Source organism: Chromobacterium sp. Ag138 (assembly GCF_055181315.1).
The window spans coordinates 980,746-1,035,515 of sequence record NZ_JBUPWA010000001.1 but is presented as its reverse complement, the minus strand read 5'-3'; the positions used below and the strand labels follow the sequence as shown (position 1 = coordinate 1,035,515).

The 54,770-nt window shown below is 66.1% G+C and carries 52 protein-coding genes and 1 pseudogene (1 of these 53 running past the window's edge); 24 read left to right on the top strand and 29 right to left on the bottom strand.

Annotation, left to right across the window (positions count from 1 at the left end; all coding sequences use genetic code 11):
- The 5 genes from ACY3GB_RS04325 to tauD all read left to right on the top strand — a co-directional run.
- Positions 1–1,128, top strand: the 3' portion of a protein-coding gene (locus ACY3GB_RS04325) for a methyl-accepting chemotaxis protein (protein WP_463087660.1). The gene continues 489 nt to the left of window position 1, outside the view; 1,128 of the gene's 1,617 nt are visible here — the last part of the coding sequence; its start codon lies beyond the left edge, outside the window; it ends in the stop codon at positions 1,126–1,128.
- Positions 1,129–1,302: 174 nt separating this feature from the next.
- Positions 1,303–2,289 carry a taurine ABC transporter substrate-binding protein gene (gene tauA / locus ACY3GB_RS04320; protein WP_463087659.1) on the top strand — a complete coding sequence of 329 codons (987 nt, stop codon included), beginning with the start codon at positions 1,303–1,305 and terminating at the stop codon, positions 2,287–2,289.
- Positions 2,290–2,291: 2 nt separating this feature from the next.
- The gene (gene tauB, locus ACY3GB_RS04315) at positions 2,292–3,077 is read left to right on the top strand and encodes a taurine ABC transporter ATP-binding subunit (protein WP_463087658.1); all 786 of its coding nucleotides are present in this window, start codon (positions 2,292–2,294) and stop codon (positions 3,075–3,077) included.
- A complete protein-coding gene (tauC, locus tag ACY3GB_RS04310) occupies positions 3,074–3,922 on the top strand; it encodes a taurine ABC transporter permease TauC (RefSeq protein ID WP_463087657.1) in 849 nt (282 codons plus the stop codon). The genes tauB and tauC overlap by 4 nt, the downstream gene beginning before the upstream one ends.
- A gap of 29 nt (positions 3,923–3,951) precedes the next feature.
- On the top strand, positions 3,952–4,785 hold the full coding sequence (tauD, locus tag ACY3GB_RS04305; RefSeq protein WP_463087656.1) for a taurine dioxygenase: 834 nt from the start codon (positions 3,952–3,954) through the stop codon (positions 4,783–4,785).
- Between the two features lie 76 nt (positions 4,786–4,861).
- Here the strand turns inward: tauD and dbpA are convergent, their stop codons facing one another.
- From dbpA to ACY3GB_RS04290, 3 genes are all read right to left on the bottom strand, one after another.
- Complete coding sequence (gene dbpA / locus ACY3GB_RS04300; protein WP_463087655.1) at positions 4,862–6,244, bottom strand: ATP-dependent RNA helicase DbpA; 1,383 nt, start codon at positions 6,242–6,244, stop codon at positions 4,862–4,864.
- Between the two features lie 279 nt (positions 6,245–6,523).
- On the bottom strand, positions 6,524–7,375 hold the full coding sequence (locus ACY3GB_RS04295) for a nitrilase-related carbon-nitrogen hydrolase (RefSeq protein ID WP_463087654.1): 852 nt from the start codon (positions 7,373–7,375) through the stop codon (positions 6,524–6,526).
- 176 nt (positions 7,376–7,551) lie between these two features.
- On the bottom strand, positions 7,552–9,180 hold the full coding sequence (locus ACY3GB_RS04290; RefSeq protein ID WP_463087653.1) for a methyl-accepting chemotaxis protein: 1,629 nt from the start codon (positions 9,178–9,180) through the stop codon (positions 7,552–7,554).
- A 238-nt stretch (positions 9,181–9,418) separates the two neighbouring features.
- On the opposite strand from ACY3GB_RS04290, the gene ACY3GB_RS04285 reads away from it, so the two are divergent.
- Together ACY3GB_RS04285 and ACY3GB_RS04280 are read left to right on the top strand one after the other, a co-directional pair.
- Positions 9,419–10,666: a TIGR03862 family flavoprotein gene (locus ACY3GB_RS04285; protein ID WP_463087652.1), complete on the top strand. Its 1,248-nt coding sequence runs from the start codon at positions 9,419–9,421 to the stop codon at positions 10,664–10,666.
- Positions 10,667–10,764: 98 nt separating this feature from the next.
- Complete coding sequence (locus ACY3GB_RS04280) at positions 10,765–11,127, top strand: YkgJ family cysteine cluster protein (protein WP_463087651.1); 363 nt, start codon at positions 10,765–10,767, stop codon at positions 11,125–11,127.
- Here ACY3GB_RS04280 and ACY3GB_RS04275 read toward each other — a convergent pair.
- From ACY3GB_RS04275 to ACY3GB_RS04250, 6 genes are read right to left on the bottom strand one after another with little or no spacing between them, the layout of a single operon-like run.
- Positions 11,124–12,071, bottom strand: coding sequence for an alpha/beta hydrolase (locus tag ACY3GB_RS04275; RefSeq protein WP_463087650.1), 948 nt, complete (start codon positions 12,069–12,071; stop codon positions 11,124–11,126). The two genes, ACY3GB_RS04280 and ACY3GB_RS04275, sit on opposite strands and share 4 nt — an antisense overlap.
- Positions 12,068–13,489, bottom strand: coding sequence for an efflux transporter outer membrane subunit (locus tag ACY3GB_RS04270; protein ID WP_463087649.1), 1,422 nt, complete (start codon positions 13,487–13,489; stop codon positions 12,068–12,070). The genes ACY3GB_RS04275 and ACY3GB_RS04270 overlap by 4 nt, the downstream gene beginning before the upstream one ends.
- On the bottom strand, positions 13,486–14,361 hold the full coding sequence (locus tag ACY3GB_RS04265; RefSeq protein ID WP_463087648.1) for an efflux RND transporter periplasmic adaptor subunit: 876 nt from the start codon (positions 14,359–14,361) through the stop codon (positions 13,486–13,488). Before ACY3GB_RS04265 ends, ACY3GB_RS04270 begins: the two co-directional genes overlap by 4 nt.
- Before the next feature lie 4 nt (positions 14,362–14,365).
- Entirely contained in the window at positions 14,366–14,566 is a 201-nt protein-coding gene (locus tag ACY3GB_RS04260; protein ID WP_104947428.1) for a DUF1656 domain-containing protein, read from the bottom strand.
- Complete coding sequence (locus ACY3GB_RS04255; protein WP_463087647.1) at positions 14,563–16,593, bottom strand: FUSC family protein; 2,031 nt, start codon at positions 16,591–16,593, stop codon at positions 14,563–14,565. Before ACY3GB_RS04255 ends, ACY3GB_RS04260 begins: the two co-directional genes overlap by 4 nt.
- Positions 16,574–17,062: a MarR family winged helix-turn-helix transcriptional regulator gene (locus ACY3GB_RS04250; RefSeq protein WP_463087646.1), complete on the bottom strand. Its 489-nt coding sequence runs from the start codon at positions 17,060–17,062 to the stop codon at positions 16,574–16,576. Before ACY3GB_RS04250 ends, ACY3GB_RS04255 begins: the two co-directional genes overlap by 20 nt.
- A gap of 300 nt (positions 17,063–17,362) precedes the next feature.
- Between ACY3GB_RS04250 and ACY3GB_RS04245 the strand changes: the two genes are divergently transcribed.
- Both ACY3GB_RS04245 and ACY3GB_RS04240 read left to right on the top strand, forming a co-directional pair.
- A complete protein-coding gene (locus tag ACY3GB_RS04245; protein WP_463087645.1) occupies positions 17,363–18,394 on the top strand; it encodes a patatin-like phospholipase family protein in 1,032 nt (343 codons plus the stop codon).
- Between the two features lie 242 nt (positions 18,395–18,636).
- Complete coding sequence (locus tag ACY3GB_RS04240) at positions 18,637–18,969, top strand: DUF1801 domain-containing protein (RefSeq protein WP_463087644.1); 333 nt, start codon at positions 18,637–18,639, stop codon at positions 18,967–18,969.
- Positions 18,970–19,285: 316 nt separating this feature from the next.
- On the opposite strand, the gene ACY3GB_RS04235 is transcribed toward ACY3GB_RS04240, so the two are convergent.
- A complete protein-coding gene (locus ACY3GB_RS04235) occupies positions 19,286–20,548 on the bottom strand; it encodes a DEAD/DEAH box helicase (protein ID WP_463087643.1) in 1,263 nt (420 codons plus the stop codon).
- Positions 20,549–20,716: 168 nt separating this feature from the next.
- Between ACY3GB_RS04235 and hflX the strand changes: the two genes are divergently transcribed.
- The gene (hflX, locus tag ACY3GB_RS04230; protein WP_463087642.1) at positions 20,717–22,105 is read left to right on the top strand and encodes a GTPase HflX; all 1,389 of its coding nucleotides are present in this window, start codon (positions 20,717–20,719) and stop codon (positions 22,103–22,105) included.
- A 67-nt stretch (positions 22,106–22,172) separates the two neighbouring features.
- On the opposite strand, the gene ACY3GB_RS04225 is transcribed toward hflX, so the two are convergent.
- A complete protein-coding gene (locus ACY3GB_RS04225) occupies positions 22,173–23,105 on the bottom strand; it encodes a LysR substrate-binding domain-containing protein (protein ID WP_463087641.1) in 933 nt (310 codons plus the stop codon).
- Between the two features lie 102 nt (positions 23,106–23,207).
- On the opposite strand from ACY3GB_RS04225, the gene ACY3GB_RS04220 reads away from it, so the two are divergent.
- The 3 genes from ACY3GB_RS04220 to ACY3GB_RS04210 all read left to right on the top strand — a co-directional run bounded on the left by ACY3GB_RS04220 (position 23,208) and on the right by ACY3GB_RS04210 (position 26,512).
- Positions 23,208–24,524 (top strand): MFS transporter, encoded by a 1,317-nt coding sequence (locus tag ACY3GB_RS04220; RefSeq protein WP_463087640.1) that lies wholly within the window; start codon positions 23,208–23,210, stop codon positions 24,522–24,524.
- Positions 24,521–25,327: a 2,5-didehydrogluconate reductase DkgB gene (gene dkgB / locus ACY3GB_RS04215; protein ID WP_463087639.1), complete on the top strand. Its 807-nt coding sequence runs from the start codon at positions 24,521–24,523 to the stop codon at positions 25,325–25,327. The genes ACY3GB_RS04220 and dkgB overlap by 4 nt, the downstream gene beginning before the upstream one ends.
- A 69-nt stretch (positions 25,328–25,396) precedes the next feature.
- A complete protein-coding gene (locus ACY3GB_RS04210; protein ID WP_463087638.1) occupies positions 25,397–26,512 on the top strand; it encodes an alkene reductase in 1,116 nt (371 codons plus the stop codon).
- A gap of 58 nt (positions 26,513–26,570) precedes the next feature.
- Here the strand turns inward: ACY3GB_RS04210 and ACY3GB_RS04205 are convergent, their stop codons facing one another.
- The gene (locus ACY3GB_RS04205) at positions 26,571–27,188 is read right to left on the bottom strand and encodes a LysE family translocator (protein WP_463087637.1); all 618 of its coding nucleotides are present in this window, start codon (positions 27,186–27,188) and stop codon (positions 26,571–26,573) included.
- Between the two features lie 119 nt (positions 27,189–27,307).
- Between ACY3GB_RS04205 and ACY3GB_RS04200 the strand changes: the two genes are divergently transcribed.
- On the top strand, positions 27,308–27,805 hold the full coding sequence (locus ACY3GB_RS04200; RefSeq protein ID WP_463087636.1) for an Lrp/AsnC family transcriptional regulator: 498 nt from the start codon (positions 27,308–27,310) through the stop codon (positions 27,803–27,805).
- A gap of 76 nt (positions 27,806–27,881) precedes the next feature.
- On the opposite strand, the gene ACY3GB_RS04195 is transcribed toward ACY3GB_RS04200, so the two are convergent.
- The 8 genes from ACY3GB_RS04195 to ACY3GB_RS04160 all read right to left on the bottom strand — a co-directional run bounded on the left by ACY3GB_RS04195 (position 27,882) and on the right by ACY3GB_RS04160 (position 37,654).
- On the bottom strand, positions 27,882–28,661 hold the full coding sequence (locus tag ACY3GB_RS04195; RefSeq protein WP_463087635.1) for a VOC family protein: 780 nt from the start codon (positions 28,659–28,661) through the stop codon (positions 27,882–27,884).
- 29 nt (positions 28,662–28,690) lie between these two features.
- Complete coding sequence (locus ACY3GB_RS04190) at positions 28,691–29,764, bottom strand: TatD family hydrolase (RefSeq protein WP_463087634.1); 1,074 nt, start codon at positions 29,762–29,764, stop codon at positions 28,691–28,693.
- Between the two features lie 22 nt (positions 29,765–29,786).
- Complete coding sequence (locus ACY3GB_RS04185; RefSeq protein ID WP_463087633.1) at positions 29,787–30,740, bottom strand: EboA domain-containing protein; 954 nt, start codon at positions 30,738–30,740, stop codon at positions 29,787–29,789.
- Between the two features lie 2 nt (positions 30,741–30,742).
- Positions 30,743–31,684: a UbiA family prenyltransferase gene (locus tag ACY3GB_RS04180; protein ID WP_463087632.1), complete on the bottom strand. Its 942-nt coding sequence runs from the start codon at positions 31,682–31,684 to the stop codon at positions 30,743–30,745.
- Positions 31,674–32,903: a metabolite traffic protein EboE gene (gene eboE / locus ACY3GB_RS04175; RefSeq protein WP_463087631.1), complete on the bottom strand. Its 1,230-nt coding sequence runs from the start codon at positions 32,901–32,903 to the stop codon at positions 31,674–31,676. The genes ACY3GB_RS04180 and eboE overlap by 11 nt, the downstream gene beginning before the upstream one ends.
- The gene (locus tag ACY3GB_RS04170; RefSeq protein WP_463087630.1) at positions 32,900–34,183 is read right to left on the bottom strand and encodes a 3-dehydroquinate synthase; all 1,284 of its coding nucleotides are present in this window, start codon (positions 34,181–34,183) and stop codon (positions 32,900–32,902) included. The genes eboE and ACY3GB_RS04170 overlap by 4 nt, the downstream gene beginning before the upstream one ends.
- A 67-nt stretch (positions 34,184–34,250) precedes the next feature.
- Entirely contained in the window at positions 34,251–35,462 is a 1,212-nt protein-coding gene (locus tag ACY3GB_RS04165; protein ID WP_463087629.1) for a ferritin-like domain-containing protein, read from the bottom strand.
- Positions 35,463–35,491: 29 nt separating this feature from the next.
- Entirely contained in the window at positions 35,492–37,654 is a 2,163-nt protein-coding gene (locus ACY3GB_RS04160; RefSeq protein WP_463087628.1) for an Ig-like domain-containing protein, read from the bottom strand.
- Positions 37,655–37,955: 301 nt separating this feature from the next.
- Here ACY3GB_RS04160 and ACY3GB_RS04155 point away from each other — a divergent pair, with 301 nt between their 5' ends.
- Entirely contained in the window at positions 37,956–39,392 is a 1,437-nt protein-coding gene (locus tag ACY3GB_RS04155) for an alkaline phosphatase family protein (RefSeq protein WP_463087627.1), read from the top strand.
- Positions 39,393–39,444: 52 nt separating this feature from the next.
- Here ACY3GB_RS04155 and ACY3GB_RS04150 read toward each other — a convergent pair whose 3' ends face one another.
- Positions 39,445–41,112 carry an ABC-F family ATP-binding cassette domain-containing protein gene (locus ACY3GB_RS04150; protein ID WP_463087626.1) on the bottom strand — a complete coding sequence of 556 codons (1,668 nt, stop codon included), beginning with the start codon at positions 41,110–41,112 and terminating at the stop codon, positions 39,445–39,447.
- Positions 41,113–41,586: 474 nt separating this feature from the next.
- Between ACY3GB_RS04150 and ACY3GB_RS04145 the strand changes: the two genes are divergently transcribed.
- The 4 genes from ACY3GB_RS04145 (at position 41,587) to ACY3GB_RS04130 (ending at position 44,811) form a co-directional block, all read left to right on the top strand.
- A complete protein-coding gene (locus tag ACY3GB_RS04145; RefSeq protein ID WP_021475958.1) occupies positions 41,587–41,802 on the top strand; it encodes a sigma factor-like helix-turn-helix DNA-binding protein in 216 nt (71 codons plus the stop codon).
- Positions 41,803–41,923: 121 nt separating this feature from the next.
- Positions 41,924–43,285 (top strand): aspartate aminotransferase family protein, encoded by a 1,362-nt coding sequence (locus tag ACY3GB_RS04140; RefSeq protein WP_463087625.1) that lies wholly within the window; start codon positions 41,924–41,926, stop codon positions 43,283–43,285.
- A gap of 117 nt (positions 43,286–43,402) precedes the next feature.
- Positions 43,403–44,263, top strand: coding sequence for a methionyl-tRNA formyltransferase (locus ACY3GB_RS04135; protein WP_463087624.1), 861 nt, complete (start codon positions 43,403–43,405; stop codon positions 44,261–44,263).
- A gap of 239 nt (positions 44,264–44,502) precedes the next feature.
- Complete coding sequence (locus ACY3GB_RS04130; RefSeq protein ID WP_463087623.1) at positions 44,503–44,811, top strand: hypothetical protein; 309 nt, start codon at positions 44,503–44,505, stop codon at positions 44,809–44,811.
- Between the two features lie 91 nt (positions 44,812–44,902).
- Here the strand turns inward: ACY3GB_RS04130 and ACY3GB_RS04125 are convergent, their stop codons facing one another.
- The 4 genes from ACY3GB_RS04125 to trxB all read right to left on the bottom strand — a co-directional run bounded on the left by ACY3GB_RS04125 (position 44,903) and on the right by trxB (position 48,499).
- Positions 44,903–46,306 (bottom strand): PhoH family protein, encoded by a 1,404-nt coding sequence (locus ACY3GB_RS04125; RefSeq protein WP_463087622.1) that lies wholly within the window; start codon positions 46,304–46,306, stop codon positions 44,903–44,905.
- 58 nt (positions 46,307–46,364) lie between these two features.
- Positions 46,365–46,820, bottom strand: coding sequence for a peroxiredoxin (locus ACY3GB_RS04120; RefSeq protein ID WP_046157613.1), 456 nt, complete (start codon positions 46,818–46,820; stop codon positions 46,365–46,367).
- 71 nt (positions 46,821–46,891) lie between these two features.
- Positions 46,892–47,527, bottom strand: coding sequence for a Smr/MutS family protein (locus ACY3GB_RS04115; protein ID WP_463087621.1), 636 nt, complete (start codon positions 47,525–47,527; stop codon positions 46,892–46,894).
- A gap of 18 nt (positions 47,528–47,545) precedes the next feature.
- Positions 47,546–48,499, bottom strand: coding sequence for a thioredoxin-disulfide reductase (gene trxB, locus ACY3GB_RS04110; protein ID WP_463087620.1), 954 nt, complete (start codon positions 48,497–48,499; stop codon positions 47,546–47,548).
- Between the two features lie 128 nt (positions 48,500–48,627).
- Here trxB and ACY3GB_RS04105 point away from each other — a divergent pair, with 128 nt between their 5' ends.
- Entirely contained in the window at positions 48,628–48,816 is a 189-nt protein-coding gene (locus tag ACY3GB_RS04105; protein ID WP_463087619.1) for a putative motility protein, read from the top strand.
- A 25-nt stretch (positions 48,817–48,841) separates the two neighbouring features.
- Here the strand turns inward: ACY3GB_RS04105 and ACY3GB_RS04100 are convergent, their stop codons facing one another.
- Positions 48,842–49,036 carry a hypothetical protein gene (locus tag ACY3GB_RS04100; RefSeq protein WP_463087618.1) on the bottom strand — a complete coding sequence of 65 codons (195 nt, stop codon included), beginning with the start codon at positions 49,034–49,036 and terminating at the stop codon, positions 48,842–48,844.
- On the opposite strand from ACY3GB_RS04100, the gene ACY3GB_RS04095 reads away from it, so the two are divergent.
- The 3 genes from ACY3GB_RS04095 to ACY3GB_RS04085 are packed head-to-tail and all read left to right on the top strand — an operon-like array spanning position 49,035 to position 51,253.
- The gene (locus tag ACY3GB_RS04095; RefSeq protein ID WP_463087617.1) at positions 49,035–49,562 is read left to right on the top strand and encodes an ester cyclase; all 528 of its coding nucleotides are present in this window, start codon (positions 49,035–49,037) and stop codon (positions 49,560–49,562) included. The two genes, ACY3GB_RS04100 and ACY3GB_RS04095, sit on opposite strands and share 2 nt — an antisense overlap.
- Positions 49,559–50,266 (top strand): SDR family oxidoreductase, encoded by a 708-nt coding sequence (locus tag ACY3GB_RS04090; protein ID WP_463087616.1) that lies wholly within the window; start codon positions 49,559–49,561, stop codon positions 50,264–50,266. The genes ACY3GB_RS04095 and ACY3GB_RS04090 overlap by 4 nt, the downstream gene beginning before the upstream one ends.
- A 12-nt stretch (positions 50,267–50,278) precedes the next feature.
- Positions 50,279–51,253, top strand: a complete 975-nt coding sequence (locus ACY3GB_RS04085; protein ID WP_463087615.1) for a polysaccharide deacetylase family protein — start codon at positions 50,279–50,281, stop codon at positions 51,251–51,253.
- Here the strand turns inward: ACY3GB_RS04085 and ampH are convergent.
- Complete coding sequence (ampH, locus tag ACY3GB_RS04080; protein WP_463087614.1) at positions 51,225–52,535, bottom strand: D-alanyl-D-alanine-carboxypeptidase/endopeptidase AmpH; 1,311 nt, start codon at positions 52,533–52,535, stop codon at positions 51,225–51,227. The genes ACY3GB_RS04085 and ampH overlap by 29 nt on opposite strands.
- Positions 52,536–52,672: 137 nt before the next feature.
- A complete protein-coding gene (locus ACY3GB_RS04075; RefSeq protein WP_463087613.1) occupies positions 52,673–53,176 on the bottom strand; it encodes a DUF2938 domain-containing protein in 504 nt (167 codons plus the stop codon).
- Between the two features lie 97 nt (positions 53,177–53,273).
- Here ACY3GB_RS04075 and ACY3GB_RS04070 point away from each other — a divergent pair, with 97 nt between their 5' ends.
- Positions 53,274–53,939 carry an ArsR/SmtB family transcription factor gene (locus ACY3GB_RS04070; RefSeq protein WP_463087612.1) on the top strand — a complete coding sequence of 222 codons (666 nt, stop codon included), beginning with the start codon at positions 53,274–53,276 and terminating at the stop codon, positions 53,937–53,939.
- Between the two features lie 29 nt (positions 53,940–53,968).
- Here ACY3GB_RS04070 and ACY3GB_RS04065 read toward each other — a convergent pair.
- Positions 53,969–54,611, bottom strand: a pseudogene (locus ACY3GB_RS04065) (IS3 family transposase).
- Positions 54,612–54,770 lie beyond the last annotated feature (159 nt).

Below are 54,770 nucleotides of genomic sequence, written 5' to 3'. Positions count from 1 at the left end.
GAGTTCAACTACAAGCTGGCCGAGCAACTGAGCCAGGACAACGCCGCGGCGTATCTGGCGGCCTGGTGGCAGTCGACGATACTGGTGGTGCTGGCCGTTCTGGTGTGCGGCTGGCTCAGCGGCCATCTGTTCCTCAATATCCGCAGCAGCCTGGAACAGGTGCTGGACACCATGCAGTCGGTGCGCACTTCCCTGGATTTCCGCCTGCGGGCGCCGGTGAAGCGCATGGACGAGATCGGCAAGATAGGCCATTCGTTCAATGAGCTGATGGGCCGCCTGCAGCAAAGCTTCCAGGAAATCCGCCGCAGCGTGGAAGACATGGAAGGCTCCATCATCCACATGGTGAACTCGTCCGGCGACATCGCGTCCAGCTCGGTGCAGCAGAGCGAGTCCGCTTCGGCGATGGCGGCGGCGGTGGAGCAGGTGACGGTCAGCATCAACCATGTGGCCGATCGCGCCCGGGAGGCCAATCATCAGGCCAAGGAGGCCGGCGAAATCGCCGATCACGGCAGCCGGGTGATGCTGGGCACGGTGGACGGCATCAGCGCGGTGGCGGAGTCGGTGGGCCAGGCGTCGGATCGCATCGGCAAGCTGCGCGAGGACAGCGTCACCATCGCCACCGTGCTGGGCGTGATCAAGGACATCGCGGACCAGACCAATTTGCTGGCGCTGAACGCCGCGATCGAAGCGGCGCGGGCCGGCGAAATGGGGCGCGGCTTCGCGGTGGTGGCGGACGAGGTGCGCAAGCTCGCCGAGCGCACCGCCAGTTCCACCACTGAAATCTCCGCGGTGATAGACAAGATGCAGCAAGGTACCCAGGCCGCGGTGACGGGCATGCAGCAAGTGGTGGAGCGGGTGAACCAAGAAGCGGAGAAGGCGCGCGGCGCCGGGGACACCATCCAGCAGATCAAGACCAACTCGTCGCACAGCATGCTGTTGATCGGCGAGATTTCCGACAGTATCGTGGAGCAAGGCAGCGCCAGCAACACCATCGCCCAGAAAGTGGAGCAGATCGCGCAGATGGCGGAAGCCAATTCCAAGGCGTCGTCCGATTCGGCCGATTCCGCGCGCGAACTGCGCGAGCAAGCCGGCAATATCCAGCGCACGGTGGCGCAGTACAAAGTGTAAACCGAACAATGACAGGGATCGGGGAAGATCCGACAGGGCCGCAAGGCCCTGTTTTCTTTGGGGGGACGTTTTTGCAGGAAAAGCGATAAGCAAGCCAGGATTAATTGCTTAGCCGGGCGCGGCGGGCTTGTTAGATTGGGACGGTATTTCCAACTCGTACCAAGTGGACAAGCCATGGCGAAACCGCGTGCATTTCTCAAACTGATCCTTTCCGCCGCATTGGCCGTTTCAGGCGTCGCCGCGGCGGCGGACGCCGTCACCGTCGGCTACCAGACCGGCATCGACCCCACCAAGGTGCCGCAGGCCGACGGCGCTTACGAGAAGGCTACCGGCAGCCGCATCAACTGGCGCAAGTTCGACAGCGGCGCCGACCTGATCGCGGCGGTGGCTTCCGGCGACGTGGCCATCGGCAATATCGGCTCCAGCCCGCTGGCGGCGGCAGCCAGCCGCGGCCTGCCGATCGAAACCTTCCTGGTGGCCGACGAGATCGGCTCGGCCGAGGCGCTGGTGGCGCGCAAGGGCAGCGGCATCGCCAAGCCGCAGGACCTGATCGGCAAGAAAGTGGCGGTGCCTTTCGTCTCCACCACCCATTACAGCTTGCTGGCCGCGTTGCGCCACTGGGGCGTGGATTCGGCCAAGGTGAACATCCTCAACCTGCGCCCCGGCGAGATCGCGGCGGCCTGGCAGCGCGGCGACATCGACGCCGCTTATGTCTGGGACCCGGCGCTGGGCAAGATCAAGCCCGGCGGCGCGGTGCTGACCAGCTCGGCCGAAGTGGCCAAATGGGGCGCGCCCACCTACGACATCTGGGTGGTGCGCAAGGACTTCGCCGCCGCCCATCCCGAGTTCGTGTCGCGTTTCGCCAAGGTGTCGCTGGACGCCATCGGCGCTTATCTGGCCGATCCGCAGGCCTACATCGCCAACACTGCCAATATCGCCAAGATCAGCCGGCTGACCGGCGCCGCTGCGCCGGACGTGGTGGCCGGGCTGAAGGGCAACCGCTTTCTCGGCCGCGACGATCAGATTGCGCTGCTGCAGTCGCCGTTCGTGGCTGCGGTGGGCAAGACCGCGGCCTTTCTGAAGGCGCAGGGCAAGGTGGAGGCGCTGCAGCCGGACTACGGCCCCTACGTGACCAACCGCTTCGTCAAGGCGGCGAGGTGACCATGGCGGCGCTGATCGCAGACAGGGTGTCGGTTCGCTATCCCGGGCAGGCCCTGCCGGCGCTGGACGGCGTGTCGCTGAACGTGGGGCCGGGCGAACTGGCGGTGGCGCTGGGGCCGTCCGGCTGCGGCAAGACCACCTTGCTCAATCTGTTCGCCGGCTTCCAGTTGCCCGATGCCGGCAGCGTGCGCTTCGGCGGCGCGCCGGTGGCGGGGCCGGGCGCGGACCGCGCGGTGGTGTTCCAGCAGCACGCGCTACTGCCTTGGCTTACCGCGCTCGACAACGTCGCCTTCGGCCTGCGTCTGCGCGGCGTGCCGCGCGCCGAGCGCCGGGAGCTGGCCCAGAGGGCACTGGAGCAGGTGGACCTGGCTGATGCCGGCGTCCGCTATCCCTGGCAGCTGTCCGGCGGGCAGAAGCAGAGGGTAGGCATCGCCCGGGCCTTGGCCGGCCGCGCCGGCGCGCTGCTGATGGACGAGCCATTCGGCGCGCTGGACGCCTTCACCCGCGAGCAGATGCAGGAGCTGCTGCTCAAGGTGTGGGCGGAGTCCGGCAGCAGCGTGTTCCTGATCACCCACGACATCGAGGAGGCGCTGTTCCTCGCCACCGAGCTGGTGCTGATGTCGCCGGGGCCGGGACGCATCGTCAAGACGCTGCGCCCGCCGTTCAGCCGCCGCTGGCGCGCCGGCGACAGCGCGCGGGCGATCAAGTCCGATCCGGAATTCATCGCCTTGAGAGAACAACTGCTGGCCGACGTGTTCGCCCAGCGCCGACAGGAGGCATGGGCATGAGCGGCGTCGAAACCACTGCGGAACAGGAGTTGCTGTCCGTTGCCTCCCGCATCGAGGGCGGCCCGAGGCCGGGACGCGAACCCTCCCGGTTATGGTTGGGCGCGGCCAGCCTGGCGCTGCTGCTGGGCGGCTGGTGGCTGCTGGCGCACAGCGGCTGGGTGCCGGCGCTGTTCCTGCCCGCGCCGGAAGCGGTGCTGGGCAAGCTGTATGTTGTCTCCAGCCAGGGCTTCATGGACGCCACGCTGTGGCAGCACCTTGAGGCCAGCCTGCAGCGCATCGCGCTGGCCTTGATCGCCGCGGTGGCGGTGGGCGTGCCGCTGGGAACGTTGATGGGGCGCAGCTCGCTGGCACAGGGTTTGCTTGATCCGATGCTGGAGGCATATCGTCCGGTGCCGCCGCTCGCTTACCTGCCATTGATTGTGATCTGGTTTGGCATCGGTGAGCTATCCAAGGTGCTGCTGATTTTCCTGGCCATCCTGGCGCCGGTGGTCATCGCCACCCGCCACGGCGTGGCCCAGGTCGGCCGCAACCGGCTGCGCGCGGCGCAGAGCCTGGGCGCCAGCCGCTCGCAGCTGTTGTGGCTGGTGGTGTTGCCCGAGGCGTTGCCGCAGATACTGACCGGCATCCGCATCGGTCTGGGCGCCGGCTGGTCCACGCTGGTGGCGGCGGAGCTGGTGGCGGCCACCAGAGGACTGGGCTTCATGGTGCAGTCGGCTGCGCAGTTTCTGGTCACCGACGTGGTGGTGCTGGGCATCCTGGTGATCGCCGCGGTGGCCTTCGCGCTGGAGCTGGGTTTGCGCGCGTTGCAGCGCCGGCTGGCGCCTTGGCACGGACAAGACGACTGATGGAAAACGATAATAAGGAGAAGACTCTGATGAGTTTGCGATTGACCCGCCTGAGCCCGGCGCTGGGCGCGGTGGTGGAGGGGATAGACCTGGCGCGGCCCTTGGACGACGAGCAGCGCAGGGCGTTGAACGAGGCGCTGCTGCGCCACCAGGTGCTGTTTTTCCGCGGCCAGGACATCACGCCGCTGCAGCAGCGCAATTTCGCGGTGCGCTTCGGCGATCTGCACACCCACCCGATCTACCCGCAGCATCCGGACGCGCGCGAGATCGTGGTGCTGGACACCGATGTGGTGGATTTGCAGGACAACGCGATCTGGCACACCGACGTCACCTTCATCGAAACCCCGCCGCTGGGCGCGGTGCTGGCGGCGCGGCAGTTGCCGGAGCTGGGCGGCGACACGCTGTGGGCCAGCGGCATCGCCGCCTACGAGGCGCTGTCGGCCAGCCTGAAAGCCAGGCTGGAGGGCTTGAGCGCGGTGCATGATTTCGCCAAATCCTTCCCGCTCACGCGCTACGGACTGACCGACGACGATCGCCGCCGCTGGGACGAGACGCGGCGCAAGCATCCCCCCATCAGCCATCCACTGGTGCGCATCCACCCGGAAAGCGGCCGCCGCGCGCTGTTCGTCAGCGAAGGCTTCACCGTCGCAGTCAACGACCTGCCGGAAGCCGAGGGCCAGGCGCTGCTGCAATTCCTGTTCGCCCACCAGTCCAAGCCGGAGTTTTCGATACGCTGGCGCTGGCAGCCGGGCGACGTGGCGTTCTGGGACAACCGCTGCACCATCCATTACGCGGTGGACGACTACCGGCCGGCGCGGCGGGTGATGCACCGGGCGACGATACTGGGCGACCGGCCGTACTAGACGCCGGTCCTGTGCGGCGCCAGCCAGCAAAAAAGGCCATCTCTCGGGATGGCCTTTTTCTTGATGGCGGAGAGGATCAGCCGATCAGCCGCATCTTGAACTGCTTGCCCTTGATCTTGCATTGCGACAGCTTGGCCAGCGCTTGCTCGGCGATGGAGCGCTCCAGCGCCACGAAGCTGGCGAATTCGAAGATATTGATTTTGCCGATCTGGCTGCCCTGAAAACCCGCGTCGCCGGTCAGCGCGCCCAACAGGTCGCCCGGACGCAGCTTTTCGCGTTTGCCGCCGGCGATCTCCAGCGTCACCATCGGCGGCAGCAGCGGGCCGCCGGGGGCCGGGGTCAGCTCTTCCACGTCGGCCCAGGTCAAGTCGGCCTGCTGGTAGTTTTCGATCTGCACCAGGCGCTTGGCCTCGCTGTCGGTGGCCAGGGTCAGCGCCAGGCCGTGCTGTTCGCCGCGGCCGGTGCGGCCGATGCGATGGATGTGCACTTCCGGATCATGGGTGACGTCGACGTTGATCACCACGTCCAGCTCTTTGATGTCCAGGCCGCGCGCCGCCACGTCGGTGGCCACCAGCACGGTGGCGCTCTTGTTGGCGAAGCGCAGCAGGATCTGGTCGCGCTCGCGCTGTTCCAGGTCGCCGTGCAGCGTCAGCGCGTTGAAGCCCTGTTCCTGCAGCTCGCGCACCAGCTCCTTGCAGCGCTCGCGGGTGTTGCAGAAGGCCAGCGCCGAAGTGGGGCGCAGGTGGCGCAGGATGCGGCTGACCGTTTCCAGCCGGGTTTCCGGCTTCACCTTGTAGAACCACTGTTCGATGTGGTCGGCGTTGTGCAGCGACTCCACCTTCACTTCGACCGGGTTTTTCAGGAACTGCGCGCTGGCCTTGCGGATGTCTTCCGGATAAGTAGCCGAGAACAGCAGGGTCTGGCGGGTTTTCGGGCAGGCGCGGACGATGCCGACGATCTCCTCGATGAAGCCCATGTCTATCATGCGGTCCGCCTCGTCCAGCACCAGCGTCTTCACGCCGGCCAGGTTCAGCGTTTCGCGGAACAGGTGGTCTTGCAGCCGGCCCGGCGTGCCCACCACGATGTGGGCGCCGTGCTCCAGCGAGCCGATCTGCGGCCCCATCGGCGTGCCGCCGGTCAGCGTCACCACCTTGATGTTGTCGATGGCGCGCGCCAGGCGGCGGATCTCCTGCGCCACCTGGTCGGCCAGTTCGCGCGTCGGGCACATCACCAGCGCCTGCACGCCGAACCAGCGCGGGTTGAGGCTGGCCAACAGGCCCAAGCCAAACGCAGCCGTCTTGCCGCTGCCGGTCTTGGCCTGGGCGATCAGGTCGCGGCCTTCCAGAATGGCGGGCAGGCTTGCGGCCTGGATGGCGGTCATCTGGTGGTAGCCCAGGCTGTCCAGGTTGGACAACAGCGGGGCGGGCAGGGGCAGGGTGGAAAAAGCGGCTGGTTTCACAATGACTTGGCGCGGTTGGCTAAAGGCTGGGCAGTGTAACAGCAGTGAGGCTCGCGGCCAAATGCCCAGCGCATTTTCAGTTGGAAAAACGCCCGCCAAGCCGGGCGTGGAAGGTTGCCTCTCTCGTTTTATCAGATGGAGCCGGTTTTGTCGGGCGAAATGACGATTCGCCATCTTCGGGATCTTGAGTCCGTTGCGTGGATGATGCCCGCGCCGCGCGCCTTGGCCCAGGTTCGCCGCTAGGTATTGTTAACGGCCCGGAATCACCCAAGCATAACGCTAGCGGTATAATTCTGGGCGGCGATCCAACAGTACATGATTATGCTGGCTAATATGCTTGTCACGACTGGCGCTCAAATCAAGTTGGGCGAAAATGATCTCGTCGGTTTTCCCTGTGCGGCTGGCAAACGCCAATTTGTAGCCATTTGCATCGGTAATCAATGAGCACCCGGCCCAGTCTATTCCTCGTTCATGGCCTGCTCGATCGCACACCGCCACAGGCAAACGATTGAATGCGGCATTGGCCTGCGCCTTGATCACTTCTATCGGCAGCGCTTCACGCTGTTGCTGCTGCACTGGCCAATTGACAGGGACGCACAGTAGATCCGCCCCTTCCAGCGAGGGCAAGAGCACCCACTCCGGCACCTCCAAATCGTAACAAATCATCAAGCCAAGACGCCCTATCGCCGTTTCCACCACAGGGGGAGGCAGGCAACCTAAATCGAAAATCTTTTTCTCGCTATCCCACAGGTGAGCTTTACGGTAGAGAGTTTGGCGTCCGTCTGGCGTCAGCAGCGCCGCGGTGTTATACAATTTGTCGCCATCCGTCTCGCAAAAGCCGGCGACGATGATCAAGTCCAGCTGAATAGCCAGCTCACGCCACTCGCTTACGCAAGGCCCTGTTGCGGATTGCGCAAGACTCCTCGCCTCATCTTGATTGGAAAATGCATAGCCGGTATTAGCCAGTTCCGGTAAGACCGCGACTTGAGCCCCCATGTCAGCCGCCCGCATCAGGATGTCGCGGCTGAGACGCATATTTCCGGAAATATCGCCGAAACTAGGCGCCAGTTGGCAGCACGCCACACCCACAGCGCTGGATACATGGTCTATACGGTATGGCTTTTCAATCATCTCTTCTTTCCATTTTCAACATGGGCTGAATCCCTGGCATATGCAGGGTAGAGAATTTTTCGAAGAACGAGTTCCGCGATCAGGTAGTGACTCACGCCGTGCTCTCGCCTATGCGCGGTCTCATACAGATTCAGCGTTAAAAACCGCGCAAAAGATGCGGATCGAATTCCAATCATTCACACCCGGAAGCGCGACACCGAATCCGTCAAGCGCTGGGCCAGCGCCTCCAGCTCCTCGGCCGCGTCCACGGTCTGGCGGATGTCGGCGTCGTTGGTGCGCGCCATGCCGGCGATGGCGTCGATGTTCTCGTTCACCGTCTGGCTGGTGCGGCGCTGCTGCTCGGTCACTTCCACGATTTGCCTGAGGCCGCTGCGCACCTCGGCCACCGATTGGTTGGCCGCGTCCAGCACGCCGGCCACGCTGTCGGTGGCGTGGCGGCTGGCCTCCAGCGATTGCAGGCCGGCGCTCACCGCCTGGCGCACCGCGTCGGTCTTGTCGTTCAGCGAGCCGGTGACGGCGTCGATCTCGCTGGCGGACTTGGCTGACTTTTCCGCCAGCTTGCGCACTTCGTCGGCCACCACGGCGAAGCCGCGGCCTTGCTCGCCGGCGCGGGCGGCTTCGATCGCCGCGTTCAGCGCCAAGAGATTGGTCTGCTCGGCGATTTCGCGCACCTGCTTGGTCATGTGGGTGATCACCGCGGTGGAGTTGACCAGCTCGCTTTCCGCCTGCGCCATCAGCTGCACCGCGCTTTCCGCCTGGCCTACCTCGCGCTGCAGCCGGTGCAGGCTTTGCCGTCCTTGTTCCGAGCGCTGCAGGCTTTCCTCGGCGCCGTTGCTGACGTGCTCGGCCTTGCCGGCGATCTCGCCGATGTGGGCGGCCAGCTGGTCCACTGCCTCGGCGGCGGCCTGCGACTGGCTGTTCTGGCGATGGGAGCTGGCGGCCAACTGGCCGGCGCCGCCAGACAGGCTGCGCGCGGACTGAGCCACCGCGTCGGCGCTGTCGCTGACCTGGCGCACCAGGCCGGCCACGGTGCCCAGCATCTGGTTGAACAGGCGGGCGGTGACGCCGATTTCATCCCGGCTGCGTTCCGGCAGGCGGCGGGTGAGGTCTCCCTCGCCCTTGGCCAGTTCGGCCAGCCCTGCGGACATTTCCCGTAGCGGGCGGGTGACGAAGCGGCGGATGAACAGGTACACCACCGCCAGCATCGGCAGCGTGGCGAACAGCGCGAACAGGATGCTCTGGGTGCGGAAGGCGTCGACCGCCGCGTATGGCCGTTCCAGGGAAATGCGCATGCTGACCACGCCCAGCGGCGTCTTGTCCGCCACCTGGTGGCAAGCCAGACAGTTCTTGCCCAGGTAGTTGGCGGAGGCCAGCGCCGGGTAGACCACGCGCAGGTGTTCGCCCAATTGCGGGGTGGACTCTATCTGGATGTGCGGCTTGCCGTCGCGCAGCGCGGCGCGTTCGGTTTCGTCGCCCGGCCGGGCCTTGTCGCCGGCGCTGCCGGGGCCGAACTGCTTGCTGACCGCGTCGCCGCGTATCACGCGCAGGTCGCGCACCGCCGACAGCTCGCGGATCTGGTCCAGGAACACGTCGCGCTGGCCGACAGTGCCGGTGATCATCATGCCGGTGAGGCCGGCCAGCGTCATTTCGTTCATGCTGTGGGCCAGGTCTTTGGCCTGCTCCACGGCGATCTGGCGGCTGGCCTGGGTTTCCCAGGCGATCAGCCCGCCCCAGGCCAGCACCAGACAGGTCCAGATCGCGCCGGTCAGGCGCAGCCAGATGGGCCAATCGGAAAATTTTCTCATCGCGTTTCGGGGGGGCGGGCCCCGTCTCCTGTGTGTGGCGTCGTTATTGTCGGCCGGATTGCGGACAGTCCCGGCTATGCCGTATGGATTCTGATGGAGAACGGGAACCGGACTTCTGGTCTGGATCAAACATTGCCGGGAAAACGCTTGCGCTTGGGTTGGCGGCCGATTTCTGCAACAATCGCGCCCTTGCCGCCACGGCTATGGTGAAAACGGGACAGGAATACAAGGAATGGGCATGAATGACAGCACAAGGCGCGGCGTCGCCATCATAGGCGGCGGCCCGGCGGGCCTGATGGCGGCGGAGGTGCTGGCGGCGCGCGGCTATGCGGTGGACGTGTACGACGCGATGCCGTCGGTGGGCCGCAAATTCCTGCTGGCCGGCATCGGCGGCCTCAACCTCACCCATTCCGAAGCCTATCCGGCCTTTGTCGGGCGTTACGGCGACCGCGCGGAGCAGATCGAACCGCTGCTGAAGGATTTCGATGCCGACGCGCTGCGCGCCTGGGTGCATGGCCTGGGAGTGGAAACCTTCGTCGGCAGCTCCGGCCGGGTGTTTCCCAAGGAAATGAAGGCCGCGCCGCTGCTGCGCGCCTGGCTCAGCCGGCTGCGCGAGGCCGGCGCGCGCATTCACGTGCGCCATCGCTGGCTGGGCTGGAACGCCGATGGCAGCCTGAAGTTCGACACGCCGGACGGCGAACTGGCGGTGCGCGCCGACGCGACGCTGCTGGCGCTGGGCGGGGGCAGCTGGAAGAAGCTGGGCTCGGATGGCCGCTGGATGCCGTGGCTGGAGGAAAAGGGCGTGGCCACCGCGCCGCTGCTGCCGTCCAATTGCGGCTTCGACGCCGAGTGGAGCGATTTCTTCGCCGACAAGTTCGCCGGCGAGCCGCTGAAGTCCGTCGGCCTGGCTTTTCAGGGCGGAGACGGCCGCGAATTCAAGCGCGTCGGCGAATGCGTGATCACCAAGAGCGGCATAGAAGGCAGCCTGATCTACGCCTGCTCGGCGCTGCTGCGCGACGAGATCGCCCGCGCCGGCGCCGCCACCTGCCATCTGGACTTGATCCCGGCCTGGGACGAGGCGCGGGTGCTGGCCGAGGTGTCGCATCCGCGCGGCTCGCGCTCCTTGTCCAGCCATCTGCAAAGCCGGCTGAACCTGAAGGGCGCGCGCGCCGGCATCCTGCGCGAGTGCGTGGACAAGGACAGCTTCCAGAACCCGGCGGCGCTGGCGGCCGCGATCAAGCGTTTGCCCGTGACCGTGACCGCGGCGCGGCCCATCGACGAGGCGATCAGCACCGCCGGTGGCGTCAGCTTCTCCGCGCTGGACGAGAGGCAAATGCTGGCCGCGCTGCCCGGCGTGTTCTGCGCCGGCGAGATGCTGGACTGGGAAGCGCCGACCGGCGGCTATTTGTTGACTGCCTGCTTCGCCAGCGGCCGCGCGGCCGGGCAGGGCGTCGCCGACTGGCTGGAACGGCAGGCATCAAAATAGTTTTACTTGAGGACGGCAAGCAGGCCTGACAGAATACCCGGATCGCATTTTATTCGCCCATCCCGGGCGCGATCCGCAACCTGTTTTTCTTGCTTGCCATGAGTGAAAAAAGCAATCCCTGCCAATCCTGCGGCGCGTGCTGCGCCAGTTTCCGCGTTTCTTTCTACTGGGCCGAGGCCGATGACGGCGGCGGCCCGGTTCCCGGCCATCTCACCGAAAAACTCAACGACTGGAGCCGCTGCATGCGCGGAACCTGGTCCGCCAGCCCGCGCTGCGTCGCCTTGCAGGGCGAGGTGGGCGGCAGCGTCGGCTGCGGCGTCTATCCGCTGCGGCCCAGTCCCTGCCGCGAAGTGGAGGCCGGCTCGGCGCAATGCCTGAAGGCGCGCGCCATCCACGGCCTGCCGGCGCTGTGGGAGGCGCCGGCGGGGGCCAACGAGGCCGAGCCGCTGCTGGCCGGCTAGGCCAGGCTCCGGTCGAAAAAGGCTTTCAGCCTGGCGGCGGCCGCCGCCACGCAAGGTTCGCGGTCGTACAGGTCGAAGTGCGAGGCCCAGGCGATCAGACACAGCTCCTTCGGCTCGGCGGCGGCGGCGATGGCCCGTTCGCTGAAGTAGCGGGTGTCGGCGTCGGCGCCGGCTATCATCAGCAGCGGCCGCGGGGCGAGCATGTCGATGCGGGAGAAGGCGTCGAAACCGGCCAGCGCGTCCAGCCCGGATACCACGAAGCGGTTTTCCGCGTTGGGATGATGGCCGCGCGGCGTGCGGTAGTAGTCGTAGGCCTCGCGCAGCAGGCGCTGCGGCTGCTCGGCCGCCGCCAGCGCCGTTTCCGCCAGCGCGTCGCGGGTGGCGGCGGCTTCGCCGCGGTCCTGGGCGGTGCGGTCTTCCGCCGCGGCGGCGAGCAGGCTCTGCAGCTGTTCGGGCGAGCGGCTGCCGTTCAGCCCGTCGCGCAGCAGGCTGCCCTGGCAGATCGAGTTGACGGTGGCCACGGCCTGGATGCGCGGGTCGGTGCGGGCGGTGAACGCCGCGTAGCCGCCGCCGGCGGCGATGCCCAGCGCGCCGATGCGCTCGGGATCGACATCGGGCAGGTTGGACAGGTAGCTGACCGCCGATTTGATCCCCTCGGCCCGCGAATGGGGCGTTTCCAGATGGCGCGGCAGGCCTTCGCTCTCGCCCTGGTAGGCGGTGTCGAACGCCAGCGCGAGGTAGCCGTCCTGCGCCAGCCGCTCGGCGTAGCGCCCGGCCACCTGCTCCTTGACGCCGGTGAACGGGTGGCTGACCACGATGGCCGGGTAGCGCTTCTCCGGCTGGCAGTCGGCGGGGCGGTACAGATGGCCGACCAGCTCCAGGTCTTCGCTGAGAAAAATCACTTCCTGTTTCATATTGTCGTTCTGTTCGATTGCGGGATTCAACGCGGCGTCTGCTCCCAGCCGCCGCCCAGCGCCAGGAACAGGCTGACCTGATCCAGCGCCAGTTGCGCGTCCGACGCGGCCAGCGCCGATTCATTGCCTGCCAGCGCCCGGTCGGCGTCCAGGCTGGCCAGATAGGGCGTGCGCCCCGCCGCGTACAGGCGGCGGTTGTCCTGCGCGGCGGCGCGGGCGTTGTCGCGCGCCGAGCGCAGGTCGGCGTTGCGCTCCAGGTCCTTGGCGTAGAAGGTCAGCGCGGTTTCCGTCTCGCGCAGCGCGTTCAGCACCACGCCGTCGAAATGGGCGAGCGCGGCGTCGGCGTCCGCTTCGGCCGCTTTCACCCGGGCGCGGGCGCCGCTGTCCGGGATGGTCCAGCTGATCAGCGGCCCCAGGCTCCAGCGCCGGGTGCGGTCTTCGCCCACGTGTTCCAGCAGGCCGGTGACGCCGGCCGACGCGCCCAGGCTGACGCTGGGGTAGAGCTGGGCGGTGGCCACGCCGATGCGCGCGGTGGCGGCGGCGAGTTTGCGCTCGGCCTCGCGAACGTCAGGGCGACGCTTGAGCAGCGCCGCGCCATCGCCGACCGGCAGCGGCTGCTTCAGCCTCGGCAGTTCGGAGCAGGCGGCGGCGGGCAACTCGGCCGGCGCCTTGCCCAGCAGCGCCGCCAGGCGGAAGCGGGCGGCGTCCTGCTCTGCTTGCAAGCGGGGCAGCGCGGCGCGCTGGATGTCGGCCTGGGCCTGGGCGCGCTCCACGTCGGTGGCGCGGCCGCGGCCGGCGGACTGCATCCGCTTGGCCACCGCCACGCCGCGGTTCTGCAGGTCCAGTTCGTGTCTGGCCACCGCCAGCTGGTGTCCGGCGGCGCAGCCCTGGACATAGGCGCGCACGGTTTCCGCCGCCACCGTGGTCCGCGCCAGGTCCATCGCCGCCTCGGTGGCCTGGGTGCCGGCGCGGGCGGCTTCCTCGGCGCGGGCGAGCTTGCCGAACAGGTCGATTTCGTAGCCTATCTTCAGCCCGCCGTCGCCGACATTGGCCACCGGCAGCTTTTTCTCGATCAAATACGCCTCGCCGGAATCTTGCGCGCGCTGGACGGTGGCGGACACGCTGGCGTGGGGATCGCGCTCGGCATTGACCGAGGCTTCCACCGCCAGCGCCTTGCGCAGGTTGGCGGCGGCCGCGCGCAGATCGGCGTTGGCGCTCAGCGCTTCCGCCACCAGGCTGTCCAGCCTGGCGTCGTCATACAGCCGCCACCAGCTGGCGGGGACCGGCTGCTGGGCGAAGGCCGCATTGTCGGCCGACTGGAAGGCGGCGTTGGCGGCGGGCTTGCCCAGCGCGGCCTGCGAAGGCAGGTGGTAGTCCGGGCCGACGGCGGCGCAGCCGGCCAGCGCGCCGGTCAAGGCCAGCGCGGTCAGCTTCAGCGCGGCTTTCATGAACGGCCTCCCTGGCGCACCGACACGGTGGCGGTGCGGCCGGCGATCAGCCGGAAATTGGCCGGCACTTCGTCCAGCGCGATGCGCACCGGAATGCGCTGCGCCAGCCGCACCCAGTTGAAGGTGGGGTTGACGTTGGGCAGCAGCGAGGTGCCGTTGCTGCGGTCTCGGCTTTCGATGCCGGCGGCGATGCTCTGCACGTGGCCGCGCAGCTTGCGCGATTCGCCCATGATCTGGATGTCCACCGGCTGGTTCAATTCCACGCCGCCCAGCTTGGTTTCCTCGAAATAGCCGTCTACGTGGAAGGAATGGGAGTCGACGACGGACAATACCGCGTGGCCGCTGGCGGCGTAATCGCCGGCGCGCGGCGTGCGGTCGCTCAGATAGCCGTCCACCGGGCTTTTCACCACGGTGCGCTCCAGGTTCAGCCGGGCCAGGCCGGCGGCGGCCTCGGCGGCGGCCAGCGTGGCTTCGCCCAGCTGCACCTTGGCGTCGCCTTCCTCGCGGGCTTCGGCGGCCACCAGGTCGGTCAGCGAATGGTTGCGCGCGGCCTCGCGGCGGGCCTGGGCCAGCGTGGCGCGCTGCGCGGCGAGAGCGGCTTCGGCCTGGCGCAGCGCCAGTTCGTAATGCGCGCGGTCCACCACGAACAGCACCTGGCCCTTCTTGACCAGCTGGTTGTCCGAGACTTTCACTTCGGTGATCAGCCCGGACACGTCGGGCGCCACCTGCACCACGTCGGCGGCGATATGGCCATCGCGCGTCCATGGCGCGTCGGTGTAGTAAATCCAGATATGCCGCACCACCACGATGGCGACGGCGACGGTGGCCAGGGTCAGCAGCACGGACCCGGCTTTGCGAATGCGGTTGTTCATGATGTCACCTGTGAAACAGCGCGATCGTGCCGCCCAGCACGATCACGTAAAGCGCGAAATTGAAGAGGGAGCGGTGCCACACCACGCGGTACAGGCCCAGGCGGGCCAGCGCGCGGCGCAGCAAGCTGCTGGCGGCGAAGGCGATCACCATCATCACCAGCAGGCTGGGGAAGTACACCCCGTAGAAATTGACTTCGCCTATCATGGCTGGGCTCCTGGAACGGTCGACGCCGGCTGGCAGCCTTCGGCATCGGGGAACAGCGACACGCGCATCTCCACCAGCGCGTTGCGCGCCTCGCGCGCGGCCGGCGCCGGGTCGGCCAGGGTGAGGACGATGGCCGCGTCCAGCCGGCCCAATAGCGCATCCGGCGCGTCGAGATAGCGGTCGGCGTCGGCGCAGGCGCGGAAGTGTTCGCTGACGCCCTGCAACGCGGCGTCCACCGCCTGGTGGGCGGCGCCGGCCAGGCGGTGCTCGTCGCGCTGAAGGTCCAGCGCGCTGAAGCCCACCCGCAGCTCGCGGAAGCCGGCGGACGGATCCGCGCCGTCGGCGGCAAGGCGCGGCGCCAGCAGCGACAGGCGGTCCAGCATCAGCGCCGTCAGCCGCGCGTAGTCGCCGCCGTGGCGGCCGGCGGCGTTATGCGCCAGGTCGCGCCAGTTGGAGCGGATCAGGCGGCGCAGCGTCAGCTCGGCGCCGAAGGGGCGGGTGGTCAGCGTCCAGATCAGCGCGAACAGGATGCCGGCCGCGCCGGCCAGATTGCTGTTCAGGAAGGACTGGAAGTCGGCGTTGTAGCTTTGCTGCAGGCCGATCAGGTTGGCGGTGAACACCACCAGCAGCATCGCCACCGGCCCGAAGCGCGGCTGGTTCATCAGCGCGCCGCCCAACAGGAAGGGCGGGGCCAGGCATAGCGCCAGCATCTCGAACTCGTGCACCGCCGGCAGCACGGCGAACAGCAGCAGGCCGGCCAGCATGGTGCAGATGGTGTTGACGATGAACAGCGTGCGCAGCATCGGCGCGGGCTCGTCCATCGAGCCGAACAGGCAGCAGGCCACCGTGCCCAGGATCACCGCGTTGGCGCCGTCCTGCCAGCCCAGCGCGATCCAGGCCAGGCAGCCCAGGAAGATGCCGAGCGCGGCGGTGCCGGCGGCGAAGCCGAGCAGGCCGTAATCGTAGTGGCGGGCCTTCACGCCCACTTCCCAGCGGCGGTAGGCGGGCTTCCAGTCCCACAGCGGCAGTCCCCGCGCGATCAGCGCGCGCAGCGTCAGGCAGTCCTGCCACAGGTTGGCCAGCGATTTCAGCCGCATCCGCACCGTGCCTTCCAGCAAAGACGGCCAGCCGCCGTCGGGCGGCGGCGCGTCCAGCTGGCGGCGCAGCGCGCGCGCCTGGCTCAGGAACCAAGGATTGTCGGCTGGGGAGCTTAGCCAATTGGAGGTGTCCTCCATCAACTGGAGCAAGTCCGCGGACACGCCGCCGGGCGTCTTGCGCAGTGCCGCCAGCAACTCGGACAGCGACGACAGCAGCGGCGGCAGCATGCTCATCCGCGCGCGCAGCTCGCCCGCGGTGCGCTCGGCGTTGCGGCTGGTGGCGTCGTAGGAGAGGTGGGTAAGCAGTTGGTCGAAGGCCAGCAGGTCGGCAGCCAGCCGGTTGCGGCCTGTCGATGGCGGTTGGGGATCGCTGCCCAGCGTATCCGTTGCCCAGGCGGCGGCGTCCTTGAGCCAGCCGTCCACGCGGGGGCTCAGCACCGCTGACACGCGGGTGGGCAGCACCAGCGCCGCCGCCACGCTGGCGCAGACGATGCCGAGGACGATTTCCTCGCTGCGGGCAACGGCGATGTCGAACACGTTCTCCGGCGCGTACACCGCCGACAGCGCGATCAGCGGCATGGTGTAGGCCGGCAGCCGCAGCAGGTAATGGCGCGGCGTGTGGTCCAGCATCGACAGGTAGAGCAGGGAGCCGGACCACAGCGCCACCACCAGGCTCAGCAATACCGGCTGGTTGGCCAGCGGCGGCACCACGCACACCGAGGCGGCCGCGCCGAGCAAGGTGCCGAACACGCGGTACACCGCCTTGGAGCGGGTGGCGCCGATCAGCGGGTGGGACACGATGTAGACGGTGCCCATCGCCCAGCTGGGGCGCGGCAGGCCCAGCGCCAGCGCGATGTACAGCGCCAGCATCGCGGCGGCGAAGGTGCGGGCCGAGAACAGCCAGTCGCGTTTAGCGGGCAGCGCGATCATGGCGGGTATCCAGCATGGGGTCGTTGGGCGGCCGGGTTTGCGCCGCCTGCTCCAGCACGTGGAACACCCGCAGCGCGGCCTCCAGGTCGGCCTGGCTGAGCGGTGCCAGCACGCGCGAGCGCAGCGCCACCAGCTCTGTCTCTATCTTGCGGGTGACTTCGCGGCCGGCGTCGGTGAACCACAGCGTTTTCACCCGGCGGTCATGCAGGCCCTGCTCCCGACGCAACAGGCCGGCCTGGCTCAACTGGTCTACGATGCGAACCAGGGACGCGGGCTCCATGCCCAGCTCTTCGGCCAGCGCGCTGTGGCTGACGCCTTCGCCCAGCCGTCCGATGAACAGCAGAGCGGAGCCGCCGGATACCGAGATGCCGTGAACCGTCAGCGCTTCCTGCGCGATATGCCGCCACAGCACGCTCATGGGGCGCAGGCTGCTGGTCAGCCTCAGGCGTAACAGATCGATGTTTTCCATGGGTGTTTGCCGGCCGGCAGGCCGGATGGGGATAGTCTTGATGTAAATGGATTGTAGCGGCTATTTTATTAATTAGCAAACTAACTAATTTGCGGAGCAGGCAAAAGCTTGCCTGGCTTGACGGAAAAGACGCGGTGAGCCGGCCGCGGCGCCCGGAGGATGGCCGGCTCTTCAGACGCCGCGCATGCCGCCATTGAAAGACCGAATGGCAAGCGCGGCTTGCCGCGTTCATGCAAACGCAACTTGTGAATGGCAAGCCGCCATGCCATATTTGTGCAGTGCAGCATAATTGGAGCGGCTATGTTCTGGCGTGTGGAAGGCAGGCCGTCGCTGAGTTTGGCGCTTCAGGGCGGCGGGGCGCATGGGGCGTTTACCTGGGGCGTGCTGGATGCGCTGCTGGAGGCGGGGCGCTATCGTTTCGACGGTTTGAGCGGCACCAGCGCCGGCGCGATGAACGCGGTGGCGGTCGCGCATGGCCTGTGCCATGGCGGGCCGGATGCGGCTCGGGAGGCGCTGGCGGCGTTCTGGCGCAGGGTGGGGGAAAGCTTGCCGGGAGAAATGGCCCGGCCTTTGCCGTTCAGCATGGATTCCACCGTGTCCTCCAGCCTGAAAATGGTGTTGCAGCTGTCCCAATGGTTTTCTCCGTACCAGCTCAATCCGCTGGATTACAACCCGCTGCGGGACATCATCGTTTCGTTGTTCGATTTCGAGCGCATCCGGCAGTCTTCGCCGGTGCAGCTTTTCGTCGCGGCCACGCACGCCAACAGCGGGAGGCTGAAGCTGTTCCGCAATGCCGACCTGTCCGCGGACGCCTTGCTGGCATCGGCCTGTCTGCCATCGTTGCAGCAGGCGGTGATGATAGAAGGCGAGCCGTACTGGGATGGCGGCTTTGCCGCCAACCCGGCGATCTTTCCGCTGTTCAAGTTTTGCCGCAGCGACGACATCCTGCTGGTGTTGCTGTCGCCGATGATGCATGGCGATACCCCGCGCACCGCCGACGAGATCCAGCGCCGGGCGATGTTGCTGGGCTTCAACAGCGCCTTTCTGCGCGAGATGCGCTTGTTCGCGCTGCTGCGGGAGATGGCGGATGCGCCAGCCTATCTGCGCGGCCGGCTGGAGCGCCATCTGCTGGCCACGCGCTTCCATCTGGTGGAGGCCCATGATTTGCTGGCCGAACTCGACTCGTCCAGCCGGGCGCTGACTTATGGCCCGTTCCTGGCCTGGCTGCGGGACGAAGGGCGCCAGGCGGCGCAGGCCTGGATGGCGGAGCATGGCGGCAAGGTCGGGCGCAGCGCCAGCGTGGACATCAACAGCTTGTTTCTCCAGTCCTGACACTTGTCAGGCTGCGAGGAGTGTCAGGCGGGATATGTTTTTGGCATGAATGCCCGTCCGAGTTCAAAATGCAAAGGCGTCGCCTTGCATGGGAAAGCGAGGCGGCTGGCCGGGCCCATGGGGCCATGGCGTTCTCTTGAGCGGAGGAAGCAATGCGGAAAGCGGTTTCAACCGAGGCTTTGCCGGCGTCCCGACGGATAGATGAAAGAATCGCGGAGCTTGGCGGCTGGCGCGGAGCGGCTTTGAGCCGGATGCGCCAGCTTATCCGGGACGCGGACCCGGAGGTCGTCGAGGAGTGGAAGTGGATGGGCACGCCGGTCTGGGCGCATGCCGGGATCATCTGCACCGGCGAATCCTACCAGTCGGTGGTCAAGCTGACCTTTCTCAAAGGCGCTTCGCTGGACGATCCGTCCAGGCTTTTCAACGCCAGCCTGGACGGCAACGCCAGGCGCGCCATCGATATCCGCGAAGGGGACGCGATAGACGCGGATGCGTTCAAGGCGCTGATCCGCGCCGCGGTCGCGCTCAATCTTGCCGCGGCGAAATCCAAATCCGGGAAGAGCGGGCGGAGTTAGGGCTGACGGCGCGCGGGTTCATCCCTCTATCCGCCAGGCACGATCATGGTAAGCGTCCACCTCGGGCCGGTGGGAGACGCTGATCACCGCTCAATCCGGCAGTTCGCTGCGCAGCTGCTGGTAGCCATGCCTCTGGTTATGCGGGGCCAGCGCCGAGGCCAGGTAGGACATCAGCGCCGCGCGGCCGATGAAGCTGAAGGACCGCGCCGCGACTTGCTGGGGTGCATTCCGCCTGCTCCGAGCGAGGAGGCGGGGCCTGGCGACGGGGCCGGGTTTTAGCCTGGCGGAAGCCGCGGCGCGGCCGCCCTGGCTTGCCTCAGTCGCCGCCGGCCTGTTGCCGGGCGGCGGCTTCGCGCAGCTTGTCTTTCTTGCTCTTGCGTTTGCCCTTGATGCCGCCGTTGCCGTCGGGGTCCGTCAGCGAGGCGGGCGGGACGGCGGCTTCGCTTGGCTCGAAGCCTTCTATCCGCTCGCGCGGCAGCCGCAGCTGCTGGCGTTTTTCGATCAGCTTGAAGTGGGCGGCGCAGTCGGCGCTGACGAAGCTGATGGCTTCGCCGCGGGCGCCGGCGCGTCCGGTGCGGCCGATGCGGTGGGTGTAGTCCACCGGCGAGCGCGGCAGGTCGTAGTTCACCACTAGCGGCAGCCGGGCGATGTCGATGCCGCGCGTCGCCACGTCGGTGGCCACCAGCACCCGCAAGCGGCCCGACTTGAGGTCGGCCAGCACCTGGCCGCGCTGGCCTTGGCTGCAATCGCCGTGCAGGGCGGCGGCGGGCACGCCGTTGCGCTGCAGCTTGTCCGCCACCCGGTCGGCGGCCTGCCGGCTGGCGACGAATACCAATGCCCGGTCCCAATGGTTTGTCGCCAGCAGATGGCGCAGCAGCAGGGTGCGCTTGTCTGCGTCCACCTCGATGGCGCGCTGGAGGATGTCCGGCGCGGTGGCGGCGGTTGGTTCGATGTCTATCCGCTGCGGCTGGTTCAGCAGCTTTTCCGCCAGCGCGCGCACCGCGAGCGGGAAGGTGGCGGAGAACAGCAGGTTCTGCCGCGTCGGCGGCAGCCGCTCCAGCACGCTGCCCAGCTCGTCGGCGAAGCCCAGGTCCAGCAAGCGGTCGGCCTCATCCAGCACCAGCGTCTTGACGGCGGAAAGCCGCAGCGCGTTGTGGTCGAGCAAATCCAGCAGCCGGCCTGGCGTGGCCACCACGATGTCCGCGCCGCCTCGCAGCGCCATCATTTGCGGATTGATGGACACGCCGCCGTAGACCACGGCCACTTTCAGCTTGCGCGGCAGGGCCTGCGCCAGGTCGCGCAGGATCTCGCCGACCTGGGCCGCCAGTTCGCGGGTGGGCAGCAGGACCAGCGCCTGGGGCTGGCGCAGGATGCCGCGCGGTCTGGACAACCACTGCTGCAGCAGCGGCAGGCAGAAAGCGGCGGTTTTGCCGGAGCCGGTTTGAGCGGTGGCCAGCAGGTCGCCGCCTTGCAGGATAGCGGGAATGGCGGCGTTCTGGATGGCGGTGGGCTGGATATAGCCTTGCTCGAGAGCGGACTGGACCAGATCGGGCTGCAGGCCCAGGGAAGCGAATGGCATGAATGGCGACAGCTGTTTAAATAAGGGAGATAAGGGCCAGATGGCCCGAGGCGGCACGAGTATCGGCCGCGCCGGACATCCGGTCAAGAAAGAAGCGCGACTTGCCAGCGGAAACCGCCGTTTGCGAGTACTATCTGGGCTCTTCATCCAAAATAAAGCCATCCGTAGATGCAAACAGAAGTCAAAGAGAAGCCCCGCTACGCCATTGTGGCCTCGGTGCAGTTGCCTGAAGTCAGCGATGTCGAGTTCGAGGCCTCGCTCACCGAACTGAGCGAGCTGGCCAAGACCCTGGGCTTCCAGGTGGTGCAGACCTTTGTGCAAAAGCGCAACAGCTTCGACCGCACCGCCTATATGGGCGTGGGCAAGCTGGAGGAAATCAGCATGTTCGTCAAACGCGGCATCCGCGGCGACGAACTGGAAGACGAGCCGCAGGCGCTGGACGCCAGCGTGGTCGAAATCGACGCGGTGCTGGTGGACCATGAAATCTCGCCGTCGCAGATGCGCAATCTGGAGCTGGCCGTAGGCTGCGAGGTGATGGACCGCACCATGGTCATCCTGGAGATCTTCCATCGCAACGCCCGCTCGCGCGCGGCGCGCGCCCAGGTGGAAATCGCCCGTCTCGGCTACATGGCGCCGCGCCTGCGCGAGGCGGCCAAGCTGGCCGGTCCGCAAGGCCGTCAGCGCAGCGGCATGGGCGGCCGCGGTTCCGGCGAATCGCATACCGAACTGGACCGCCGCAAGGTGCGCGACCGCATCGCCGAGTTGCAGCGCGAGATCATCGCGATGGAGCTGGAGCGCAAGACCCAGCGCGCGCGCCGCCTGGAGCGGCAGGGCATGGGCCTGGGCGGGGTGTCGCTGGTCGGCTACACCAACGCCGGCAAATCCACGCTGATGCGCGCCTTGACCGGCAGCGAGGTGCTGGTGGCCAACAAGCTGTTCGCCACGCTGGACACCACGGTGCGGGTGCTGTACCCGGAGAGCGTGCCGCGCGTGCTGGTCAGCGACACGGTGGGATTTATCAAGAACCTGCCCCACGGCCTGGTGGCGTCGTTCAAGTCCACGCTGGAAGAGGCGCTGGACGCCTCGTTGCTGCTGCATGCCATCGATGCCAGCGATCCGGGTTTCCTGCGCCAGCTGGAAGTGACCGACGAAGTGCTGAAGGAAATCGGCGCCGACGAGCTGCCGCGCATCCGCGTGTTCAACAAGATCGATCATGTCGGCGACGAAGCCGCGCAGGCCGCCTGGACGGCGGAATTGCAACAGCGCTACCCGGGCTGCGTGGTGATGAGCGCGCTTCGTCCGGATGACGTGTCCAGAATGCGCGCGGCCATCGTCTCTTTCTTCCAGCAGGATCTGGTGGAAGACGAGCTGCTGCTGCCGTGGTCCGCCCAGCAACTGCGCGGCGAGATCTACAGCCACTGCCAGGTGCTGGAAGAGCATGCCGATGAGGAAGGCAGCCGCTTCCGCGTGCGCGGCGAGCCGGAAAAGCTGCGCAGCCTGCGTGAGCAGCTCAACCCGGGTTCGCAAGGCAGGGAGAAAGAGTACTGGGAGGTTTGACTGCTCCCGGCGGCTGCCGCGCAGCGGCAGCGCAAGCGAAAAGCCTTCCCGACCGGGAAGGCTTTTTTCATTTCGCGGCAGCTGCCCACTCCGCAGGCCGCCGCTCGGGAAGCTTGCCGCCCAACGCCTCGGCCAGGTAGTCGATGAAGGACGCGATCCGCGACGATACCGCGGTGTTGCGGTAGTAGACGGCCTGGACCGGTTGGCGCATGTCCAGGGTGTCGGGCGCGAGGATTTGCATCAGGCGGCCGGATTCGCGGTCCCGCTCGGTCATGAAGTCCGACAGGCAGACGATGCCGGCGCCGCCCAGCGCTAGCTGCCTCAGCGTTTCGCCGCTGGAGGCGCGCACCGCCGGCTCTATCCGGCAGGGCTCGCCGTCGGCGCCCAGCAGCGGCCAGACGTTCAGCGTCTCGGGCTGGTTGAAGCCCAGCAGCGCGTGCTTGGCCAATTCTTGGACATTCCGCGGTTGGCCTCGGGCTGCCAGATAGGCCGGGCTGGCCAGGACGCGCAGCCGGCTGTGGCCGATCAGGCGGCTGTGCAGCGTCGAGTCCTTCAGCTGGCCGATGCGGATCGCCACGTCGGTGCGCCGCTCCAGCAGGTCGATGATGCCCTCGTTGCTGTTCAGCTCCAGTTCCACTTGCGGATAGCGTTCGCGATAGCCGCGCACCAACGGCACGATCACGTGCAGCATGAACGGCGTGGCGGCGTCCACCCGCAGCCGCCCGGACGGCTGTTCGCGCCGCGCCAGCATTTGTTCTTCCGCGCTGTCCACCGAATCGATGATGGCCCGCGCGCTGTGCAGAAACGTCCGGCCCTCCTCGGTCAGTTCCAGGCGACGCGTGGTCCGGCGCAGCAGCGTGGTTTTCAGTTTCTCTTCCAGCCGCGCCAGCGAACGGCTGATCGCCGACACGGTCAGGTTCAGCTGCTGGGCCGCGGCGGTGATGGAGCCGGTGTCCACCACGGTGGCGAAGGCCTGGAGTTCATCCAGCGTGATTTTCATTATTGATTTTTTTTCAAAAGAGTTTCGTTTATAAGCTGGTTTTTCCGCAAAAGTAAAGCAGGCACACTGCGTCCATTCCTCACGGACCCATGGATGTTCATCATGCCACTCGCTTTGCTCGCGCTGACCATCAGCGCCTTCGCCATCGGGACGACCGAGTTCGTCATCGTCGGGCTGATTCCGACCATCGCCGCCGATCTCCAGGCCAGCCTGCCTTCCGCCGGCCTGCTGGTCAGCCTCTACGCGCTCAGCGTCGCCATCGGCGCGCCGCTGCTGACGGCGCTGACCGGCCGCGTGCCGCGCAAGACGCTGCTGGCCGCGCTGATGGCGCTGTTCACTGTCGGCAATCTCGTCGCCTGGCGCTCGCCCGGCTATGAGTCGCTGGTCGTCGCGCGCGTGCTCACCGGCCTGGCCCACGGCGTGTTCTTCTCGGTCGGCTCCGTCATTGCCACCACGCTGGTGTCGAAAGAGAAGGCCGCCCGCGCGATCGCGACCATGTTCAGCGGCATGACGGTGGCCTTTGTCGCCGGCATTCCGCTCGGCACCTTCATCGGCCAGCATTTCGGCTGGCGCGCCACCTTCCTGGTCGTCGCGCTGTTCGGCCTGATCGCCTTCGTCGGCGCGATCGTCTTCGTGCCGCGCCGCCTGGCGCAGGCCGCGCCGGCGCCGCTGGCCCGGCAGCTCCGCGCATTGACGCAGCCGCGCCTGCTGCTGGTCTACGCGATTACGGCGGTCGGCTACGGCGGCTCGCTGATCGCCTTCACCTATATGGCGCCGCTGCTGGAACAGGTCGCCGGTTTCACGCCGGCCCAGCTCAGCCTGGCGCTGGTCGGCTACGGCGTGTCGGTCGCCTTCGGCAATGTCTGGGGCGGCAAGCTGGCGGACCGCGCCGGACCGGTCAAGGCGCTGAAGCGGATCTTCCTGTTGCTGGCGCTGGTGCTGCTGGCGCTGACCTTCACCGTCCACATTGCCTGGCTGGCGGCGCTGACGATGCTGGCCTGGGGCGCGGTGGCTTTCGGCAATGTGCCGGGCTTGCAGGTTTATGTCGTCCAGCAGGCGCGGCGTTTCGCGCCGGAGGCCGCCGATGTCGCGTCCGGTTTCAATATCGCCGCCTTCAATCTTGGCGTCGCCGGCGGTTCCTCGCTGGGCGGGCTGATCGTCGAGCGCGGCGGCCTGGGCCACACGCCGTGGATCGCCGCCGCGGTGACGCTGATCGCCTTTGCGCTGACCGCCTTCAGCGGCGCGCTGGACCGGCGCGGCGTCCTGCCGGGGGGGCCGCAGAAGCCGCTGCCCCCGCGCCTTGAGCGCGTCATCCGAGTCTTTTCAACGGCAGCGCGCACTTCACGCTGTTCTTGCATCGGACAAGAGCGCGCGCCTGCTGCCGGTTTTCCCATGACCACCACGGAGCACACACCATGAACACCATCCCCGCCTTCGGCCTCGGCACTTTCCGCCTGCAAGGCCAGGTCGTCATCGACTCGGTACGCAACGGCCTGGAACTCGGCTACCGCGCGATAGACACCGCCCAGATCTACGGCAACGAGGCAGAAGTGGGTGAGGCGATCGCCGCGTCCGGGGTGGGCCGCGAAGATCTGTTCCTGACGACGAAGATCTGGGTCGACAACTATGCGCCGGAAAAACTGGCGGCCAGCCTGGAGGAAAGCCTGGCCAAGCTGCGCACCGACTACGTCGACCTGACGCTGATCCACTGGCCGGCCCCCGGCAACGGCGTGTCCGTCGAAGCCTTCATGGCCGCGCTGGCCGACGCCCAGGCCAAGGGCCTGACCCGCCGGATCGGCGTGTCCAACTTCAACATCGAGCTGACCCGCCAGGCAATCGCCGCGGTGGGCAAGGACGCGATCGCGACCAACCAGATCGAGCTGAGCCCCTATCTGCAAAACCGCAAGCTGGTCGGCTTCCTGCAAGGCGAGGGTATCCACGTTACTTCCTACATGACCCTGGCCTACGGCAAGGCGCTGGGCGACCCGGTGATCGCCGCCATCGCGCAGCGCCGCCAGGCCACTCCGGCCCAGGTGGTGCTGGCATGGGCGCTGCAGCTGGGTTATTCGGTGATCCCGTCGTCCACCAAACGCGAAAATCTGGCCAGCAACCTGTTGGCGCAGACCCTGCGCTTGAGCGGCGAGGACATGGCGCAAATCGCCGCGCTGGAGCGCAATGGCCGCGAAGTGAACCCCGACGGCCTGGCGCCGCAGTGGGATTGAGCGCGCCGCGCCCGATCCGAAGCAACCCGTCCGCGGTCGGCAGGCCGCGGCATCGACAGGACAAGCACCATGATGCAGGACCCTCTGTTTCAACCGCTGCGGCTAGGCGCGCTGACGCTGCCCAACCGCATCGTGATGCCGCCGATGACGCGTTCGCGCGCCAGCCAGCCCGGCGACGAAGCTAATGCGTTGATGGCCGAGTATTACGCGCAGCGCGCCGGCGCCGGCCTGATCGTCAGCGAAGGGACGTATATCTCGCCGCTAGGCAAGGGCTATGCGTGGACGCCCGGCATCCACACGCCGGCGCAGGTGGCCGGCTGGCGCAAGACGACCGACGCCGTGCACGCCGCCGGCGGCCGCATTTTCGCGCAGCTCTGGCACGTTGGCCGGCTCAGCCACGCCAGCTTGCTGGGCGGCGAGCAGCCGGTATCGTCGTCGCCTATCCAGGCCGTCGGCGTCAATGTGTTCATCGCTGGCGAGGACGGCCGCACGCCGGGCTTCGTCCAGGCTTCCGCGCCGCGGGCCTTGAGCGTCGCCGAGATCGGCGAAGTGGTGGAGCAGTACCGCGCCGCCGCCCGCAACGCGATGGCCGCCGGTTTCGACGGCGTGGAGCTGCATGGCGCGAACGGCTATCTGGTGAACCAGTTCATCGACTCGAACGCCAATAGCCGTACCGACGAGTACGGCGGCACGCTGGAGAAGCGGCTGCGCTTCCTCGGCGAAGTGGCGCAGGCCTTGATAGACGGGAGCGGAGACGCGTCGCGCGTCGGCATTCGCCTGGCGCCGTTGACCACGCTGAACGGCTGCGTCGACGGCGATCCGGAAACCACCTATCTGGCCGCGGCCAGGCTGCTGGGCGAGCTGGGCGTCGGCTATCTGCACATCGCCGAGGCGGATTGGGACGACGCGCCGCTGATGCCGACGGTTTTCAAGCGGAAGCTGCGCGAGGCCTTCCCGGGCGTGCTGATATACGCCGGCAAGTACGCCGCCGAACGGGCGCGCGAGGCGATCGCCGCCGGCTGGGCCGACTTGATCGCCTTCGGCCGGCCTTTCGTCGCCAACCCGGATCTGCCGCAGCGTTTGCGAACCGGCGCGCCCCTGGCGACGCATGATCGCGCCACCTTGTTCGGCGGCGGCGCCCGCGGTCTGACCGACTATCCGGCCTTGGCCGCATCCTCGACTTGAACGGACAAAGAGCCATCCTCGGATGGCTCTTTGTCATCGCGCCGACGGGGGCGGGCCGTCAGCCGAAGATCAGCCGGCCGGCCATCAGCACGAACACGCCGCCGAGCAGGCCTTTCTGCAGCCTCACCGCCGGGCCGCGGCCCTTCAGGCGGCGGGCGATGCCGCAGGCGGCGAAGGCGTAGGCGGTATCGAAGCACAGCCCTACCGAGACCAGGATGGCCGCGAGCAGGGCGAACTGCGGCAGCACCGCGCCGTGCGCCGGCGAGACGAACTGGGGCAGGAACAGGGCGCAGAACATCAGCGCCTTGGGGTTGAGCAGATTGGTCAGGAAGCCGCGCGCGATCGCCGCGCGGCCGGACTCGGTCGCTTGGGGCGCATCTTCCGGCGCCGGCTTGGCGCGCACCACCTTCCACGCCAGCCACAGCAGATAACCGGCGCCTATCCAGCGCACCGCGTCGAACAGCAGCGGATGCGTGGCCATCAGGGCCGCGAGGCCCAGGCCGGACATCATCACGTGCAGAAAGCGCGAGGCGGCGATGCCGACAGCGGTCATCAAGCCGGCGCCGACGCCGCGGCTGGCCGAGGTGGCCATCACCAGCGCCATGTCCGGGCCAGGCAGGATGTAGACGGCGACCAGGGCGGCGAGGTAGAGCGACAACACGGACAAGGACAGCATGGCGGGCTCCGGCATAGGAAGGCGATGCGGCTAGTGTGCGCCTGGCGGAATGAAATTGCTTTGCTTTCTCTTGCGCCGACGCGTTAAATTTAAAAAGACTCTTTCTTGTTTTTGCGTGAATGAAAATGAATCTTCCAAAATCAAACCTGGATGATGTGGATCTTGCCTTGATGGCCATGCTGCAGAAGGACGGCAGGCTGTCCAACGCGAAACTGGCGGAGCAGGTGGCGTTGAGCGAAACGCCGTGCTGGCGCCGGCTGAAGCGGCTGGAAGCCGACGGCTATATCGAGGGATATCAGGCGGTGTTGAGCCGCAAGAAGCTGGGTTACGGCGTGCTCGCCTTCGTGCAGATCGGCTTCGGCAGCCATATCGGCGAGGCGCCGCTGCGCTTCGAGGAGATGGTGCGCGCGATCCCGGAGGTGCTGTCCTGCCATAACCTGACCGGCGAGTGCGACTACCTGCTGCAAGTGGTGGCCGAGGATCTGGAATCGTTCGGCGTTTTCGTTCGCGACGTGCTGCGCGAATTGCCGGGCGTGTCGTCCATCCGCTCCAGCCTGTCGCTGCGCGAAGTGAAGATGTCGGGCCGGCTGCCGGTGGGGCCGGAAGCGCGCCGCTAGCCGGAGGCGGCCGATCGGCAAGCTTGAAGCGCCGCGCGGCCTTCGCGCCCCGCGGACACGGCTGGGGGCGCGAAGTTCAGACCGCCTGCAGCAGGCCGATCGGGTTGCCTTCGGGGTCTTTGATCATGGCGAAGGTGTAGCCGTCCACGCTGGTGATCGGCATGTGCGGACTGCCGCCGGCGGCCAGCGCGCGGTCTATGGCCAGCTGCAAGTCCTCCACCAGCAAATAGAAGCTGTGGCCCGGCTCCATGCCCGGCACGCCGTTTTCGGATTGGCCGATGCCGCCCAGCAGGGTGCGCAGTTGCAGCGGGAAGTGGACATACGCGAAGCCGGAGCCGCCGTTCTGGTAGCGCCAGCCGAACACTTCGCTGTAGAACGCCTTGGATTTGTCCTGATCCTTGGCGATGATTTCAAACATCACGGCCGGATGCCGGTTCAGGCTGCCGATCTGCTCGGCTTGCGGGGAACGGCTGTCCAGGCCGCGGATGAAGCCCTGCTCGCGGCGCAGGAAGGTGACCGTGTTGTAGGTGCGGCCATCGCTGCTGATGAAGCACTGGCCGTATTTGTCGACGAAAGCGGTGAAGGCCGGGCCTTTGACATGGGCCAGAAAGGCGTCTTCGCTGGCATATTCTTCGAAGAACAGCAGGCTGGGGCGCACGGCGGGCGGCAGCGATTGCAGCAAGGGGTTGGGATTGTTTTCCGGCAGCGGAGCGTGGACCAGGTAAATCAGCGTTCCCGGCTCCTCCATCACGTCCTGCACATAGGCGGGCAGCGCCGACAGCACCTGTTCGACGCAACCGTGGCGGATGAACCATTGCGAAACCAGGCTCACGGGATTGCTTTGTCTGCTTGTCATGCCGTTTTCCTCTTGGGGATGTTTCGCCGTCACACAATGCGGTCCGGGTTGTCCTGGTCCACTCGCGGGGCCTGGCCGCGCAGTACCGAGTTGCCGCCGTACAGCGTGCGCTGATCCACCGGCGCGGGTTCCAGCCAGTCGGTTTCGCTCATTTCGCCGCTCAGGCCGTAGACCGCCAGCGCATTGTGGTAGACCACCTGCCGTATCGTGGCTTCGTCGAGGCCGTGGGCGGCCATGATCCGCGCCGACTTGGCGACGGCCAGCGGGTCGGACACGCCCCAGTCGCAGGCGGAGTCGACGATGATGCGTTCCGGGCCGTAGCGCTCCACGATGGCCGCCAGACGGTCGTTGCCCATCTTGGTGGAGGGGTAGATCGTGAACGCGCACCAATAGCCGCGATCCAGCACTTCCTGCACCGTTTCCTCGTTGTTGTGGTCGATCACGCAGCGCGCGGGATCGAAGCCGCAGGCTTCCAGCGTATCCATCGTCCGCTTGGCGCCGCGCTTTTTGTCGCGGTGCGGCGTGTGGATCATGATGGGCAGGTCGAATTCCAGGGCCAGCTCGATTTGCGCGCGGAAGGCGCGGTCTTCCAGTTCGGTCTGCTCGTCGTAGCCGATTTCCCCCAGCGCCACCACGCCTTCCTTGCCCAGGTAGCGCGGCAGGATGTCCAGCACGGCGTCGGCGAGTTCGCGGTTGTTGGCCTCCTTGGGATTCAGGCCGATCGCGCAGTAGTGGCGGATGCCGAACTGCGCGGCGCGGAAGCGCTCGAAGCCGGCGATGGTCGAGAAGTAATCGATGAAGCTGCCCACGTTGGTGCGCGCCTGCCCCAGCCAGAATGCCGGTTCGATCACGGCGACGACGCCGCTGGCGGCCATCGCTTCGTAGTCGTCGGTGGTGCGCGCGATCATGTGGGCGTGCGGGTCGATCAGCATGCCGCTCGCGCCCGGAGAGAGGCGGTGGCGCGACTGGCGCTCCTGTTGCCGCTGCGAGGCTTGCCGCAGCAGGCCTCGCAGCATTTCCGGACTCAATGTCGCCCCGCAGCAGGGGCAGGCCGCGCTGCGGTCGGAAAACATTTCTTCGATTGCTTGCTGGGTGTCGCTCATCTGGTTTTCCCCCTCGTTGGATTCATTCCCGCCACTGGGCCAGCCGTTCCCATTCATCGCTGAATTCGATGCTGGGCAGTCCGGCAGGCGCCAGCGCCCGGACATCGGGGTGCGGACTTTCCCTCGCCGCCAGTTGCAAGGCGTACATCTCGTGCGTGCCGGGACGGGTGTCGGCGTAATGCCGGCGCAGCAGCGCGTGTCCGCGCTCGCCGGGGCATAGCGCCAGCAGGCGCCAGATTTCCAGGTTCAGGCCGCGGCCGGCGGCGGCGCGCTCAGCCGCCAGGTCGCACAGGATTTCGCCCAGATCCTGATCGGCGCGTTCGGCCAGCCCCTGGATCGGCCACAGCGGCAAGTCCAGAAAGAAGGTTTTGGCCACCATCTGATTCCATGCCGCCTGCGGCAGCATGGCTTGTGGCCAGGGATTGCGCAGCGCGAAGGCGGCGAACACCGGACGGATGCCGCTGCGCACGGCTTCGCCGGCCCGCGCGAGCAAGGCCGGGTCTTGCGGATACAGGGCGAATCCCTGATACAGGGCGATCTGCTCCTGGATGTCGCCCTGGTTCGCCAGCTCGTCGAGCAGGGCGGCGAAGGCCGCTCCGTCGGACAGGCTGCCGGCCGCGGCCAAGATCAAGCCGACGCGGGCCGCCTGGTCCACGCTCCAGCGGCGGGCGTCGAATCCGGGCTGCAAGGCGCGGGCCTGGCGCAGTTCCTCATCGCTGAGCGCCAGGTCTTGTTTGCCCAGCTTGCGCGGCGCGATGCCCATCGCTTTGAACAGCAGGTTCAGCGGGCGGTCGCCTGTTGTGGCGTGGGCCAGATCCTTGCATTGCCGCGCGTACCAGTCGCCGTCGGCGCGGGCGCGCAGCCAGCTTTGCAGCAGCGCCTGCCAGTCGCTCAGGCGGGCGCGCCAGGCGCCCCATGCGTCTGATGCCGAATGGGAGGGAGGGGCGAGAGTCGGGTCTTGAGTGTCGATGCGCATGTTCAGGTTCCCGGGATATAGGTTTGCAGGAGGCGAGTGGCGAAATAGGCCGCCACGCAGCCGAGGATGGCCGCGGGCGCGGGCTGCGGCAGGCCGGCGGCCAGAGCCAGGCCATCCAGCAGGCTGACGGCGGCGATCATCCGCGCCACCGCCTGTCCGACCGCGCCGGGCGCCGAACGCTTGAGCAGCCGCGCCAAGGCGAGCGCCAGCGCGGCGGCCAGCGCGATGGCCAGCAGCGCGGCGAGCGCCAGCGCCTGCCAGGCCTGGGGGGCTCCGTCCGGGATGAACCGGACAAGCGCCAGCAGCGCGTAGGCCAATGGCGGCAGGCCGAGCACCGCCAGCGGCCAGAGAGCGCCGATGCGGTCCAGGCTTTCCTGCTTGGCGGCGTGGCTGAGCCCGACGATATGCGCCAGCAGCAGGGCGGCGGCCAGACAGAGCAGCGGCGGCGTGCCCCCGGCGAAGGCCGAGCCGACGCACAGGCAGAGCAGGGCGCGGCACGCGCCCATCAGCAGCGGGCTGCAGGGATTGTTCTTGTGCCAGACGTTGTACAGCACGATGGCGGAGGCCAGCAGCGCGCCGTAAAAACGGCTGTGATCGTTGCCGTATCGCCCCAGCAGCAGCCAGCCGGCCAGCAGCATGCCGAAGCCGCAGGCGAAAACCGTTTGCGCGCGCGCTTCGCCGGATGGGATGGGACGCTGCGGACGTTCGCGGGCGTCGATTTCGCGGTCGAAGGCATCGTTGAGGTACATGCCGCCCACGTAAAACAGGCACATTGACAGCATCAACGGCGGCAGGGCCGCCAGCGCCGCCACGCTCAATGCCTGTCCGCCGGCCGCGGCGCCCAGCAGCGCGGCGGCCAGCGCGTTGCTGAAGACGGTGGGCAGGTTGGAAACGCGGCCCAGGCGCAGCCAGACCGGCATCGATGAAACGGCGTCAGCGCTCATGGCGCAGCTCCTTCAGAACGGTATGCAATTCGAGCGCGATGGCTTGGGCCTTGGGCATTTCGCGCAGTTGGGGCGGCAACACGTCCCAGGTATAGGTTTCCACTTCGAGATGGGGGCTGACGGCCTGCCGGCGCAGCAGGCCGAGCACCGCGTCCAGGCTGTCGCGGGTGTTGGCCAGGCCCGCTTCCGGCGGTGCTTGCCAAAACAGCGGCACGTGGCAGTGCACGCGCCATGATTCCCGCCGGACGACGTTGGGCGGCAGGCTCAGCGCTTGCGGCAGGTCTCGGTGGCGCTGCAGGCCGGACGCATCGCGCCTGACCACCTGATGCAGGTAAATCCCGTCGTCGAAGGCCTGCAGTTGACGCGCGGCGCGCTCATCCATCGCTTCCACCCGCAGGGCGCAGGACAGCTGGATCTTGGCGATGCGGATGCCGGCGTTGAGCAGCTTGGCCAGCGCCGCGCATGGATCTTCGAATTCGACCGCGCCGTGGCAGACGTCGTAGCAGACGCCCAGATGGCGCTGCGCCAGCCGACGGGCTTCGGGCAGCGCGCAGCCGGCCTGCCGGGCCAGCTGCGCCAGATTTTCCTCGGCAAACCAATATCGCTGGAAGAAAGACAGGGCATCGGCGGCGTTTTCCAGCAGGCAGGCCGGCTCCGGCTCCAGCGCCAGGACGATTTCCTTGCCGGTTTCGCGCATCAGCCGGTTGAGTTCCAGCACGGCCAGCCGCAGTTGCGGCAGCGAGTCGGCCATCGCCGCCGCGCGGTCCCCTTCGGCGAAGCCCAGCGGCACGGTGGAGATGCTGCCCCCCACCCCGGGGGGCAGCAGGGCGGCCAGCGTCCGCGCGCAATGGGCGGTGTAAACGGCGCGCTGGCTGCTGCGCCAGTCGGGCTGGTAGACCGCCTGCTTCACCGGTTTTCGGTGAAAGTTTCCCCAGGGGAAGGCATTGATGGTGAACACATAGGCATGCAGCGATTCCAGCCGGGCGGCGAAGGCGCGCAGCGCTTCCTCATGCATCAGGCTTTCCGCCGCCTGGGCGGACAGCCGCAGTCCCAGGCCGAATGGCGCGTCGGGGGCCAGCGCACGCCACTCTTCCAGATAGACGCGGATCGCCGGCAGAAAATCATCCAGGCTGGCCTCGACCTCGGCCAGGCTGTCGCCGGCATGGATATTGGTGCAGTAGGAGAGATGCGCGGGCAGGGGCAGGTGCGCCAGTTTCATCGCCCGGCTCCGCAGATCGTTTCGTTGATGCCGGCGCGCGCATCGGGCAGGGCGGAGGCGTGCCGCTGCTGCAGCCAGAAGATGCTTTGCAAGACGCGCTCGCCGTCTATGGCGTTCACTTCACGACCGCGCCCCAGCTCCGCCAGCAGGGTCACGCACAGGTCGCCGCCCAGGTGTTCGCGGAATTCTCCGAGGCCTTGCAGCAGCGCCAGCCGGCCGCGTTCGTCGCGGGCCAGCAGCTGTTCGTGCCATAGCTCGAAGCCCAGCGCGCGCAGCAGTTGCCAGACGCGCGCCTCATCTCCCGCCGGCAGCAGTCCGGCCAATGCCGAATAGCGCGCGTCGCAGGCGACGCCTATGGCCACGGCCTCGCCGTGATTCAGCGCGTGGCCGCTCAGCCGTTCGAGCTTGTGCGCTATCCAGTGGCCATAGTCCAGCGGCCGCGCCGAGCCCTGTTCGAATGGATCGCCGCCCTGGGTGATCTGGCGCAGGTGCAGCGCCGCCGAGCGTTGTATCAGTTCCTCCAGGTCCGGACGCTCGAAGCGGGCGAGCGCGTCGGCCCGGGCTTCAAGCCAGTGGAAGAATGACGCGTCCCGGATCAGCGCCACCTTCACCGCTTCTGCCATGCCCGCGCGTTTTTCGCGCGCGGGCAAGCCGTCTATCAGCGCCGCGTCGTTGATCACCGCCCAGGGCACGGCGAAGCTGCCGATCAGGTTTTTCTGCCCGTTCCAGTTGATGGCGTTTTTGACGCCGACGCCGCTGTCGGCCTGGGACAGCACCGTGGACGGCAGACGGATGTGGCGCACGCCGCGATGGAACAGCGACGCGGCCAGGCCGACTGTGTCCAGCGCCGCGCCGCCGCCTATGGCCAGCGCGTAGGAGTGGCGGTCTATATTGCGGTCGGCCAGCGCTTGCAGCAGCTGCCACAGCTGCTGGGGATCGTTCTTGCAGACTTCTCCGCCCGGCAGCGGCACGATCTCCCCGGCTATTTCCAGGTGGGCGGCGTGGGTGTCCGCGTAGCCGCGGATGCGCTGCGGCAGTTCCGGGCAGGCGCGCAGCACGCCGCCGTCGATGAAGACCGCCAGCCGATGCCGCTTGGCCGGCTCGCGGCGGCACAGCGTTTGAAGCAGGGCTGGGTTGTCCGCGGCGAAGGCGTCGCGGGTGTGGATCACGCTGAAGTCATGGTTCAGTTGCAGCTGCAGCGGCGAGTCCGGCCTAGCGTCGGCGTTTGCCGCGCGGTCGGCCGGAAGCGGGCGAGGGACATCGGTTTCGGCTGGTTTCATCGGCACCTCCGTGAGCGGCGTCGGGGGGGTCCGACCATGTCTGGCGGAACGCGCCGCCAGGGACGCATCAATGGGTCAACATGAACGGGGGCGCAGCCACCAGATTGGAGACATTGCCGCCGACCGGGCATTGCGCGACCTGCTGCGCCTGCAGCTTCAGCTGGTACATCAGGCCCATCGCCCGGTCCATGGCCGCGGGTTTGCCGTTGAACACCTGGTTCAGGCTGGTCAGCAGCATCTGGTAGGCATCGTAGAAGCGTTGGGCGGCGACGGAAGCGGAGGAGCCGGGCAGGTAATCGCTGACGGAGGCATTGGCCAAGAAGTTGTAAATCTGGCTTTCATCCAGCGGCACCGGTGCGCCGTTGTAGGACCAGCCCGACACGGCTTCGGAGTCTGGCATCAGCTCGCGGCCGTAAAAGATCTCGCCAAACTTGAAATAGTGCGCGTAGCTGCCATCGCCGTCGCCAGGGCTGACATTCTCGACGGACACGCCTCGGTTTCCGCCATGGCGATGCCGCGGCAGGATCGATTCATTCAGATTTGCCTTCCTGAGCTTGCCCTCCATTCTCTGGCCTTCGAGATTCCCCTGGCTTTCGCCTCCGGTTTCGATGCCTTCGCCCTGGATCACGATGGTGTTGATCGCCAGCGCCGCGTCGTCGAGGTTCCGGATCTTGCCTTCCGCCGGCGCGGTGGGAACCGGCGGGAACCATTGGCTGATGTCGAGCTGCTGCTCCAGCCTGGGTGTGGCGAACAGTTCCGGATTGGTGGCGTTGGCGATGGTCAGGGCGGTCAGCAGAGCCTTGTAGAACTGGCCGATGGAGCCGAACTCGCCGGGGTTGACAGGCGTGGGTTGCGGCGCTTCCTCGCCAGGCAGGATTTCTCCCGGCTTGGTTTCCGGACGTTCTATCGCCATGAACACTTTATTCAGCTGCGGTTTGCTGAGCGCGGCCAGCCCCACCTGCAGATCATTGTCGATCTGGTCCGGCAGCGGTCCCGGATAAACCAGGGAGCGGCCGATGGCGACGATGTCCGGATTGCCGCCGATGGCGATCAGGATGTTGGAGGCCAGCGTCAGGTGCAGCATTTCCTCGGTGACGATGGATTGGATCAGGGCGGAGGCTCTTTGATTGCTGCCGGGCATGATGGAGAACAGCCCGGTGAGGTAGGGGGGGATGGTGGAGAACTCGAGCGCGATCGCGGTAGTGACGGCTTTCTTCAGCTCATCCAGGCTACAGCCTTTCAGCAATTGATTGATGATGCTCTGTTTGATGCGCAGCATATTGGTACCCTTTCGAAATGGAAGCTCGGTTATTTAGCCGGGCAGTCGGGCTTGCCGTAGCTGACGGCGCCTTGGGGGCAGTCTTTTTGAGAGCCTCCGCCTCGGGTAGGGCAACGCTTGCCGAACATGTCCAGCATGCTGGGGGGGCGGCCCTGTTCCTGCAGCACGCTGTCGAAATACTTGATCAGCGCCTGGCGCTTGCTGCTGGACAGATCCCGGGTGACCGGCATCTGGTCCGGATCGTCGTCCGGTTTGTCCAGCACGAACTTGAGGATGAAGGCGTTGGCGTCCGCCTGCTCTTTCTTGGAAAAATCGAACAGGCCCTGGCTCATCACCGGGTACAGGTTGGCGTACTGTTGCAGGATGGGCTGCACGTCTTCCCAGGTGACCGTATCGGGAACCGCATAGGTGGAGCGGACGACGATCGCGTACTGGTCGAACATCTGCTGTACCGTCGGCTGCGGAGCCGACTTGGGGGCGGAGGGGTCGGACGCGAAGTTGTAGGCGTAGTTGAACAGCTGGCCATCGATGTAATAGCGCGGGTAGCCCATAGCCTGCGGACCGCTGAGGGTAAGCTTCACCATGCCGTTGGCGTCGGTGCGCGCGGCGTTCTGGGCGAAGCGGACTTGCTCAGCCGGCACGTTGAAGGTGGGAGTCGCAGCCTTGGGCGTTGTTTCCGGCGGGGTGTCGGAGGGACAGTCGCCCACATCCACCTGGGGACCGGTGGAGGTGACGGCCAGGGTGACGTCGCCATTGGCCAGCGGCACGCCATATTGCGCGACGTAAACGTTCGAGTCCAAAACGTTGGCGGTCGCGTCATTGGGGTCAAGGCGCAGCGCGAATTGGTCGGCGCGCACTTCCCAGCCGCCGCTTCCTTCGCAGCACAATAGCAAGGCCCAGCCAGTGTTGGGATTGGGGTTGGCTGAAGTCAGCAACGCCAGCGGCAGTTGGTTGATGCTCGCTTGCATGGACGCAGGAATCGGCACCGCGACAATGCCGCTGCGGCTGAGCAGGTTGGCATTGCTGATGTCGATGGTCGCCAGCGGCTGATATTGCGCAGCTGCGGGAGCCGGGGCGGTTTGTCCCGGCTGCAGATAGGGACTGGTCGGCAGCGTCTGCGACGTCAATTGGGCGATGATCAGGGGTTGCTGCCACAGCTGCTGGCTATCGCCTTCTTTAGGGGCTGCTGGATTGCCGCTGCCCCTGCCGCAGGTGATGTCCACCTCATATGTCGTTTCCGGCGTGCTGGCTGGTCTTCTAGGCCTCCCATCCGCTGTTTTGTGGTCTGGTTTGTAGACCAGGGGCAGCGCATTGCTGAGGTCCACGTACAGAGTGCTGCTTTGGGTTTTGTCGTTTGTCACCACTTGCGCGCTGAACCAGCCGACATTGGGAACATAGTCTTGCGGCTGGTAAGCGTCGGGCGGCAGCAGATTATTGGCTGGAATGAAGCGGCGGCCCAGGATGAAGGACTCCGGCTCGGTCTCATAAGCGGGGCCGATGGCGCCCAGCAGGATGCCGTAAGAGAAGAAGCTTTCGCCCAATGCGTCGTCGTAGCCGTAAGTGGTCAGCCGCAGCGACAGGATATTGCCCTGTTGCTCACAGATGGCTTTCAAGGCATGCAGCACCGGGCTGTCGATCTTGTCCAGATCCCATTCCACATGGGTGAGCTGAGTTTGCCAGATGGCGGAGGCCGCGCTGTCGCCCGATATGTTCCCCACTCGGTTGAACCACAGGTCGCGGAAGGGGTTGGGCGCGTATTGGCCGCGCATCAGCACTTGTCCGTTGGCGGAGCGCAGTGTGATCACTTGGCCGTAAATACAGGAAGCCAGCTGCCAGTCCGGGTCCAGGTCCACCATCTTGCCGGAAGGCTGGTCGTTGGCGTTGCCCACGAGCAGGCCGACGGCGGCGTCTTCGCCGCTGTTCAGGATTTCCTGGCCATCCGGTCCCAGCGCCGATTGCACCACGCAATTCTTCAGCCCGAAGATGCCGGTGCCCCAAGGGTTCCACCAGCCGTTGTTGATCGAGATCTGAGCGCCGCCGGCGTCTTCCTGCACGGGAGGCTGGTAGCGCGGCTCCTGGAAGCGCTGTTCAAAGGTGGCGTTGTCGAAATGGCGCGGATCGTTGTTGACGGTGGAAACATCGGATTGGAACAGGCCGGAGAAGGCCAGACGGGGGTACTGGAGATAACTCATGCGATAGCTCCTCGATAAGGTTGCTACGGTCTTGAGCGGCTTTGCGATGCGGCGGGACGGCGAATACGTGAAGGATGCGAGCATCAGCTGTATTTCTAGGGGAGGGTTTCAACAATTTCAATGACGATTGATTGTTTTGATTCTATTGTGGAGTTTATTGGTATCTAAATGCCTGCATCGGCAGATGAGGCCGGGGCGGCGGTTTCCGGGCGGGGCCTGGCCAGGCGGCAGCTTTGGACCGGCCCTTGCGCGTTTCTTGTCCGGGCCGCCGCAAGTCGAGTGATATGGGAAAGGCGAGTATATGCAACCGCTGCTTCTGCTCAACATCGTTGGCCTGACATCGCGCCTCATCGGGGAGCACACGCCCCGCTTGGCCGAGTTTGCCGGCCAGGGCGCAGTCAGGACCTTGAACAATATCGTGCCGGCGGTGACCTGTTCTGTGCAGGCGAGCATGCTGACCGGACTGGCGCCGGAGCAGCACGGCATCGTCGGCAACGGCTGGCTGTTCCGCGAGCTGGCGGAGGTCTGGTTCTGGCGCCAGTCCAACCGCCTGGTCCACGGCGAGCGCTTGTGGGAGGCGGGCAAGCGGCACGACCCGGACTTTTCCTGCGCCAACCTGTTCTGGTGGTACAACATGGCGTCCAGCCATGATTTCGGCGCGACGCCGCGCCCCATTTACAAGGCGGACGGCCGCAAGCTGCCCGATTGCCACACCAAGCCCGCCGAGTGGCGGGACCGGCTGACGGCGGAGCTGGGACCATTTCCCTTGTTCCATTTCTGGGGGCCGGCCACCTCCATCGCGTCCAGCCGCTGGATCGCCGAAGCCAGCAAGCTGGCGATGGCCGATTTTCGCCCCAGCCTGTTGCTGAGCTACCTTCCCCATCTGGATTACGATCTGCAGCGCTACGGACCGGATCTGGGGCATCCCGCGGTGCGGCAATCGCTGCGGGACATCGACGCGGTGGCGGGGGATTTGATCGCTCATGCGCGGGAGCGGGGCTATCAGGTGATGGCGGTGTCCGAGTACGGCATCACCCCGGTGAGCCGCGCGGTGCATCTGAACCGCCATCTGCGCGAAGCGGGCCTGCTGCAGGTGCGGCATGAGGCGGGCGCGGAAATTCTGGATCCCAGCCAATGCCAGGCGTTCGCCGTGGCGGACCACCAGATCGCCCATGTCTATTTGCAGCCCGGCCTGGGCGCGCGCAAGGCGGCCGAAGTGGAGGAAGCCTTGCGGTCCATCCCGGGCGTGGCGGGGGTGTGGCAAGGGCGCGCGCGCGGCGAACTGGGCCTGAACCACGAGCGCGCCGGGGATTTCGTCGCGCTGGCGGACGGTGACGCCTGGTTCAGCTATTACTACTGGCTGGACGACGCCAGGGTGCCGGATTTCGCGCGCACGGTGGACATCCACCGCAAGCCCGGCTATGACCCGGCGGAGCTGTTCATCGACCCGAACCTCCGCTTCCCCAAGCTGGCCGTGGCCAGCCGGCTGGCCAGGCGCGCGCTGGGCATGCGCAGCCTGATGGATGTGATCGGCCTGGACGCCGGCATCGTCAAGGGATCGCATGGGCTGCCCGCGCCAGTCGCCGCGGATGCGCCGCTGCTGATCAGCGACTGCGATTTCGCCTGTGAAGGGGAGTTGTCCGTCACCGACGTCAAAGCATTGGCCTTGCAGGCGATGTTCGGCGTGGATGCGGCCGAGGCGGGATCGAAAGCGCGCGGGCTGGTGGGCAGCGCCTGACGCCAAGCTAGGGCGGCAGAGGCGGAGGCGTTCCACCTTTGCCGCCTAGCGCTCATCGCTTGCCGGCCGCTTCTTCGCGCCGGCGCTTGGCCTCTTCCAGCAGGTAGACCTGGTAGTCGTCCAGATCGCCGTCGAAGTCGCTGACGCTGCCGCGCGACACCATCCAGAACTCGTCGCACACCGCCCGCAGCAGGGCCCGATCGTGGCTGACCAGCATCACCGAGCCTTCAAACTCGTTCAGTGCCACGCTCAGCGCCTCGCGCGTGGCCAGGTCCAGGTGGTTGGTCGGCTCGTCCAGCAGCAACAGATTAGGGCGCAGCCAGACGATCATGCACAGCACCAGCCGCGCCTTTTCCCCGCCGCTCATGCTGCCCACAGCCTGTTTGACCATGTCGCCGCTGAAATTGAAAGTGCCCAGGAAGTTGCGCAGGCCCTGCTCGCGGCAGTCGTTGGCCGGCGGGCGCAGCTGCGCCGGCGTTTCGCGCGCCAATCGCAGCATGTGCTGCAGCGGGTCGTCTTCCGGCCGCAATACGTCCAGCTCCTGTTGCGAGAAATAGCCGATATTCAGGCCTTTGCCGCGGATGATCTCGCCGCTGGTGGCCGCCAGCGCTTCGGCCACTGTCTTGACCAGCGTGGATTTGCCTTGGCCGTTGGCGCCGAGGATGCCGATGCGCTGGCCGGCCAGCACCGAGCGGTTCACGCCTTTGACGATTACGGTGGGCGGCGTGCCTGCCGCGGCGTCTTCCGGCGCCGGGTAGCCAAACGAGGCCTGCGACATGGTCAGCATCGGATTGGGCAGGCTGCCTGGTTCCTTGAACTCGAACTGGAACTCGGCATCGGCCAGCACCGGCGCGATCTTCTCCATCCTCTCCAACGCCTTGACGCGGCTTTGCGCCTGCTTGGCCTTGCTGGCCTTGGCCTTGAAGCGGTCGATGAATTTTTGCAGGTGCGCCATCTTTTCCTGCTGCTTGGCCAGCGCGGCCTGCTGCAGAATCATCTGCTCGGCGCGCATGTCTTCGAACTTGCTGTAGTTGCCGCCGTAACGCACCAGCTTGCCGTGGTCGATGTGCAGCGTGACATTGGTCACCGCGTCGAGAAACTCGCGGTCATGGCTGATCACCACCATGGTGCCGGCGTATTGCTTGAGCCAGGCCTCCAGCCAGACCAGCGCGTCCAGGTCGAGGTGGTTGGTCGGCTCGTCAAGCAGCAGCAGGTCCGACGGGCACATCAGCGCGCGCGCCAGCTGCAAGCGCATGCGCCAGCCGCCGGAGAAGCTGTTCACCGGCTGCTGCAGTTCGGCCACGCTGAAGCCCAGACCCAGGATCAACGCCTGGGCGCGGGCGGGGGCGTCGTGCTCGCCGGCATCGTTCAGGGCGGTGTAGGCATGCGCCATGCGCATGTAATCTTCGCCCGCCTCGGCTTCGGCCACTTCGCGCCGCGCCGCCAGCAGGGTGGTATCGCCCTCCACCACGAACTCCGTGGCGGTCTGCGACGTTTCCGGCATGTCCTGCGCCACCTGCGCCATGCGCCACTGGCTGGGAATGGAGAAATCGCCGCCGTCTTCGTGCAGGCTGCCGTTCAGCACCGCGAACAGCGAAGACTTGCCCGCGCCGTTGCGCCCTACAAGGCCAACCTTTTCGCCGGGGTTGATGCTGACGGTCGCGCCGTCCAGCAAGACTTTAGTGCCGCGGCGCAAAGCCACGTTTTTCAGAATGATCATTGGGGATAGTCGTGCTGCAAAATTTTAGGGAGCGAGAAAATAGCAGTCGTGGCGATCGCTTGCGTCCCGATGGAATGCGATGAATCAATAGCGCCTTGGGACAAAATTCCAAGGCACGCCGGGGATTATACGCAGATACGAGTCGCCGGAGGTCGGAGGCTCGCATTTGCAAGGAGATGGCATGGCGCTGTCTGGATTGATGAATGCCAATGGAATTTAATCGATTGAAAAACCGCATGGAGACATCAGGCAAACAGCCGCGTCTCCGGATCGCCACGCAAGCCGGCTATGGCTCGCCGGCTTGCTGGCCGACTGGCGGAGGTCCTCTCCATCCGCAGGGCTGCGGCGGCAAAGATTGGAATCCGTGTTGCGCGTTGCCTGCATTTTTCCTGCAAGCATCTATGATTGAGATGCAAGGACATGTTTGGCTCACCGGCGCAGGCCGGGAACCATGACTACATGGGGAGGCATAAGATGAAGTTGGACGATTTCAATGTGGTGGCCGACCTGATCGGCATGAAAAAACGTTCGCGCGAGGCGGTGTGGCTGATGGAGGTGGAAGGCATGACAGGCTACTTCGCCGCGCAGCAGATGGACATCAGCGAATCCACCGTATCCCGCGCCCACGCGCGTTTCCGCCGCGCAGTCGGCAAGCTCAATACCCTGTCGGGGCACTTGCCCCTAGGCTGAATAACCGTTCATTGCAGCACATTGGCCCGGAGCGTGTTTCCTCCGGGCCTTTTGTCGTGGTGGATCGGATTCTGATAGGTTTGGCATACTGTCCGCATCCCGGACAACAGGAGCGGCGAGCATGGCGATTCGGCACGGCATCGATCTGGACAGGGCGCGCGCGCGGCATGCGCGCGAGACGGAGGATTTCCTGGCGAGGCATCCGCGTTCGCTGGAACTGGCGGAGCGGGCCGGCGCGCATCTGCTGTTCGGCGTGCCGCTGCACTGGATGGATGATTGGCCGACGCCGCGCTCGCTGTTTCTGGCCGAGGCGCGGGGCGCACGGCTGATCGATGTGGACGGCCATGTCTACGCCGACTTCTGCCTGGGCGATACCGGAGCGATGTTCGGCCATTCGCCGGCGGCGGTGGCGGAGGCCATCGCCCGCGAGTCGGCCCGGGGCTTGACCGCGATGCTGCCCGGCGAAGACGCGTTGTGGGTGGCGGAGGAGCTGTCGCGGCGCTTCGGCTTGCCGGTGTGGCAGTTTGCGTTGTCGGCCAGCGACGCCAACCGTTTCGCCATCCGTTGGGCGCGGGCGGTCACCGGCCGCGACCGCATCCTGGTGTTCAATGGCTGCTACCACGGCACGGTGGACGATGTGTTCGTCGATCTGGTCGATGGCAGGGCGACGCCGCGCGCCAGCCTGCTGGGCCAGGTTTACGATTTGACCGAACACACCCGGGTGGTGGAATTCAACGACCTGGCCGCGCTCGAAGAGGCGCTCGCCGATGGCCGGGTCGCCTGCGTGCTGGCCGAGCCGGCGATGACCAATATCGGCATGGTGCTGCCCGATCCGGACTATTGGGAACAGGCGCAGGCCATCATCCGCCGCCATGGCAGCCTGTTGTTGCTGGACGAAACCCACACCATCAGCTGCGGCCCGGGCGGCTATGCCGCCGCGCATCATCTGCAGCCGGACATGCTGGTGCTGGGCAAGCCGCTGGCGGGCGGGTTGCCGGCCGCCGCCTACGGCTTCAGCGCCGATCTGGCGGCGAGGGCCCAGCAGGCCAAGCGCGACGCGCCCCCGGGGCATTCCGGCATCGGCACAACCCTGAGCGCGAGCCGCCTGGCCTGCGCGGCGATGCGCGCCAATCTGGCCGAAGTGATGACCGAGGACAACTATCGGATCATGTTCGAGCGCGCCGGCCGCTTGGCGCAGGGCCTGCGCGAGCTGTTCGCCCGCTTCGCCTTGCCCTGGTGCGTGACGCAGCTGGGCGCGCGCTGCGAGTTCCAGTTCGTCGCCAGGCCGCCGCGCAATGGCAGCGAGGCCGCAGCGGGGCAGGACGGGGAGCTGGAGCGTTGCATCCATCTGTACCTATTGAACCGGGGCCTGCTGATCACGCCGTTCCACAATATGCTGCTGTTCAGCCCGCATGCCTCGGAAGCCGATGGGCAACGCTTGCTGGAGGCTTTCGACGCATGGCTGGAGGAGACCGTGGCCTGAGTGTGTGGGAGGATGCCGGCTTCTGTTAATTTGCGTGTCATCGCCAAAAGCGCGGTGAGGGCGAATGGTATAACCAAGCCATCGGGCCGGATGGCCTGCTTGCCCTGAGTGGATGCCATGCGTTTCGCGATTACCCTTTCCGATCGTTTCAAACCGGTGCTCGATGTGTTCTTGCAGGCGGGATGGCAGCCGGTGAAAGTCTTCTGCACCCCGGCGGACAACCGGATGCACCATAACAAGATGTCGATGGCTTTCGCCGAGCAGCGCAGGCTGCCGCTGCAGTTGTCGCCGATGCGGGCGCGGGATCTGGAGGAACTGGCTGAGCAGGGGTGCGAAGCGTTGCTGGTGGGCAGCTACAACTGGCGCATTCCCGACTGGACGCCGTATCTGAGATACGCTGTCAACTTCCACCCTTCTCTGCTGCCGGTGGGCCGCGGGCCGTATCCGCAGGTGCGCGCCTTGCTGGAGGGACATCGCGAATGGGGCTGCACCTGCCACAAGGTGAGTCCGGAGTTTGACGCCGGGGATATCCTGGCGCAGGAGCGTTTCGCGCTGGGAGAGGCCGACAGCCATCAGATGCTGGACATCAAGTTGCAGCTGGCGCTGCACCGCCTCAGCCATAAACTGGCCCATGATTTCGACCGCCTGTGGGACGAGGCGAGGCCTCAAGGGGAGGGCGGCAGTTATTGGCCGCTGTGGACCGACGGCGACCGGATGCTGGATTTCAGCCGCGCCACGGCGGAACTGTTGCGTCAGGTGCGGGCCTTCGGCGATTTCGAGTGCGCGGCGGTCGTCAACAACGTCACTTTCTTCATTCATCGCGCAGAGGGCTGGGTGGAGACGCATGGCTTCGCGCCGGGCAGTCTGATTTACTCCCAAGCCGAGCAACTGCTGGTGGCGACTGGGGATGGCATGTTGCTGATCAGCGAGTGGAGCCTGTATGGGCCGGACGCGGTGACGGGGCGGGGCCGGCGCTGAGCCGGCGAAGGGTGTTTTTGATTGCAATGGCATTTTTGTGGCGCGAATGCAGCGGGATTGTCCTGAGCGGGATCGATTGATTGACCCTGCCGGGTGATTGTTAAAAAATGTGAATGGTTGGGGAGTGATCGGCAGGCGTGCGGAACGCCGGCTGGAAATCGCCGCAAGGGCATGCGCCTGGCGGCGATTGTTTTTATGGTTGGGCGGATGAGGCCGGCGCGGATGCGCGCCGAATGGGAATGATCAGGTTTTTGTTGTTGTTTTGCGTGTTTTGCGCGGTGGTGCTGGCGGCGAGCTGGCATGAGCTGGGAAATGAGCCGCCGCCGCGCGCATGCGTGGTGTGCGCCGACAAGGGCGCCGCGCGGACCGCGGCCGCGGAGCCGCGCGACGATGTGGAAAGGCTGGCGCTGGCGGCGGAGCTGATGTCTCGCAGCGAGAGCATGCGGGACGCGAAGAAGTGGTTCGCGCTGGATCTGTTGGTGCTGGGCGTGGCGGTGCTGTGTCTGCTGGGCTATCTGCGCGGCATGCGCGAGCAAGAAGACTGGTAAGCGTTGGAGAGAAGCGGCGTCCGCGGCGAGGCGGACGCCGTTTTGCCATTTCGGGCGCGGCGGGCGGAAGCGCTCGCCGCGCCCTGGGCGTTTACAGCACCTCGCCGGCGTAGTCGGCCAGCCGCGAGCGCTCGCCGCGTTGCAGCGTGATGTGGGCCGAATGACCCCAGCCCTTGAAGCGGTCCACCACGTAGGTCAGGCCGGAACTGCCTTCGGTGAGGTAGGGCGTGTCGATCTGGCTGACGTTGCCCAGGCAGACCACCTTGGTGCCGGGGCCAGCGCGGGTGATCAGCGTCTTCATCTGTTTCGGCGTCAGGTTCTGCGCCTCGTCGATGATCAGGTACTTGTTGAGGAAGGTGCGGCCGCGCATGAAGTTGAGGCTCTTCACCTTGATGCGGCTGCGGATCAGGTCGCGGGTGGCGGCTCGGCCCCAGTCGCCGCCGTCGTCGTCGCTCTTGTTCAGCACGTCCAGATTGTCTTCCAGCGCGCCCATCCACGGCGCCATCTTCTCTTCCTCGGTGCCGGGCAGGAAACCGATGTCCTCGCCCACCGGCACGGTGACGCGGGTCATGATGATTTCGCTGTAGATCTTCTGTTCCAGCGTCATCGCCAATCCGGCGGCGAGGGTCAGCAGCGTTTTGCCGGTGCCGGCCTGGCCCAGCAGGGTGATGAAATCGACGTTGGGATCCATCAGCATGTTCAGCGCGAAGTTCTGTTCGCGGTTGCGCGCGGTGATGCCCCAGACGTTGTTCTTGTTGTGGCTGTAGTCTTTCAGCGTTTCCAGGACCGCGGTCTTGCCTTCCACCTTGATCACCCGCGCCTGGAACGGTTTTTCGCCCTCGTGCCATAGCAGCTGGTTGACGTAGAGCCCGTTGCAGTCCGGTCCGGCCAGTTGGTAGTAACTGCGGCCGTGGTCTTGCCACGACTTCATGTCCTTGCTGTTGCGTTCCCAGAAGATCTGCTCGATCTCGCGCGTGCCGGTGTACAGCACGTCGGTGTCTTCCAGCACCTTGTCGTTGAAGTAGTCTTCGGCTTCAAGGCCCAGCGCGCGGGCCTTGATGCGCATATTGATGTCCTTGGACACCAGGATGACGGCGCGGCCTTCATAATGGCCTTTCAGCGCCATCACGATGCCGAGGATCTGGTTGTCGGCCTTGCCCATGGGCAGCGACGAGGGAAGGGCGCCGTTGATGGCCTGGGTCTGCAGGATCAGCTTGCCGCTGGCGGCGTCCCGGCTGGCGTGCTTGAGGGGGATGCCTTCGGAAATGTTCAGCTCTTTGCCGCTGATGATGTCGTCGAGGAAGCGGCTGGCCTGGCGGGCGTTGCGCGCCACTTCGGACATGCCCTTCTTGTGGGTGTCCAGTTCTTCCAGCGTGATGATGGGGATGAACACATCGTGTTCTTCAAAGCGGTACAGACAGGTGGGGTCGTGCAACAGTACGTTGGTGTCCAGTACGAACAGTTTGCACGCGGTGGTCTTTTTACGGCCGGCCATGATGTGGTCCCCTTGTTCATGTTCTGGCCCGGCCGGTCGGCCGGGCTGCTGCGGCTTGCTACTTCAACGTCTTGACGTACGCCAGCACCTCCTCTGCGTGACCGGGCACTTTCACGCCGCGCCATTCGCGCGACACTTTGCCGGAGGCATCGATGACGAAAGTGCTGCGCTCGATGCCCCGCACCTGTTTGCCGTACATGTTTTTCATCTTGATGACGCCGAACAGGCCGCAGGCGGTTTCCTCTGCGTCGGACAGCAGCTCGAACGGCAGCTCCAGCTTGGCCTTGAAGTTGTGGTGGGACTTCAGGCTGTCGCGGGAGATGCCGACGATTTCGGCGCCCAGCGCGGCGAATTCCGGATGGAGATCGCGGAAAGCCATGCTTTCATTGGTGCAGCCGGGCGTGTTGTCTTTGGGGTAGAAGTAGATCACCAGCGGCTTGCGGCTGGAGGAGAGCTGAAAATCGGCGCCGGCGGTGCCGGGCAGGGTGAAGTCGGGGCAGGGTGTGCCTGTCATGCATAACTCCTGGTAGTGTGCAGGGGTCCGCCTTGTTTTGAGCTTAGCGGATTATCGTTGCGGTTGTCACGTTATCCTTCGTCGCGGATTTCTCCGGCGGCCGGACGGCGCAAAAGCACCAGCAGCGAGCCGCCGGCGCCGCCGGCTTCCGCCTCGCAGAAAGCCAGCACGTCGGGGTGGTGCTGCAGCCAGCTGCGCACCAGCTTTTTCAGCACCGGCTCCCCTTGCGGCGAGCCGAATCCCTTGCCGTGGATCACTTTCACGCATTGGCCGCGGTGGCGGGCGCGGTGGATGAACAGCGCCAGCGCGTCCTGGGCCTGATGGCGGGTGTAGCCGTGCAGGTCCAGCTGGGCGCAAACCGGCCAGTTGCCGTGGCGCAGCCGTTTCAGCGTGGCGGACGGCATGCCGGGGCGGGCGTACTGTTGCAACTGGTGGGTGGGTTCGAACCAGCCTATCTGATGTTGCAGGATTTCCAGGCAGGCGGCCGCGTGCAGCGCCGGGCCCTGGCTGGGCTTGCGCGGACGGGGACTGGGCTTGGGAGGCTGAGGGTGGTGGCGGTCGTCAGGCCTCAGCGGCTTGACGTCGCCGACCGACTGACGGAAATCCGCCTCCTCGGGCACTGCAGGCCGCGGCAAGGCCGCCCGCGGCGGGGCGGCCTGGCGCAGCGTCTGGCGAAGGCCCTTCAGAGTGTCCTTGAAGGTCTTCATGATGCTGGGTTCCGGCGCTTACTTCAGGCTGTCGAGATAGCGCTCGGCGTCCAGGGCGGCCTGGCAGCCGGAGGCGGCGCTGGTCACGGCCTGGCGGTAGATGTGGTCCTGCACGTCGCCGGCGGCGAACACGCCGTCGATGCTGGTCAGGGTGGCGTTGCCGTCGCGGCCGCCCTTGGTGATCAGGTAGCCGGTGGCGTCCATTTCCAGCTGGCCCTTGAAGATGTCGGTGTTGGGCTTGTGGCCGATGGCGATGAACACGCCGGTCAATGCCAGGTTTTCGCTGGAACCGTCGTTCAGCTTGACGCGCACGCCGGTCACGCCGGTGTTGTCGCCCAGCACTTCGTCGAGCGTGGCGTTCAGCTTCAGGCTGATCTTGCCCTCGGCGACGCGGCTCATCAGCTTGTCGACCAGGATCTTCTCGGCGCGGAAGGTGTCGCGGCGGTGGATCAGGGTGACGTGCTTGGCGATGTTGGCCAGGTACAGCGCTTCTTCGACCGCGGTATTGCCGCCGCCGACCACCGCTACGTCCTGGTTGCGGTAGAAGAAGCCGTCGCAGGTGGCGCAGGCGGACACGCCCTTGCCGGAGAAGGCTTCTTCGGACGGCAGGCCCAGGTACTGGGCGGAAGCGCCGGTGGCGATGATCAGCGCGTCGCAGGTGTATTCGCCTGCGTCGCCCACCAGGCGGATCGGCTTCTCGCTCAGGTGGGTGGTGTGGATGTGGTCGAACAGGATTTCAGTGCCGAAGCGCTCGGCGTGCTGCTGGAAGCGCTGCATCAGTTCCGGACCCTGCACGCCTTCCGCGTCGGCGGGCCAGTTGTCCACGTCGGTGGTGGTCATCAGCTGGCCGCCCTGGGCCATGCCGGTGATGACTACCGGCTTCAGGTTGGCGCGGGCGGCGTAGACGGCTGCGGTGTAGCCGGCCGGGCCGGAGCCAAGAATCAGCAGAGGGCTGTGACGGGGTGCGCTCATGAGTGTTTTCCTGTCGTCGAAAAGGTGGGAATTGCATCACATTCTAACAGTTTTGCTATGCCGCTGGCCGGCATGGCGCTACACTGCAGATTGTGATGCACTTTGTAGCATTTTCAGGAGGTGGGGGTATGGACGCGGTAAGTCAAGTCAGCGCGCAAAATGTCAGCGGCGGCACTCAGGTGTTCGCATTGAAGAAAGCCATGCAAGCCGATGCGCAATCGACGCTGACGCTGTTGCAGGGCGCGGAGCAGTCCTCCCAGCAAATTCAGGCTTCCAATCCGGCCCACCTGGGACAAAACCTGGACGTGCGCGCCTGAGCGGCGCGGCCCGCGCAGCCGGGCTTCAGGTTTTCAAATAAAGGCGACCCTTGAAGGGGCGCCTTTTTCTTTGCCTGCCGGTAAAGGGCACCAGGCGGATTGGGCGGCAGGCTGCGCTTATTTTCAAATTTAACTGGAAAATCATGCAATGCTGCGGCCAATTATCAACCAGGGCGAGCGGGCCGATAATCGACTCCCACACACCACGAGGAGTCGACATGAACCGTCTTTCCCATCTGATCTCCGCAGGCCTGCTGGCGCTTGCCGCCGGCGCCGCAATGGCCGCCGACGCCTTGCCGCAACCGGCGCGGGTGTTTTCCGAACGCAACGGCGGAAACGCCGCCGCGGTGAAGCTGGCGGCCATGCGTTACGCCGCCTTCTGGAACACCGGCGATCCGCGCTACGCCGAGATGGCGCTGGACCCTGACTTTCTCGACCGCACGCTGCCCGAAGGGCGGCGCCAGGGCACGGCCGGGCCGTTGCAGGCTTCGCAAACCTTCCGCGCCGCGGTGCCGGATCTGAAGGTGGAAGTCACCGATATGGTGCTGGCCGCCGACAGAGTGGCGCTGCGCCTGCACTTCACCGGCCATTTCAGCGGCAAGTTCGGCGATATCCAGGGCGCAGGCCAGGCGGTGGATTTCCAGGCGTTTGATCTTTACCGGGTGAAAAACGGCCGCATTGCCGAGAACTGGCATCTGGAAGACAACCTGACCCTGTTGAAGCAATTGGGAGCGCTGAAGCCATGAGCGCGGCTACGGATTTTCTGCGGCAGAAAACGGTGGCGGTGCTGGGCGGCACCTCCGGCATCGGCCGGGCGGTGGCCCAGGCCGCGGCAGACGCCGGCGCGCAGGTTTATGTGCTGGGCCGTTCCGTCGCCCAGCCCGGCCCCTGGCAGAGCCTGCAGGCCGATGTCACCGATCTGTACAGCCTGCGCAACGCCTTCGCCGGCATCGGCCGCATCGACCATCTGATTCTGACCGCTGGCGCGCGGGTCGGCTCGCCGCGGCTGGAGGATGCGACGCTCGACGATTTTCAGCGGACGTTCGCAGTCAAGCTGTTCGGCGCGCTGCTGGCTGCGCAGCAAGCCCTGCCTTATCTGGCGCCGGATGCGTCGATCACCTTCACATCGGGATTGTTGTCGCGCAAGTACGGCCCCGGCGGCTTGCTCAAGAGCGCGGTCAACGCGGCGCTCGAGGCCGCGGCGAAAAATCTGGCCAAGGAGCTGGCGCCGCGCCGTGTCAACGTTGTCAGCCCCGGCGTGGTGGATACCGAGCTGTGGGGCGAGGCGGGGGCGGAGGGGCGCGCGGCGGCGATGGCGCGGATCGCGTCCGGCCTGCCGCTGGGCAGGGTGGGCAGGCCGCAGGATCTGGCCGAGGCCTATCTGTTCGCGATGGGCAATGCCTTCCTCACCGGCGCGGTGCTGGATGTGGATGGCGGCGGTCTGCTGTAGCCGGAGGGCGCGATGAAGAAAACGTTACCAATCAACCGCCGCCAGTTTTTGGCCGGCGCCACGGCCGGAGGCGCGAGCCTGGCCTTGGGCCAAGGCCAGGCCTGGGCGGCAACGGGAAGGGCAGGAAAAATGACGCAAAGCAAGCACGAGCAAACCGGATTCTGGCCCGGGGACACCCGGTTGGTCATCTCCATTTCCATGCAGTTCGAGGCCGGCGCGCAGCCGGAGCGCGGCGCCAGCGGGCCGTTCCCGCCGCTGGACCCGAAGTATGCCGACTTGCCGATGCAGACCTGGTACGACTATGGCGTGAAGGAGGGCATCCCGCGCATGCTGGACCTGTGGGACCGTACCGGCGTCAAGGTCACCTCGCACATGGTGGGGCAGGCGGTGGACCGCCATCCGCAACTGGCGCGCGAGATCGTCGAGCGCGGCCACGAGGCGGCCGGGCACGGCCAGACCTGGGAGCCGCAGTATTCGATGACGCCGGAACAGGAGCGGGCCGGCTACCAGGCCAGCATCGCCAGCATCGAGCGCGCCACCGGCACGCGGCCGATAGGCTTCAACGCCTTCTGGCTGCGCGGCACGCCCAACACGTTGGGCATCCTGCAGGAGCTGGGCTTCGTCTATCACATCGACGACATCAGCCGCGACGAGCCGTTCACGGTGCCGGTGAACGGCAAGCCCTTCATGGTGGTGCCGTACACGCTGCGCAATAACGACATCGTCCGCTACGATTCGCCGGCGCTGACCGTGGATGGCTATCTGGCCGACCTGAAGGCCGAATTCGACCTGCTGTACCAGGAGGCTGGCCATCGCCGCAGGATGATGTCGATCAGCACCCACGACCGCATCTCCGGCACGCCGGCGCGGGTGAAGGCGCTGGAGACCTTCATCCGCTACGCCCAGAGCCATCCGGGCGTGCGGTTCATGCGCAAGGACGAGATCGCGCGCTTCGCGTTTACTGCGCCCGGTGTGCCGATGTTTTGACCAAGTGGTTTTTCTTCTTGACGCCGTTTTTCGCGACGGCAGTCTTGGGGCCGGCGGTTTTCCGCGCGGCCTTTTTCGCGCGTGGCTTGGTCGCGGCCGCCTGGGCGATCGCCGCCTTGCCGCGGCCGGTCTTGGCCAGCGTGGGTTTGGGCATCGGCGCGGCGACTGGCTTGTAGCCGCTCAGCTCGGCCACCAGTTTGTTCACGCCGCCGCTCAGGTGCTGGTAGCGGGTGCCGCCGCTGCGGGTGAGGCCCACCCATACCGCCACGTCGTTGCGGGGCGCCAGCGCCGCGTAGCCTAGGAAGCCGCCACCGCCCGCTGTTTTCTGGATGATTTCCGGCGCGTTGGGGCTGGGCTCCATCCGTATCCAGGCCAGGCCAAGCTGGTCCGCCTGGCCGGCTACGTCCATGCCGCGCAGGCTGCTCAGATCGGTCCGCTGCAAGTGCATGCGCAGCGTTTGGTCGCGCAGCTGGCGGCGGGCCTCGTTCTGCGGGTGGAGCAGTTCCTGCAGCCAGCGCTGCATGTCGCGGGGGGTGGAATAAATCCCGCCGCTGCCTATCGCCGCCGTGGTGTCGACGCAGGGGCTGGCGCCGTAGCCCTCCATCAGCCGCGCGCACTGGGCGGGAGTGGGGGTGAAGGTGGTGTCTTTCATGCCCAGCGGGGCGGTGATTTTTTCCCGGAACAGGACCGGGTAGGGTTTGCCGGCGGCGCGGGACAGCGCATCGGCCAGCAGGTCGAAGCCGAGGTTGGAATATTGGGCGCGTTGTCCGGGGGCGAGCTTGTTCTTGGTGCCGGACAGCCAGTTCCAGCGTTGCTGGACATTGGGCCAGACGAAAACCGGCGTGTCCTTGGGTTTCTCGCCCGGCATTTCGCGCGGCACGCCGCTGGTATGGGTGGCCAGGTTGAGCAGAGTGATCGATTGTCCCGCCGGCGGCAGCGCCACGCCTGCCGGAGCGTATTTCTGCAGCGGGTCGTCCAGCTTCACTTTCTTGTCCAGCGCCAGCGCGCTCAGCACTTCGCCGGTCATGGCCTTGCTGATGCTGGCGATGCGGACCAGCGAGTCGGCGTCCGGCGTTTGTCGGCTGCCGGCTCGGGTTTCGCCGTAGAAGCGCATCTGGGTTTGATTCTTATCGATGACCACCATGGTCATGCCGATGGCCCTGCTGTTCTTGAAAATCTGCTGTCCGTAGCGGTCTATCGGTGATTCGGCCGGTTGAGCGGCGGCCTGGGCCAGGGAGGAAAGCAGGGGCAGGCCGAGGCTTAGCAGGGGGATGATTCTCATTGTTGTTCCGTGTTGCTGTTGGGCGCGAGCGGCGCCGATGAATCTTTGCGCTGCATTGTATTGCCGGTTTGGCCCGAACGATACGGAAAGATTGCTAATAGCTGCTAATCGGCGGCGGCGGAGCGTTTTCTTTGGCGTCAGAGGCGCAAGATCGCCAAAGACTGGCCCGCAAGATACAAACCCAGGCCGAACGCCGCGTGCGCGGACAGGCTGCGAAGCCTGGCGGCCTTGGGGTTGGGCGTATTGCGGGCTGCGATGCCGGCTCCCATTCCCGGTTGCAGAATCAGGAAGGGCGCGGCCACGCTGAGCAGGCCGAATGCCAGCGCCGGCGGCAGCGTGGGCCGGGCCAGCCAAGCGGGACCGCACAGCGCCAACAACAGAAAGGCGAACAGCACGCCGATCAAATAGTGCGCAGCCCAGCCCAGCGCTTTTTCGCCGGCGATGGGGGCGGAGCGGCCGATGCCGTCATGGCGGAAATGGCCGCGCGGCAGGTGGCCCAGCCAGCGGCCAACCATCGCGTAATCCAGCGACGGAATGCCGAAGCCGCGTTTCAGCAACAGCGCCCACGCGTCCATGACCAGGGTGGCCCCTATGCCCAGCGCGACCGAGTGCGGGAGCAGCGATTGCCATGCATTGTCCATTTGGATTGCCTTTCTTGTTTCGACTCGCGGATGAGACGAGGTTTTGATAAACTATCATTCAATTTATTGATTGAATGATGATGTGATGGAGGCGGAGATGTCAATGGGCTTGGATGTGGCGAGGCATGGCGCGCTGGATGAATTCGCTGAGCTGGCGCGTACGCTGGGCAGCCCGCATCGCTTGCTGCTGCTGGAGCTCGCGGCGCAGGGGGAGTGGAGCGTGGAAGCTTTGGCCGAGCAGGCGGGCTTGAGCGTTGCCAACGCCTCGCAGCATCTGCAACAGCTCAAGCGCGCCGGCTTCGTGCTGTCGCGCCGGGATGGCAAGCATGTGCGCTATCGGCTGGGCGAGGGGCCGGTGATTCCATTGCTGGCGGCGCTGCGCCAATGCGTGGAGCACCGGCGGGCGGAGTTGGCCAGGCTGGCGGCCGGAGTGGCGGGAGCGGGCGGCGCGGAAGGCATCCTCCGCGACGAGCTGTTGTCCCGGATGCGGATGGGCGATGTGCTGCTGCTGGATGTGCGTCCGAGCGGAGAATATGTCCAGGGTCATCTTCCCGGCGCGATGAATCTGACGTTGGAGCAATTGAAGGGCGAGTTGGCCGGCTTGCCGGCCGATGTGGAGATCATCGCGTATTGCCGCGGGCCGTATTGCGCGTTGTCGGAGCGGGCGGCAGCCATGCTGCAGGCAGCCGGGCGGCGCGCGCGCCATCTGGTGGATGGATTTCCGGACTGGAAGGCGGCGGGCCTGCCGGTGGTCCAGGGGTGACCTCCTCCCGACTAACCGAGCAGTCGAGTCTAGAGATTTCCGGCTTCAAGGTGAGCAAGTCGGAACTCGCTCGGGGTCTGGTCGCCCAGCGAACTGTGCGGCCTGAATTCATTGTAATCCTGCCGCCAACGCTCGACCTTTTCGCGTGCGTCGTCCAGCGATAGAAACCAATGCACATTCAGGCACTCATCCCGCAGACTGCCGTTAAATGACTCGATAAAGGCATTATCCGTGGGTTTCCCTGGTCGTGAGAAGTCCAGCGTGACGCCTTGCTCATAGGCCCACTGGTCCAGCGCCAGGGAAATAAACTCGCTGCCGTTGTCGACCTGAATTCGTTGCGGCGTCCCGCGCAAGGCTTGCACATGCTGCATCGTAGCAACCACGTCCGCGGCTTTCAGCGCGAAATCCACCGTGATCGCCAGGCTCTCCCGGCTAAAATTATCTACTACAGTCAAGGCCCGGATTTTCTGGCCGTTGAACAGCTGATTCCAGTTGCTTCAGGCGGCGCAGTTCGCTGACGCCCAGGCCGCCGTATTTCTTCTTCCAGTTGTAGAAGGTGGCTTCGGAGACGCCCATCTTGCGGCAGACCTCGGCGACGGTGGTGCCGGATTCCGCCTGGCGCAATGCGAAGGCGATCTGCTCTTCGGTGAACTTCGATTTTTCATGACAAATCTCCTGCCCGAATGGGTTAAATCTGCCAAAAATCTCAACTTTGGGCCGCCATGTTTTTGCTAAATCCATAGGGATTTTCACAATTAGGATAAGTTTTTTTTATTTTTCTCAACGACTTTTTAAATTAAACCGTGTCTATTTTTGTTTGAACAATTATTT

Coding starts and splice junctions, on each gene's coding strand:
- tauA (WP_463087659.1), top strand. CDS start 1,303: ATGGCGAAACCGCGTGCATTTCTCAAACTGATCCTTTCCGCCGCATTG.
- tauB (WP_463087658.1), top strand. CDS start 2,292: ATGGCGGCGCTGATCGCAGACAGGGTGTCGGTTCGCTATCCCGGGCAG.
- tauC (WP_463087657.1), top strand. CDS start 3,074: ATGAGCGGCGTCGAAACCACTGCGGAACAGGAGTTGCTGTCCGTTGCC.
- tauD (WP_463087656.1), top strand. CDS start 3,952: ATGAGTTTGCGATTGACCCGCCTGAGCCCGGCGCTGGGCGCGGTGGTG.
- ACY3GB_RS04295 (WP_463087654.1), bottom strand. CDS start 7,375: ATGATTGAAAAGCCATACCGTATAGACCATGTATCCAGCGCTGTGGGT.
- ACY3GB_RS04290 (WP_463087653.1), bottom strand. CDS start 9,180: ATGAGAAAATTTTCCGATTGGCCCATCTGGCTGCGCCTGACCGGCGCG.
- ACY3GB_RS04285 (WP_463087652.1), top strand. CDS start 9,419: ATGAATGACAGCACAAGGCGCGGCGTCGCCATCATAGGCGGCGGCCCG.
- ACY3GB_RS04280 (WP_463087651.1), top strand. CDS start 10,765: ATGAGTGAAAAAAGCAATCCCTGCCAATCCTGCGGCGCGTGCTGCGCC.
- ACY3GB_RS04270 (WP_463087649.1), bottom strand. CDS start 13,489: ATGAAAGCCGCGCTGAAGCTGACCGCGCTGGCCTTGACCGGCGCGCTG.
- ACY3GB_RS04265 (WP_463087648.1), bottom strand. CDS start 14,361: ATGAACAACCGCATTCGCAAAGCCGGGTCCGTGCTGCTGACCCTGGCC.
- ACY3GB_RS04260 (WP_104947428.1), bottom strand. CDS start 14,566: ATGATAGGCGAAGTCAATTTCTACGGGGTGTACTTCCCCAGCCTGCTG.
- ACY3GB_RS04255 (WP_463087647.1), bottom strand. CDS start 16,593: ATGATCGCGCTGCCCGCTAAACGCGACTGGCTGTTCTCGGCCCGCACC.
- ACY3GB_RS04250 (WP_463087646.1), bottom strand. CDS start 17,062: ATGGAAAACATCGATCTGTTACGCCTGAGGCTGACCAGCAGCCTGCGC.
- ACY3GB_RS04245 (WP_463087645.1), top strand. CDS start 17,363: ATGTTCTGGCGTGTGGAAGGCAGGCCGTCGCTGAGTTTGGCGCTTCAG.
- ACY3GB_RS04235 (WP_463087643.1), bottom strand. CDS start 20,548: ATGCCATTCGCTTCCCTGGGCCTGCAGCCCGATCTGGTCCAGTCCGCT.
- hflX (WP_463087642.1), top strand. CDS start 20,717: ATGCAAACAGAAGTCAAAGAGAAGCCCCGCTACGCCATTGTGGCCTCG.
- ACY3GB_RS04225 (WP_463087641.1), bottom strand. CDS start 23,105: ATGAAAATCACGCTGGATGAACTCCAGGCCTTCGCCACCGTGGTGGAC.
- ACY3GB_RS04220 (WP_463087640.1), top strand. CDS start 23,208: ATGCCACTCGCTTTGCTCGCGCTGACCATCAGCGCCTTCGCCATCGGG.
- dkgB (WP_463087639.1), top strand. CDS start 24,521: ATGAACACCATCCCCGCCTTCGGCCTCGGCACTTTCCGCCTGCAAGGC.
- ACY3GB_RS04210 (WP_463087638.1), top strand. CDS start 25,397: ATGATGCAGGACCCTCTGTTTCAACCGCTGCGGCTAGGCGCGCTGACG.
- ACY3GB_RS04205 (WP_463087637.1), bottom strand. CDS start 27,188: ATGCTGTCCTTGTCCGTGTTGTCGCTCTACCTCGCCGCCCTGGTCGCC.
- ACY3GB_RS04200 (WP_463087636.1), top strand. CDS start 27,308: ATGAAAATGAATCTTCCAAAATCAAACCTGGATGATGTGGATCTTGCC.
- ACY3GB_RS04195 (WP_463087635.1), bottom strand. CDS start 28,661: ATGACAAGCAGACAAAGCAATCCCGTGAGCCTGGTTTCGCAATGGTTC.
- ACY3GB_RS04190 (WP_463087634.1), bottom strand. CDS start 29,764: ATGAGCGACACCCAGCAAGCAATCGAAGAAATGTTTTCCGACCGCAGC.
- ACY3GB_RS04185 (WP_463087633.1), bottom strand. CDS start 30,740: ATGCGCATCGACACTCAAGACCCGACTCTCGCCCCTCCCTCCCATTCG.
- ACY3GB_RS04180 (WP_463087632.1), bottom strand. CDS start 31,684: ATGAGCGCTGACGCCGTTTCATCGATGCCGGTCTGGCTGCGCCTGGGC.
- eboE (WP_463087631.1), bottom strand. CDS start 32,903: ATGAAACTGGCGCACCTGCCCCTGCCCGCGCATCTCTCCTACTGCACC.
- ACY3GB_RS04170 (WP_463087630.1), bottom strand. CDS start 34,183: ATGAAACCAGCCGAAACCGATGTCCCTCGCCCGCTTCCGGCCGACCGC.
- ACY3GB_RS04165 (WP_463087629.1), bottom strand. CDS start 35,462: ATGCTGCGCATCAAACAGAGCATCATCAATCAATTGCTGAAAGGCTGT.
- ACY3GB_RS04160 (WP_463087628.1), bottom strand. CDS start 37,654: ATGAGTTATCTCCAGTACCCCCGTCTGGCCTTCTCCGGCCTGTTCCAA.
- ACY3GB_RS04155 (WP_463087627.1), top strand. CDS start 37,956: ATGCAACCGCTGCTTCTGCTCAACATCGTTGGCCTGACATCGCGCCTC.
- ACY3GB_RS04150 (WP_463087626.1), bottom strand. CDS start 41,112: ATGATCATTCTGAAAAACGTGGCTTTGCGCCGCGGCACTAAAGTCTTG.
- ACY3GB_RS04145 (WP_021475958.1), top strand. CDS start 41,587: ATGAAGTTGGACGATTTCAATGTGGTGGCCGACCTGATCGGCATGAAA.
- ACY3GB_RS04140 (WP_463087625.1), top strand. CDS start 41,924: ATGGCGATTCGGCACGGCATCGATCTGGACAGGGCGCGCGCGCGGCAT.
- ACY3GB_RS04135 (WP_463087624.1), top strand. CDS start 43,403: ATGCGTTTCGCGATTACCCTTTCCGATCGTTTCAAACCGGTGCTCGAT.
- ACY3GB_RS04130 (WP_463087623.1), top strand. CDS start 44,503: ATGATCAGGTTTTTGTTGTTGTTTTGCGTGTTTTGCGCGGTGGTGCTG.
- ACY3GB_RS04125 (WP_463087622.1), bottom strand. CDS start 46,306: ATGGCCGGCCGTAAAAAGACCACCGCGTGCAAACTGTTCGTACTGGAC.
- ACY3GB_RS04120 (WP_046157613.1), bottom strand. CDS start 46,820: ATGACAGGCACACCCTGCCCCGACTTCACCCTGCCCGGCACCGCCGGC.
- ACY3GB_RS04115 (WP_463087621.1), bottom strand. CDS start 47,527: ATGAAGACCTTCAAGGACACTCTGAAGGGCCTTCGCCAGACGCTGCGC.
- trxB (WP_463087620.1), bottom strand. CDS start 48,499: ATGAGCGCACCCCGTCACAGCCCTCTGCTGATTCTTGGCTCCGGCCCG.
- ACY3GB_RS04105 (WP_463087619.1), top strand. CDS start 48,628: ATGGACGCGGTAAGTCAAGTCAGCGCGCAAAATGTCAGCGGCGGCACT.
- ACY3GB_RS04095 (WP_463087617.1), top strand. CDS start 49,035: ATGAACCGTCTTTCCCATCTGATCTCCGCAGGCCTGCTGGCGCTTGCC.
- ACY3GB_RS04100 (WP_463087618.1), bottom strand. CDS start 49,036: ATGTCGACTCCTCGTGGTGTGTGGGAGTCGATTATCGGCCCGCTCGCC.
- ACY3GB_RS04090 (WP_463087616.1), top strand. CDS start 49,559: ATGAGCGCGGCTACGGATTTTCTGCGGCAGAAAACGGTGGCGGTGCTG.
- ACY3GB_RS04085 (WP_463087615.1), top strand. CDS start 50,279: ATGAAGAAAACGTTACCAATCAACCGCCGCCAGTTTTTGGCCGGCGCC.
- ampH (WP_463087614.1), bottom strand. CDS start 52,535: ATGAGAATCATCCCCCTGCTAAGCCTCGGCCTGCCCCTGCTTTCCTCC.
- ACY3GB_RS04075 (WP_463087613.1), bottom strand. CDS start 53,176: ATGGACAATGCATGGCAATCGCTGCTCCCGCACTCGGTCGCGCTGGGC.
- ACY3GB_RS04070 (WP_463087612.1), top strand. CDS start 53,274: ATGTCAATGGGCTTGGATGTGGCGAGGCATGGCGCGCTGGATGAATTC.